This is a genomic window from Paraburkholderia sp. SSBN10T (assembly GCF_056619545.1).
Genome location: NZ_JBWQQI010000013.1, coordinates 57,124 through 112,475, shown reverse-complemented (window position 1 = coordinate 112,475; position 55,352 = coordinate 57,124). Strand labels below are relative to the sequence as shown.

54 protein-coding genes (2 of these 54 only partly in view) are annotated in these 55,352 nt (G+C 64.3%); 27 read left to right on the top strand and 27 right to left on the bottom strand.

Annotation, left to right across the window (positions count from 1 at the left end; all coding sequences use genetic code 11):
* Together AC1ECK_RS20590 and AC1ECK_RS20585 are read left to right on the top strand one after the other, a co-directional pair.
* A protein-coding gene (locus tag AC1ECK_RS20590; RefSeq protein WP_480322148.1) for an FGGY-family carbohydrate kinase crosses the window boundary here: on the top strand, positions 1–276 show its 3' portion. 1,269 nt of this gene lie to the left of the window's left edge; the window shows 276 of its 1,545 coding nt (coding positions 1,270–1,545); the start codon falls outside the window, past its left edge; it ends in the stop codon at positions 274–276.
* Positions 273–1,010 (top strand): SDR family oxidoreductase, encoded by a 738-nt coding sequence (locus tag AC1ECK_RS20585; protein ID WP_480322147.1) that lies wholly within the window; start codon positions 273–275, stop codon positions 1,008–1,010. Before AC1ECK_RS20590 ends, AC1ECK_RS20585 begins: the two co-directional genes overlap by 4 nt.
* A 50-nt stretch (positions 1,011–1,060) precedes the next feature.
* Here AC1ECK_RS20585 and kynA read toward each other — a convergent pair whose 3' ends face one another.
* Genes kynA through kynB form a run of 3 tightly spaced genes read right to left on the bottom strand, consistent with a single transcriptional unit; the run spans position 1,061 to position 3,978 of the window.
* Positions 1,061–2,029 carry a tryptophan 2,3-dioxygenase gene (kynA, locus tag AC1ECK_RS20580; protein ID WP_480322145.1) on the bottom strand — a complete coding sequence of 323 codons (969 nt, stop codon included), beginning with the start codon at positions 2,027–2,029 and terminating at the stop codon, positions 1,061–1,063.
* Between the two features lie 10 nt (positions 2,030–2,039).
* Positions 2,040–3,290, bottom strand: coding sequence for a kynureninase (gene kynU, locus AC1ECK_RS20575; protein WP_480322143.1), 1,251 nt, complete (start codon positions 3,288–3,290; stop codon positions 2,040–2,042).
* Positions 3,291–3,333: 43 nt separating this feature from the next.
* The gene (gene kynB / locus AC1ECK_RS20570) at positions 3,334–3,978 is read right to left on the bottom strand and encodes an arylformamidase (RefSeq protein ID WP_480322141.1); all 645 of its coding nucleotides are present in this window, start codon (positions 3,976–3,978) and stop codon (positions 3,334–3,336) included.
* A gap of 131 nt (positions 3,979–4,109) precedes the next feature.
* On the opposite strand from kynB, the gene AC1ECK_RS20565 reads away from it, so the two are divergent.
* Positions 4,110–4,625 carry an Lrp/AsnC family transcriptional regulator gene (locus tag AC1ECK_RS20565; protein WP_480322139.1) on the top strand — a complete coding sequence of 172 codons (516 nt, stop codon included), beginning with the start codon at positions 4,110–4,112 and terminating at the stop codon, positions 4,623–4,625.
* A gap of 118 nt (positions 4,626–4,743) precedes the next feature.
* On the opposite strand, the gene AC1ECK_RS20560 is transcribed toward AC1ECK_RS20565, so the two are convergent.
* Positions 4,744–5,253 carry a flavin reductase family protein gene (locus AC1ECK_RS20560; RefSeq protein ID WP_480322137.1) on the bottom strand — a complete coding sequence of 170 codons (510 nt, stop codon included), beginning with the start codon at positions 5,251–5,253 and terminating at the stop codon, positions 4,744–4,746.
* Between the two features lie 441 nt (positions 5,254–5,694).
* Here AC1ECK_RS20560 and AC1ECK_RS20555 point away from each other — a divergent pair, with 441 nt between their 5' ends.
* The 6 genes from AC1ECK_RS20555 to AC1ECK_RS20530 all read left to right on the top strand — a co-directional run bounded on the left by AC1ECK_RS20555 (position 5,695) and on the right by AC1ECK_RS20530 (position 11,987).
* Entirely contained in the window at positions 5,695–6,708 is a 1,014-nt protein-coding gene (locus AC1ECK_RS20555; protein WP_480322135.1) for an ABC transporter substrate-binding protein, read from the top strand.
* Positions 6,709–6,808: 100 nt separating this feature from the next.
* Entirely contained in the window at positions 6,809–7,606 is a 798-nt protein-coding gene (locus tag AC1ECK_RS20550; protein ID WP_480322133.1) for an ABC transporter ATP-binding protein, read from the top strand.
* A gap of 26 nt (positions 7,607–7,632) precedes the next feature.
* Complete coding sequence (locus tag AC1ECK_RS20545) at positions 7,633–8,493, top strand: ABC transporter permease (RefSeq protein WP_480322131.1); 861 nt, start codon at positions 7,633–7,635, stop codon at positions 8,491–8,493.
* Between the two features lie 111 nt (positions 8,494–8,604).
* Positions 8,605–9,975, top strand: a complete 1,371-nt coding sequence (locus tag AC1ECK_RS20540) for a sensor histidine kinase (RefSeq protein ID WP_480322129.1) — start codon at positions 8,605–8,607, stop codon at positions 9,973–9,975.
* 10 nt (positions 9,976–9,985) lie between these two features.
* Positions 9,986–10,657, top strand: a complete 672-nt coding sequence (locus AC1ECK_RS20535; RefSeq protein WP_480322127.1) for a response regulator — start codon at positions 9,986–9,988, stop codon at positions 10,655–10,657.
* Positions 10,658–10,856: 199 nt separating this feature from the next.
* Positions 10,857–11,987, top strand: a complete 1,131-nt coding sequence (locus AC1ECK_RS20530; RefSeq protein ID WP_480322334.1) for a porin — start codon at positions 10,857–10,859, stop codon at positions 11,985–11,987.
* 130 nt (positions 11,988–12,117) lie between these two features.
* On the opposite strand, the gene AC1ECK_RS20525 is transcribed toward AC1ECK_RS20530, so the two are convergent.
* Positions 12,118–12,423 carry a hypothetical protein gene (locus tag AC1ECK_RS20525; protein WP_480322125.1) on the bottom strand — a complete coding sequence of 102 codons (306 nt, stop codon included), beginning with the start codon at positions 12,421–12,423 and terminating at the stop codon, positions 12,118–12,120.
* A gap of 261 nt (positions 12,424–12,684) precedes the next feature.
* Here AC1ECK_RS20525 and msrA point away from each other — a divergent pair, with 261 nt between their 5' ends.
* Positions 12,685–13,224: a peptide-methionine (S)-S-oxide reductase MsrA gene (gene msrA, locus AC1ECK_RS20520; RefSeq protein WP_480322123.1), complete on the top strand. Its 540-nt coding sequence runs from the start codon at positions 12,685–12,687 to the stop codon at positions 13,222–13,224.
* Between the two features lie 68 nt (positions 13,225–13,292).
* On the opposite strand, the gene AC1ECK_RS20515 is transcribed toward msrA, so the two are convergent.
* The 3 genes from AC1ECK_RS20515 to pdxH all read right to left on the bottom strand — a co-directional run bounded on the left by AC1ECK_RS20515 (position 13,293) and on the right by pdxH (position 16,704).
* Entirely contained in the window at positions 13,293–14,624 is a 1,332-nt protein-coding gene (locus tag AC1ECK_RS20515) for a DUF72 domain-containing protein (RefSeq protein ID WP_480322121.1), read from the bottom strand.
* A gap of 73 nt (positions 14,625–14,697) precedes the next feature.
* The gene (locus tag AC1ECK_RS20510) at positions 14,698–15,912 is read right to left on the bottom strand and encodes a class I SAM-dependent methyltransferase (protein WP_480322119.1); all 1,215 of its coding nucleotides are present in this window, start codon (positions 15,910–15,912) and stop codon (positions 14,698–14,700) included.
* A 150-nt stretch (positions 15,913–16,062) separates the two neighbouring features.
* Positions 16,063–16,704, bottom strand: a complete 642-nt coding sequence (gene pdxH, locus AC1ECK_RS20505) for a pyridoxamine 5'-phosphate oxidase (protein ID WP_480322332.1) — start codon at positions 16,702–16,704, stop codon at positions 16,063–16,065.
* Between the two features lie 259 nt (positions 16,705–16,963).
* Here pdxH and tcdA point away from each other — a divergent pair, with 259 nt between their 5' ends.
* Entirely contained in the window at positions 16,964–17,836 is an 873-nt protein-coding gene (gene tcdA / locus AC1ECK_RS20500) for a tRNA cyclic N6-threonylcarbamoyladenosine(37) synthase TcdA (protein ID WP_480322117.1), read from the top strand.
* Positions 17,837–17,881: 45 nt separating this feature from the next.
* Here tcdA and trxA read toward each other — a convergent pair whose 3' ends face one another.
* Positions 17,882–18,730 (bottom strand): thioredoxin, encoded by an 849-nt coding sequence (gene trxA, locus AC1ECK_RS20495; protein ID WP_480322115.1) that lies wholly within the window; start codon positions 18,728–18,730, stop codon positions 17,882–17,884.
* Positions 18,731–18,845: 115 nt separating this feature from the next.
* Positions 18,846–19,727 (bottom strand): pirin family protein, encoded by an 882-nt coding sequence (locus tag AC1ECK_RS20490; protein ID WP_480322113.1) that lies wholly within the window; start codon positions 19,725–19,727, stop codon positions 18,846–18,848.
* Positions 19,728–19,864: 137 nt separating this feature from the next.
* Here AC1ECK_RS20490 and AC1ECK_RS20485 point away from each other — a divergent pair, with 137 nt between their 5' ends.
* Positions 19,865–20,746, top strand: coding sequence for an EamA family transporter (locus tag AC1ECK_RS20485; RefSeq protein WP_480322111.1), 882 nt, complete (start codon positions 19,865–19,867; stop codon positions 20,744–20,746).
* Positions 20,747–20,858: 112 nt separating this feature from the next.
* Here the strand turns inward: AC1ECK_RS20485 and AC1ECK_RS20480 are convergent, their stop codons facing one another.
* Both AC1ECK_RS20480 and tsaE read right to left on the bottom strand, forming a co-directional pair.
* Positions 20,859–22,421 carry an N-acetylmuramoyl-L-alanine amidase gene (locus AC1ECK_RS20480; protein WP_480322109.1) on the bottom strand — a complete coding sequence of 521 codons (1,563 nt, stop codon included), beginning with the start codon at positions 22,419–22,421 and terminating at the stop codon, positions 20,859–20,861.
* On the bottom strand, positions 22,403–22,963 hold the full coding sequence (gene tsaE / locus AC1ECK_RS20475; protein WP_480322107.1) for a tRNA (adenosine(37)-N6)-threonylcarbamoyltransferase complex ATPase subunit type 1 TsaE: 561 nt from the start codon (positions 22,961–22,963) through the stop codon (positions 22,403–22,405). The genes AC1ECK_RS20480 and tsaE overlap by 19 nt, the downstream gene beginning before the upstream one ends.
* A 17-nt stretch (positions 22,964–22,980) precedes the next feature.
* On the opposite strand from tsaE, the gene queG reads away from it, so the two are divergent.
* The 3 genes from queG (at position 22,981) to xerD (ending at position 25,729) form a co-directional block, all read left to right on the top strand.
* Positions 22,981–24,246, top strand: a complete 1,266-nt coding sequence (gene queG / locus AC1ECK_RS20470; RefSeq protein ID WP_480322105.1) for a tRNA epoxyqueuosine(34) reductase QueG — start codon at positions 22,981–22,983, stop codon at positions 24,244–24,246.
* A gap of 80 nt (positions 24,247–24,326) precedes the next feature.
* A complete protein-coding gene (locus AC1ECK_RS20465) occupies positions 24,327–24,797 on the top strand; it encodes a methylated-DNA--[protein]-cysteine S-methyltransferase (RefSeq protein WP_480322103.1) in 471 nt (156 codons plus the stop codon).
* Entirely contained in the window at positions 24,794–25,729 is a 936-nt protein-coding gene (gene xerD / locus AC1ECK_RS20460; RefSeq protein ID WP_480322101.1) for a site-specific tyrosine recombinase XerD, read from the top strand. Before AC1ECK_RS20465 ends, xerD begins: the two co-directional genes overlap by 4 nt.
* Positions 25,730–25,807: 78 nt before the next feature.
* Here xerD and AC1ECK_RS20455 read toward each other — a convergent pair whose 3' ends face one another.
* Positions 25,808–27,370: a class I adenylate-forming enzyme family protein gene (locus AC1ECK_RS20455; protein ID WP_480322099.1), complete on the bottom strand. Its 1,563-nt coding sequence runs from the start codon at positions 27,368–27,370 to the stop codon at positions 25,808–25,810.
* A gap of 141 nt (positions 27,371–27,511) precedes the next feature.
* On the opposite strand from AC1ECK_RS20455, the gene ybaK reads away from it, so the two are divergent.
* Together ybaK and plsY are read left to right on the top strand one after the other, a co-directional pair.
* Entirely contained in the window at positions 27,512–28,003 is a 492-nt protein-coding gene (gene ybaK, locus AC1ECK_RS20450; protein WP_480322097.1) for a Cys-tRNA(Pro) deacylase, read from the top strand.
* 219 nt (positions 28,004–28,222) lie between these two features.
* Complete coding sequence (gene plsY, locus AC1ECK_RS20445) at positions 28,223–28,858, top strand: glycerol-3-phosphate 1-O-acyltransferase PlsY (RefSeq protein WP_480322095.1); 636 nt, start codon at positions 28,223–28,225, stop codon at positions 28,856–28,858.
* 209 nt (positions 28,859–29,067) lie between these two features.
* On the opposite strand, the gene AC1ECK_RS20440 is transcribed toward plsY, so the two are convergent.
* Positions 29,068–29,553, bottom strand: coding sequence for a YajQ family cyclic di-GMP-binding protein (locus AC1ECK_RS20440; protein ID WP_480322093.1), 486 nt, complete (start codon positions 29,551–29,553; stop codon positions 29,068–29,070).
* 175 nt (positions 29,554–29,728) lie between these two features.
* Between AC1ECK_RS20440 and murB the strand changes: the two genes are divergently transcribed.
* Entirely contained in the window at positions 29,729–30,769 is a 1,041-nt protein-coding gene (gene murB / locus AC1ECK_RS20435; RefSeq protein ID WP_480322091.1) for a UDP-N-acetylmuramate dehydrogenase, read from the top strand.
* A 322-nt stretch (positions 30,770–31,091) separates the two neighbouring features.
* Here the strand turns inward: murB and argF are convergent, their stop codons facing one another.
* On the bottom strand, positions 31,092–32,021 hold the full coding sequence (gene argF, locus AC1ECK_RS20430; RefSeq protein ID WP_480322090.1) for an ornithine carbamoyltransferase: 930 nt from the start codon (positions 32,019–32,021) through the stop codon (positions 31,092–31,094).
* A 431-nt stretch (positions 32,022–32,452) separates the two neighbouring features.
* Between argF and AC1ECK_RS20425 the strand changes: the two genes are divergently transcribed.
* Positions 32,453–32,794 (top strand): DUF3579 domain-containing protein, encoded by a 342-nt coding sequence (locus AC1ECK_RS20425; RefSeq protein WP_480322088.1) that lies wholly within the window; start codon positions 32,453–32,455, stop codon positions 32,792–32,794.
* A gap of 202 nt (positions 32,795–32,996) precedes the next feature.
* Here AC1ECK_RS20425 and rpsT read toward each other — a convergent pair whose 3' ends face one another.
* On the bottom strand, positions 32,997–33,275 hold the full coding sequence (rpsT, locus tag AC1ECK_RS20420; protein WP_007180577.1) for a 30S ribosomal protein S20: 279 nt from the start codon (positions 33,273–33,275) through the stop codon (positions 32,997–32,999).
* Between the two features lie 479 nt (positions 33,276–33,754).
* Here rpsT and murJ point away from each other — a divergent pair, with 479 nt between their 5' ends.
* Complete coding sequence (gene murJ, locus AC1ECK_RS20415) at positions 33,755–35,305, top strand: murein biosynthesis integral membrane protein MurJ (RefSeq protein WP_480322085.1); 1,551 nt, start codon at positions 33,755–33,757, stop codon at positions 35,303–35,305.
* On the top strand, positions 35,302–36,153 hold the full coding sequence (locus tag AC1ECK_RS20410; RefSeq protein ID WP_480322083.1) for a SirB1 family protein: 852 nt from the start codon (positions 35,302–35,304) through the stop codon (positions 36,151–36,153). Before murJ ends, AC1ECK_RS20410 begins: the two co-directional genes overlap by 4 nt.
* A gap of 148 nt (positions 36,154–36,301) precedes the next feature.
* On the opposite strand, the gene AC1ECK_RS20405 is transcribed toward AC1ECK_RS20410, so the two are convergent.
* The 5 genes from AC1ECK_RS20405 to lpxK form a co-directional block, all read right to left on the bottom strand.
* Positions 36,302–37,060: a 3-hydroxyacyl-CoA dehydrogenase gene (locus AC1ECK_RS20405; protein ID WP_480322081.1), complete on the bottom strand. Its 759-nt coding sequence runs from the start codon at positions 37,058–37,060 to the stop codon at positions 36,302–36,304.
* A gap of 370 nt (positions 37,061–37,430) precedes the next feature.
* Positions 37,431–38,096 carry an adenylate kinase gene (gene adk, locus AC1ECK_RS20400; RefSeq protein WP_480322080.1) on the bottom strand — a complete coding sequence of 222 codons (666 nt, stop codon included), beginning with the start codon at positions 38,094–38,096 and terminating at the stop codon, positions 37,431–37,433.
* A 231-nt stretch (positions 38,097–38,327) separates the two neighbouring features.
* Complete coding sequence (gene kdsB, locus AC1ECK_RS20395; RefSeq protein WP_480322078.1) at positions 38,328–39,146, bottom strand: 3-deoxy-manno-octulosonate cytidylyltransferase; 819 nt, start codon at positions 39,144–39,146, stop codon at positions 38,328–38,330.
* Between the two features lie 169 nt (positions 39,147–39,315).
* Complete coding sequence (locus tag AC1ECK_RS20390; RefSeq protein WP_480322076.1) at positions 39,316–39,537, bottom strand: Trm112 family protein; 222 nt, start codon at positions 39,535–39,537, stop codon at positions 39,316–39,318.
* Positions 39,518–40,534 (bottom strand): tetraacyldisaccharide 4'-kinase, encoded by a 1,017-nt coding sequence (gene lpxK / locus AC1ECK_RS20385; protein WP_480322074.1) that lies wholly within the window; start codon positions 40,532–40,534, stop codon positions 39,518–39,520. Before lpxK ends, AC1ECK_RS20390 begins: the two co-directional genes overlap by 20 nt.
* Before the next feature lie 504 nt (positions 40,535–41,038).
* On the opposite strand from lpxK, the gene xseA reads away from it, so the two are divergent.
* Together xseA and sodB are read left to right on the top strand one after the other, a co-directional pair.
* Positions 41,039–42,418, top strand: coding sequence for an exodeoxyribonuclease VII large subunit (gene xseA, locus AC1ECK_RS20380; protein ID WP_480322072.1), 1,380 nt, complete (start codon positions 41,039–41,041; stop codon positions 42,416–42,418).
* Between the two features lie 193 nt (positions 42,419–42,611).
* Positions 42,612–43,190 (top strand): superoxide dismutase [Fe], encoded by a 579-nt coding sequence (gene sodB, locus AC1ECK_RS20375; protein WP_480322070.1) that lies wholly within the window; start codon positions 42,612–42,614, stop codon positions 43,188–43,190.
* Positions 43,191–43,443: 253 nt separating this feature from the next.
* Here the strand turns inward: sodB and AC1ECK_RS20370 are convergent, their stop codons facing one another.
* Entirely contained in the window at positions 43,444–44,928 is a 1,485-nt protein-coding gene (locus tag AC1ECK_RS20370) for an NYN domain-containing protein (protein ID WP_480322068.1), read from the bottom strand.
* A 294-nt stretch (positions 44,929–45,222) separates the two neighbouring features.
* Between AC1ECK_RS20370 and AC1ECK_RS20365 the strand changes: the two genes are divergently transcribed.
* A complete protein-coding gene (locus tag AC1ECK_RS20365; protein ID WP_480322066.1) occupies positions 45,223–46,734 on the top strand; it encodes a purine-cytosine permease family protein in 1,512 nt (503 codons plus the stop codon).
* Positions 46,735–46,799: 65 nt separating this feature from the next.
* On the opposite strand, the gene clpP is transcribed toward AC1ECK_RS20365, so the two are convergent.
* Positions 46,800–47,456, bottom strand: coding sequence for an ATP-dependent Clp endopeptidase proteolytic subunit ClpP (gene clpP, locus AC1ECK_RS20360; protein WP_480322064.1), 657 nt, complete (start codon positions 47,454–47,456; stop codon positions 46,800–46,802).
* Between the two features lie 230 nt (positions 47,457–47,686).
* On the opposite strand from clpP, the gene AC1ECK_RS20355 reads away from it, so the two are divergent.
* Positions 47,687–48,748, top strand: a complete 1,062-nt coding sequence (locus AC1ECK_RS20355; RefSeq protein WP_480322062.1) for a sigma-70 family RNA polymerase sigma factor — start codon at positions 47,687–47,689, stop codon at positions 48,746–48,748.
* Here the strand turns inward: AC1ECK_RS20355 and AC1ECK_RS20350 are convergent.
* The 3 genes from AC1ECK_RS20350 to AC1ECK_RS20340 form a co-directional block, all read right to left on the bottom strand.
* Positions 48,704–49,978 carry an EAL domain-containing protein gene (locus AC1ECK_RS20350; RefSeq protein ID WP_480322330.1) on the bottom strand — a complete coding sequence of 425 codons (1,275 nt, stop codon included), beginning with the start codon at positions 49,976–49,978 and terminating at the stop codon, positions 48,704–48,706. The genes AC1ECK_RS20355 and AC1ECK_RS20350 overlap by 45 nt on opposite strands.
* 323 nt (positions 49,979–50,301) lie before the next feature.
* Complete coding sequence (gene mdtD, locus AC1ECK_RS20345) at positions 50,302–51,687, bottom strand: multidrug transporter subunit MdtD (RefSeq protein ID WP_480322328.1); 1,386 nt, start codon at positions 51,685–51,687, stop codon at positions 50,302–50,304.
* 180 nt (positions 51,688–51,867) lie between these two features.
* Positions 51,868–53,277: an aminotransferase-like domain-containing protein gene (locus AC1ECK_RS20340; protein ID WP_480322060.1), complete on the bottom strand. Its 1,410-nt coding sequence runs from the start codon at positions 53,275–53,277 to the stop codon at positions 51,868–51,870.
* A 159-nt stretch (positions 53,278–53,436) separates the two neighbouring features.
* Between AC1ECK_RS20340 and AC1ECK_RS20335 the strand changes: the two genes are divergently transcribed.
* On the top strand, positions 53,437–53,757 hold the full coding sequence (locus AC1ECK_RS20335; protein WP_480322058.1) for a DUF2917 domain-containing protein: 321 nt from the start codon (positions 53,437–53,439) through the stop codon (positions 53,755–53,757).
* A gap of 134 nt (positions 53,758–53,891) precedes the next feature.
* On the opposite strand, the gene AC1ECK_RS20330 is transcribed toward AC1ECK_RS20335, so the two are convergent.
* The gene (locus tag AC1ECK_RS20330) at positions 53,892–55,121 is read right to left on the bottom strand and encodes a citrate synthase family protein (protein WP_480322056.1); all 1,230 of its coding nucleotides are present in this window, start codon (positions 55,119–55,121) and stop codon (positions 53,892–53,894) included.
* A 122-nt stretch (positions 55,122–55,243) separates the two neighbouring features.
* On the opposite strand from AC1ECK_RS20330, the gene AC1ECK_RS20325 reads away from it, so the two are divergent.
* Positions 55,244–55,352 carry the 5' end (the start) of a CoA transferase gene (locus AC1ECK_RS20325; protein WP_480322055.1) on the top strand. It continues 1,286 nt past the right edge of the window, so the window shows 109 of its 1,395 coding nt (coding positions 1–109); the start codon lies at positions 55,244–55,246; the stop codon falls past the right edge of the window.

Sequence of the window (55,352 nt, the reverse complement as noted above, 5' to 3'; positions counted from 1 at the left end):
CATTCCGATCTGTGGATGCAGATCATTGCCGACATCACCGGCTACACCGTCTTCACCATCGAACAGGAAGTGGAGGCGGCGATGGGCGCCGCGCTGCTGGCGGCGCTCGGCGTCAAGCTGGTGTCGCAGGAGGCCGCGCAAGGCGGCTGGGTCAAGCTGATCGAGCGGGCCCGGCCGGAGGCTCGACGCGTCGCTTTGTATGCGGAGCGCTTTGGCGTCTACACTGATCTGTACCCTGCCTTGAAGCCGGTCATGCACCGGCTGCAACCCACATGAAAACGACCTTCGATTTCTCCGGGCGCTCGGTGCTGGTGACGGGCGCTTCGAGCGGTATCGGCCGCTCCACCGTCGAGTTGTTGTGCGCGAGCGGCGCGAGTGTCGTCGCGGCGGCGCGTAACGTCAACGAACTGGCGCGCCTCGCCGAGGAGACCGGCTGCGAGCCGCTGGTGCTCGACGTCGGCGATCCGGCCGCGATTGACGATGCGCTAGAGGGCCTCGATCCGTTCGACGGCCTCGTGAATTGCGCGGGCATTGCGCTGCTCGAACGGGCGATCGATACGAGCGCAGTGAGTTTCGACCACGTGATGGCGGTCAACGCACGGGGCGCGGCGCTGGTGGCGCGTCACGTGGCGCGAGGGATGATCTACGGCAAGCGCAGGGGCAGCATCGTCAATGTGTCGAGCCAGGCGGCGCTCGTCGCGCTCGACGATCACCTCAGCTATTCCGCGTCGAAAGCCGCAATGGATGCGATCACGCGAGCCTTGTGTATCGAACTTGGACCGTATGGGATTCGGGTGAATAGCGTGAATCCGACCGTCACGCTCACGCCGATGGCCGTGCAGGCGTGGAGCGATCCGGCGAAACGCGGGCCGGCGCTGCAGGGGATTCCGTTGCGGCGGTTTGCGGAGCCGCGTGAGGTGGCGGAGCCGATTATGTTTCTGCTCAGCGATGCGGCTTCGATGATTAGCGGGGCAGCGTTGCCGATTGACGGGGGTTTTACGGCGCGCTGAGGCGGATGCGCGCCGTGCCGGGGACTTAGTACGACTACCGGGCGGACGGACTAGAGCATCGTCCTTACGTGCCACAACTCCGGAAACAGCACGACATCGAGCATCTTGCGCAAATACGGCGCCCCGCTCGTGCCGCCTGTCCCTTGCTTGAAGCCGATGATCCGTTCGACCGTCGTCACATGCCGAAAGCGCCACTGCCTGAACGCGTCTTCGAGATCGACGAGCTCCTCGGCCATCTCGTACAACTCCCAATGCTGTGACGGATTGCGATAGACCTCGAGCCACGCCGCTTCCACCGATGCGTCGTGCGTAGTCGGCTGCGTCCAGTCGCGCGCGAGCCGCTGCGGCGCAATCGCAAAGCCGCGCCGCGCGAGCAGCCGGATCACCTCGTCATAGAACGAAGGCGCCTCGAGCGTCGCCGTGACTTCGGCGAGCACCTCGGGCCGATGCGCATGCGGCTTCAGCATCAGCTCATTCTTGTTGCCGAGCAGGAACTCGATCTGCCGGTACTGATGCGATTGAAACCCGGACGAGCTGCCCAGATAAGGCCGCATCGCCGTGTATTCGGACGGCGTCATCGTCGACAGCACGCTCCACGCCTGCACCAGTTGCTCCATGATGCGCGAGACGCGCGCCAGCATCTTGAACGCAGGCGGCAACTCGTCGCGGTGCACCGCGTCGAGCGCAGCGCGCAGTTCGTACAACGCGAGCTTCATCCACAGTTCACTGGTCTGATGCTGGATGATGAACAGCATCTCGTTGTGATCGGGCGAGAGCGGATGCTGGGCGGAGAGGATCGACCCGAGCGACAGGTAATCTCCATAGCTCATCGACTTCGAAAAATCGAGCTGGGCGTTGTGCCAGCCGTCGTCGTCCGCCGCCGGCACGTGCGGCGCCGGCGCAGCGTGAGCCGCAGCAGCGCCGCTGCTGTGGCCAAACGGACAGCCGCCCTGCACCGGCGCAGCACCGGACGCTTCCGGCGAACCGGGTATCCCCGGCGTTTGCATATGGTCGGTCATCGCAGGCTCCTCAGGTCACCGCGCCGCGAGCGGCAAATTCGGGCGCACGCCAGCTCTCTTTGGCGAGCACCTCATGCAGCGTTTCGACGGCGTCCCATACATCGACAAAGCGCGTGTACAGCGGCGTAAAACCGAAGCGCAACACATGCGGCTCGCGATAATCGCCGATCACCCCACGCGCAATCAAAGCCTGCATCACTTCATAGCCGTGCGGATGTTCGAAGCTCGCATGCGAGCCGCGCTGTGCATGCTCGCGCGGCGTGACGAGCGTGAGCGGAAACTCGGCGCAGCGCGCTTCGACCAGTTCGATGAACAGATCGGTCAGCGCCAGCGACTTGCGGCGGATCGCCTGCATATCGGTTTGCAGGAACACATCGAGTCCGCATTCGACCAGCGCCATCGACACCATCGGCTGTGTGCCGCACAAGAAGCGCCCCACACCGTCGTCGGGCTTGTAGACCGGGTTCATCTCGAACGGTGCGCGATGGCCCCACCAGCCCGACAGCGGTTGCGCGAACGCGTTCTGATGGCGGTGCGGCACCCAGACGAAGGCCGGCGAACCGGGGCCGCCGTTCAGATACTTGTAGGTGCAGCCGACCGCGTAGTCGGCGCCGACGCCGTTCAGGTCCACCGGCACCGCCCCCGCCGAATGCGCGAGGTCCCACAGCGCGAGCGCGCCCTTGTCGTGAATCAGTTTCGTCAGCGCGGCCATGTCGTGCATATAGCCGGTCCGGTAGTTCACGTGCGTGATCATCGCGATCGCCGTGTCGTCGCCGATCGCCGCCTGCAGTTCGGACGGATCGTCGACGAGGCGCAGTTCGTAGCCCCGGTCGAGCTGCTCGATAAGACCTTGCGCGATATACAGGTCCGACGGGAAATTCGAACGCTCGGAGACGATCACGCGCCGCTTCGGGTCGCGCTCATTGGCGATCCGCACGGCGGCCGACAGTAGCTTGAACAGGTTGATCGAGATCGTATCGGTGACGACCACCTCGTTGTGTGCCGCGCCGATCAGCGGCGCGAGCTTGTTGCCGAGGCGCCGCGGCAGCGCGAACCAGCCCGCGCTGTTCCAGCTACGGATCAGTCCTTCGCCCCATTCGGCGGCGATCACGCTTTGCGCGCGCTGAGCCGCCGCGGCGGGCGGCACGCCGAGCGAGTTGCCGTCGAGATAGATCGTCGCCGCGGGCAGGGCGAACTGCTCGCGCAGCGCGCCAAGCGGGTCGGCGCGGTCGAGCGCTAGGGCTTCGTCACGGTTTTTCATGATGGTTCAGAGTCAAAAAAATCAGAGGGAGTTGGAATCAGAATCAGGCGGACTCGACGGCGGGCAGCGCGCGCAGCACGGCGCGCACCGGGCTTGCATCGAGCGAGGTGAATTTGAGCGGCAGGGCGATCAGTTCGTAGTCGCCGGGCGCCACGGCATCCAGCACGATGCCTTCGAGAATCGCCATCCGGTGCGCCCTGATGCGGTGATGGGCGTCCATCGTCTTCGATTCCTGCGGGTCGAGCGACGGCGTGTCGATGCCGATCAGCTTGACGCCGTGCGCCGCCAGCAGGTCGATCGTCGCGGGCGCGACCGCGCAGAACGCGCTGTCCCACGCCGTGACCGGCGCGTGCTGGTAGGTGCGCAGCAGCACGCGCGGCGGCAGGCGCTCGAGCGCGCCGGCCAGATGCTCGGGCGTGACGACCGGCGTGGCGCCGATGCAGTGGATCACGCGGCAGCGGCCCAGGTACGCGTCGAGCGGCACCGCGCCGATGGCGGCGCCTGCGGCGTCGTAATGGAGCGGCGCATCGGTGTGCGCGCCGGTGTGCGGCGAGACCGTGAGCCGCGCGACGTTGACCGGCGAGCCGGCTTCCATGCGCCAGACCCGCTCGATCGTGACCGGCGTATCGCCCGGCCAGACGGGCGTCGCGGCGTCGACGGCGGGGGTGATATCCCAGAGTGTAGTCATGTCTCCGACCTGCCTTGCAGTGTATGCCTCGAATGATAGGTGGGGCGTCGCGAAATGTGCTTGCGAAAAAATCTCGTTTTTTGGTCTCCCTTGGAACATAATTTGATCCAAACGGGAAAGGGAGACCGAATATGAACGCGATCTCGCTCGACGCCACCGATTGCCGTATCTTGACGGTGCTCCAGCAAGAGGGAAGGATCAGCAATCTCGACCTGGCGGAGCGGATCTCGCTCTCGCCCTCCGCGTGTCTGCGAAGGTTGCGCTTGCTGGAAGAGCAAGGGGTGATCGAACGTTACCGGGCGTGCCTGAACCGCGAGGTGCTGGGCTTCGAACTGGAGGCGTTCGTGCAGGTGTCGATGCGCAACGACCAGCAAAACTGGCACGAGCGTTTCGCGGAGGCGTTGCGGGACTGGCCGGAGGTGGTCGGGGCGTTCGTCGTGACGGGCGAGACCCACTACCTGCTGCGGGTGCTGGCGCACAACCTCAAGCACTATTCGGATTTCGTGCTGCAGCGGCTGTATAAGGCGCCCGGCGTGATGGATATCCGCTCGAACATCGTGCTGCAGACGCTCAAGGAGGATTCGGGCGTGCCGGTGGCGCTGGTGCCGGGGGTGATGGCCAGAAGCAGCGTGGCCGCGGGCGACTGAGGGGCCAAACGCGGGGAGAAGGGTTTGCCGTGGCCGCCTGAGCGTGATCCGGATGGAGCCGGTTGCAGGGAAGGCGCCGGAACGACCCGCGGCCGGCCCGGCTGATCCCGCAAGCCGCCTAGAGCGGCTTCAGCCCGTGGAACTGGCCGTTCTGGAATACCAGCGGCGCGACTTCGCCCGCATCCTCGCGGATGCCGCAGCGCTCGACTTCGCCGACGAAAATCACGTGGTCGCCTTCTTCATAGCGGCTGCGGTTGTGGCATTCGAACCACGCCAGCGCGCCATCGAGCACCGGCATGCCGGAGTCTCCCGCCGCGTGCGAGACGCCCTCGAAGCGATCGCCCTTTACGGTGGCGAAGCGCTTGCACAGATCGAGCTGCGACGCGGCCAGCACGTTGACGACATAGTGACTGTTCGCCTGGAACACCGGCATCGACGCCGAGCGGGTCGCCAGGCTCCAGAGCACGAGCGGCGGCGCGAGCGAAACCGAATTGAACGAGCTGGCCGTGATGCCGATCAACTGGCCCGATTCCGCCCGTGTCGTAATGACCGTGACGCCGGTGGCGAACTGACCCAGCGCCTTTTTGAAGGCGAGCTGGTCGAAGTTGGGCGGAGTGGCGCGCTTCATTGGACGCAGGTCCACTGGGCTGGCCGGGTGGTCGCGGGGCGGGCGCGAAGGAAGTGAATTGAATCGAAAGTCATGTAGAAGATCGGCGATTTGTTTCAATTTTAACGGAATCGCGGGCGAACTGGCCGCGAACCTTGGCCGCTATCGCTATCAATACCGCTAACGGCTAGCCGCCGGCACTGGCGGCCAGCCTCTCTGTTCCTCCCGGATCGTTCCAGCTTCATCTTCCAGCGTTTCTCGCTCTATCCTGAGCCGCCGCGGTGCCCGGCCTCGCCGAAAACGCTTGCCGGGGGCGCGCGCCCGTCAATTCTCACTCATGGAAATCCCGTACGGTAAATGCCGCGCCATGAAAGCGTTGAGAAGGGTTCTGCCCCATAGAATCGCGCCATTAATGCAGACGAGCGGCAATCCGCCGCCGGCGACAACAATGGAGACAAATCGATGCAACCGACCTTCCGCACCTTTCGACAGATCGCCGTCGCTTCCAGCGTACTGTTGACCCTTGCCTCGCAACATGCGGCGGCAGCCGACGATGGCAAGATCACGATCATGGTCGGCGGCATCACGAAGCTGATCTATTTGCCGGCGCGTCTCACCGAACAGCTCGGCTATTTCAAGGACGAAGGTCTCGACGTCGAGCTGCAGTCGCAGCCTGCCGGCGTCGATGCGGAAAACGAGCTGCTGGCCGGGGCGGTCCAGGGTGTCGTCGGCTTCTATGACCACACGATCGACCTGCAGACCAAGGGCAAGGAAGTCAAGGCGATTGTCGTGTTCGGCCAGGTGCCGGGCGAAGTCGAAATGGTCTCCACCAAAGCGGCCGAGACCGTCAAATCGATGGCCGACGTGAAAGGCAAGACGCTCGGCGTGACCGGGCTGGGCTCGTCGACCAGCTTTCTGACGCAATATCTCGCGGGTCAGCACGGCATCCAGTCGAACGAGTACACGATGTTGCCGGTCGGCGCCGATGCAAGCTTCATCGCGGCCATCAAGCAAAACCGTATCGACGCCGGCATGACCACGGAGCCTACGGTGTCGGCGCTGGAAAAGTCCGGCGACGCGAAGGTGCTGGTCGACATGCGCACGGTCGAGGGGACCAAGGCGGCGCTGGGCGGCACCTACCCGGCTTCGAGCCTTTATGTGCAGAGCGCCTGGGCCGATGCCCACAAGGCGGACGCCGCGAAACTCGCGCATGCGTTCGTGCGCACCATGCAATTCATCCACACGCATAGCGCCGAGGAAATCGCGGCGAAGATGCCGGACGACTACCAGAAAGACAAAGCCATGTATGTGAGCGCGCTCAAGGCGTCGCTGCCCATGTACACCGCCGACGGCAAGATGCCGGCCGACGGTCCGGCCACGGTACTGAAGGTGCTTTCGGCATTCAACCCGTCGGTCAAGGGCAAGCATATCGACCTGGCGAAAACCTACACCAACGAATTCGTTACATCGAAATAAGCCCGGCTGCGGCCGATTGCGCGTGGCAAAGGCGCGGCGGCACGTCGTCGTGCCTGAAGCGGCGCCGTTGCGGCTGCGTGCATCTCTATGGATTGATCCTATGAATCCTGTTGTTTCCGAACACGTTCCGGTCATCGAGTTTCGCTCGGTGTCGTGCCGTTTTATCAGCCCGGATGGCAAAGCGACAGTCGCCTTGCGCGACTTCAGCATGTCCGTCGCCAAGGGCGAATTTGTCGCCGTCGTGGGCCCGACCGGCTGCGGCAAGTCGACCACCCTCAGCATGATCACCGGGCTGCTCAAGCCGACCACCGGCGAGGTGCGCGTGATGGGCGCGCCGGTGAACGGCATCGACCCGCGCATCGGTTTCGTGTTTCAGGCCGATGCCGTGTTCCCATGGCGCTCGGTGCTCGACAACGTGGCGGCCGGTCCGCTGTATCGCGGCCGCTCGAAGTCCGCGGCGCACGATGAAGCCCATGAATGGCTGCGCCGGGTCGGCCTCGAAAAGTTCGGCAAGCACTATCCGCATCAGCTCTCGGGCGGGATGAGAAAGCGCGTTGCACTCGCGCAGACCTTCATCAACAAGCCGGAAATTCTCCTGATGGACGAGCCGTTCTCGGCGCTCGACATGCAAACCCGCACGCTGATGCAGGACGAGCTATTGCAACTGTGGTCCGGCAATGCGGGATCGGTGGTGTTCGTCACGCACGATCTCGAAGAGGCCATCGCGCTGGCCGACCGGGTCTTCGTGCTGACCGCGCGGCCCGCCACGCTCAAGAAGGTCTATGAGATCGATCTGCCGCGTCCGCGTATCACCTCGGAGATTCGCTACGACCCGCGCTTCATCGAAATCTCGCGCGACATCTGGCGCGACCTGCGTGAAGAAGTACAGATTGCATGAGCAAAACCGACACCGGAAAGACAGACATGGCAACTCCTGAATATCTGCTGCAAACGGCCGACGGCAGCGCGTCGCTAGCCGAAGTCGAACGCATCGCGCGGCGCCGCTTGCGACAACGCCACGCGCTGATCATCGGCCTGCGGCTGCTGGTGCTGGTGCTCGTACTGGGCGGCTGGGAGGTCGCGGGGCGCTACAAATGGATCGACCCGTTCTTCTTCTCGATGCCCTCGCTGATCTTCGCGCAGATCGTCGACTGGTTCGTGAACGGCACTTCGCAGGGCCCGTTGCTGCTGCAAGTGTGGGTCACGCTGGAAGAGACCTTTCTCGGCTTCCTGATCGGCTCGGTGGGCGGCATCGTTTGCGGCGTGATCCTGGGGCGCAACAAGCTGCTCTCCGACGTCTTCAGTCTCTACATCCAGATTGCCAATTCGATTCCCCGCGTCGTGCTGGGTTCGGTGTTCGTGATCGCGCTCGGGCTGGGGATGGCGTCCAAGGTGGCGCTGGCGGTCGTAATGGTATTCTTCGTGGTCTTCGGCAATGCCTTCCAGGGTGTGCGCGAAGCCGATCGCTACATGATTGCCAATGCGCAAATTCTCGGCGCTTCCCGGCGGCAGTTGACGACGTCGGTGGTGATTCCTTCGGCGCTTAGCTGGATTCTCGCGAGCCTCCACGTCAGCTTCGGCTTCGCGCTGGTCGGCGCGGTGGTCGGCGAATTCCTCGGCTCTAAACAGGGCATTGGTCTGCTGATTTCGACGGCTCAGGGCGCGTTTAACGCAAGCGGGGTGTTCGCGGCGATGATCGTGCTGGCGGTGGTGGCGCTCAGTGCGGACTATTTGCTGACCGCACTCGAAAAGCGCCTGCTGAAGTGGAGACCGGCGGCTTTCTGAACATGTCTTGCCGTACGAAATCCGCCCGTGCCTGTGTCCGTGCCCGCCGCAACGGCCGGGGTCCGGCCGGCGGCGGTCACCCACAGGTGGGTAATGGAACAGGGAGACCGTATGGCGCTTAGCTTACGCGCACGACTGCTGTTGTGGCTGCTGTTGCCGCTGGCCGCGTTCGTACTGGTCGCGGGCGTGCTCTCGTACGATACGGCGCGCCAGACGGCCGATCTCATTCAGGACAACGCATTGCTGTCGTCGGCCCGCACGATCGGCGAGGATGTCGATTGGGAAGGCGGCGGGTTGATCGCCAACATTCCGCCGGCCGCGCTGGAGATTTTCGAATCGCCGTATCAGGACCAGGTTTTCTATAAGGTGATCGCCGGGCACGATCAACTGCTTGGCGGCAACCCCGCGCTGGATTTGCCGCAGCATATCGGGGCGTTGCCGGTGTTCTACAACACTACGCTGGACGGCCGGCCGATTCGTGCAGTGGCGTATCAACGGCAGTTGTACGACTCAGGCAAGGTGGAACCGGTCACGGTGGTGGTCGCCAAGACACAGGCTTCGCGCGAGGCGCTGATCGAGCAGTTGTGGCGTCCGCAGCTGCTTCGCCAGTGCCTGATGCTGGCGCTGGTCGCCGCGCTTGTGCCGCTTGGACTGACCATCGAGTTGCGGCCGTTGATGAAGCTCAAGGACGACGTGGCGGACCGCGAGCCGATGCAGCTCGAACCGATTCGCGCCGACCGGCTGCCGTTCGAACTGCGGCCCATTGTCGATGCCATCAATCAATGTATCGCGCGGCTGAAGCTGCATACCACGACCCAGCGCCAGTTCATCGCGGATGCCGCGCATCAGTTGCGCACGCCGCTCACGGTGCTCGATACCCAGGTTCAGTACGCGCGCCGCCTCGAGCATCGCGAGCCGACGCTCACCGATGCGCTCGCGGCGATCCAGCGCAGCAGTCTGAAGATGACGGAGATGACCAACCAGTTGCTGTTGCTGGCCCAGGCGGAGTCGGCACCGCCGTTGGGTGCGCGCGCGAAGGTCGACATGGCCGTGATTGTGTCGTCCGTGCTGGAAGAGTTGATCGTGGCCTCGGAGCAGCGCGGCATCGACCTGGGCGCGGAACTGGGCAGCGACGTGTGCGTGATGGGGAACGCGAACCTGCTGATCGCGCTCGTGACGAACCTGGTCGACAATGCGATCCGCTATACGCAGGAGGGCGGACGCGTCACGGCAAATTGCCAGCGGGAAGGCGACGACGTGGTGCTGCAGGTGGTGGACAACGGTCCCGGCATTCCGGCGGAGGCGCGTGCGCACGTTTTCGAGCGTTTCTATCGCGGGCCGACTGACGTCGAGGGCACCGGTCTCGGTTTGTCGATCGTCAAGGAGATCACCCAGTTGCATGGCGCGACGGTGAGGTTGAGCCCCGGTGCCGGACGGATCGGGCTTGTCGCAACGGTCCGGATGCCGGCCTGGCGAGTGTGAGGGAGAAGAGATGAAGCTGCTGCTCGTGGAAGACAACGTCGAGCTGTCGCACTGGATCGTCAACCTGCTGCGCGCCGAGAATTTCGTGGTCGATTGCGTAGCCGACGGCGAAAGTGCGGAGCTCGTGCTGACGACGCAAAGCTACGAAGTGGTGCTGCTCGACATGCGCTTGCCGCGCATGAGCGGCAAGGACGTGCTCGCGCGCTTGCGCCGCCGTGGCGACAATGTGCCCGTATTGATGCTGACGGCCCATAGCTCGATTGACGACAAGGTCGACTGTTTCGGCATCGGTGCCGACGACTACGTCGTCAAGCCGTTCGATGCGCGCGAACTGGTGGCGCGCATCAAGGCGCTGATCCGCCGGCAGTCGGGGGAAAAGTCGACGTGCCTGATTTGTGGCGACTTGCAATATCTTTCCGACGCGCGCGAATTCCGCCATAACGACACCCCGCTCGCCTTACGGCGCCGCGAGCACATGATTCTCGAAACCTTGATGCTGCGGCAGGGCAAGACCGTTTCCAAGTCCGCCTTGATGGAAAGCATCTTCAGCCTCGACGACGAGCCGAGTGCGGACGCCATTGACATTTACATTCACCGCTTGCGCAAACACCTCGCCATGTCCAGCGCGCAGATCATGACGCTGCGTGGTCTGGGCTACATACTGCGCAGCAAGGAGGTTTAATCCGGGTGGCCGATCGTTGTGTCGAAACGCTGGGCACATCAGGGATAGCACTTAGTTGTACAGATGGTACAGGAAAGGAGCATGAAGGATTGAGGTCACTAGGATGAATGCGTTGACAAGGCGAAGCAGTAATGAAATGTCAAACGGCAGTCGTTGCCGGTAAAAAAACAGAACTTCAACGTATCAATCAGAGGAGACAATCTTGAAGAAGGCATATCAGGCGTTAGCAGTAGCAGCCGGCGCATGCGTTGCGGTCAATGCACACGCGCAATCGAGCGTCCAGTTGTACGGTCTTATCGACCTCAGCGCGCCTACTTACGTTTCTCACGCCGATGCGAACGGCAATCACGTGATCGGCATGGGTGTGGGCGGCGAACCGTGGTTCAGCGGCAGCCGCTGGGGCTTGAAGGGTGCGGAAGACATTGGCGCAGGCTCGAAGATCATCTTCCGGCTCGAAAGCGAATACCGCGCGAGCGACGGCCAGATGGAAGATCCGGGCCAGATCTTCGACCGCGATGCGTGGGTGGGTATCGTCAACGATACGTTCGGCAAATTCACGGTGGGCTTCCAGAACACCATCGCACGCGACGCTTCGACGATCTACGGCGACCCGTACGGCTCGGCGCAGCTCACGACGGAAGAGGGCGGCTGGACCAACGCCAACAACTTCAAGCAACTGATTTTCTACGCGGCCAGCGCGACCGGTACCCGATACAGCAATGGCGTAGCGTGGAAGAAGCTGTTCAACAACGGTATCTTTGCGAGCGCAGGTTACGCATTCGGCAATACGACGACATTCTCGAACAATTCGAATTACCAGGCCGCGCTTGGCTATAACGGCGGTCCGTTCAATGTCTCGAGCTTCTATAGCCATGCGAATCGCGACGGCTTTACGAACCAGTCGTTCTCGGTGGGGGGCAACTATACCTTCGGCATCGTGCGTGCCAACGCGGGCTACTTCCGTTACCTCGGCAACCAGGGTTCGTTAGGCCAGCGCCAGGACAACGCCTGGACGGTGTCGTTGAAGCTGGCGCCGAAGGGTCCGTTCGACTACGAACTGGGCTATCAACAGATGCGTATCCACAACGCGGCTAACAATAGCGACGGCTTCACGCCGAACGCGAACATCGGCACGTTCAGCATGACCAACGGTGTCGGCAACGGCTACAAGGAAACGCTGTACTGGTCGACCTTCTATCACCTCTCGAAGCGCACCGAGGTTTATCTGGCGGGCGACTTCATGAAGCTGCACGGCGGCTATACGGAAGCGACGACCTACGGTGCGAATACCCAGCTCGAACTGACAACCGGTATCCGGACTCGTTTCTAAGCTGGATTAGCAGTTAGCAGTAACGCATCTGGTCACTCAGTATGCACAGGGTTGCGGCGGCGGACTTGTCCGCTCGCCGCTTTTTTTTGCGCTGCGCGGCAAGCATGCCGGAGCGCCCGTCACGCAGGTATCACGCGACTGGACTGCAAACCACATCGGGCGCCGTCAAGGGTGACGGATATTCGGACGTGGGGCCGCTCAACAGACGCAAACGCTGGGTCGCCAGCACATCCGCCTGTGTCTGTTCGCGGCGAGTCAGCGGCTGGCTGGAAACGGGCAATGCGCTCGCCGGCTCGTTGACCCCGCAACTCAGCGTCTTTCCGTCGGAAAGATGCACCGTCGTTGTATAAACGTAAGCTGGCTGAGCAGCTTCGCTACCGACGCTCCAAAGGGCTGCAACGACAATCAGCCCGAGCACCGTACCTCGATTCTTCATACATACTCCTTTGTCCGTTGATGTCAATTCGACCACGCCAGGGACAAGGGATTGCCTCGCATCGTGCAACACTGACTTTCGTTTCGGCGAGGAGCGGATGCTTTTCAACCGGTCGGCCGTCAGCGTTCATATACTGAAAGCCTGGATGTCGCAGATTCCCGACTTGTTTTTGGCCATCGGGCGCTCATTTGTGGAAGGGAACCCGTGGGTGAATTCCCGGCGACGATGAGATTTGAATACTTCTGACTGACAGGTGAAGAAATGAGTGAGATAGCAACATTGGGCGGCGGCTGTTTCTGGTGTCTCGAAGCTGTGTTTCTCAGCGTCGACGGCGTCAACGCCGTAGAGTCCGGCTACGCGGGCGGCCAGGTGGAGCGGCCGACTTATGAGCAGGTATGCGACGGCGCCACCGGTCATGCGGAAGTCGTAAAAGTCGAGTTCGATCCGGCGCGCATCAGTTACCGCGAGATTCTCGACATTTTCTTCGCGATCCACGATCCGACCCAGCTCAACCGGCAGGGCAACGACGTCGGCACGCAATACCGGTCGGTGATCTTCACTCACTCGGATGCGCAACGCGAGACCGCGCTACAGGCGATCCGCGAAATTGCCGCCGAAGGCATCTACGACGGCCAGATCGTCACCCAGGTGCTGCCGCTCGACGGCAACTACTGGCCGGCCGAGGCGTATCACCAGAATTATTTTGCGCAGCACCCGAATCAGGGCTATTGCTCGTTCGTGGTCGCGCCGAAGGTCGCGAAGTTTCGCCAGAAGTTCGCGCATCGGGTGAAGGCGGGCTGAGTACGCTGCTGGGCGGCTCCGGCTCCGGCTCCGGCTCCGGCTCCGGCCCGCACGGGGCGACCTCGTACCTAGGCGGCGTCGGGCGCCGGTGTTGCCGGCGCGCCGCCCGCGCTCTCGTCCTGCAAGCGCGAGTACGCTTCGATAATCGCCCGCGCCAGCTTCACGCAGCTCAGCGGCGCCGAACCTTCCGCCTTGTTGTTCACCGCAATCACCACCGGTTGCCCGGCAATCGCATAACGGGCGGCCAGTTCGGCCAGCGCTGTGCGGGTGGCCGGATCTTCGTCGACGAGGCGGTCGAACGGCTCGTACTTGGCCTTCGCCTGTTCGTACTTGAAGCCGCCGTGCAGGCTCCAGCGTACGATCAGCGGGCCGGCCGGTTCGCCGTCGAGCAGCGCGAGCGCCGCAGCCTGGCGCAGCGGCTCCGGCATGCGCGCATGAATCCCCACGCAATAGCGCACCCCGCTCGCTTTCAAGGTGCGGATGAAGCGCGGCGTCAGCAGGCAGGCGTCGCGAATCTCGACCGCGTAGCTCGTGCCTTCGGGCAGAGGCGGCAGCGCCGCGAGGAACGCCGCGAGCCGCTCGATGAAGCCGGCCGGGTCCGCGAGCATCTGATCGGGCAACGGCGAGAACTGGAACACCAGCGCCCCGGCCTTGGCGCCCAGGCCGTCGAGGCAGGGCCGCACAAACTCGTCGGCGGCCAGTTGCGCGTTCAGGAAGCACGGATTGAGCGAGACCGGCTCGCCGCGCTCGGCGCGCACGGTGGCGTCGGTGACGAGGGCGGGCGCCTTGACGATAAAGCGGAAGTGCTCCGGCACCTGCTGCGCATAGCGCAGGTAGTCGGTGACGGTGAGCGGCGCATAAAACGAGCGGTCGATGCTGACCGTGCGCAGCAGCGGATGCAGGCCGTAGGCGGCGAGGCCGTCGCGCGACAGTTTGCTGTTGCTGTAATCGTCGCCGTAGACGATGCCTTTCCAGCCCGGAAACGACCATGTCGACGTGCCGAGGTGAATCTGCGGCGGCAGCGCGGCGGCGATCTCCAGGACTTCGGCAGAGGGTTCTGCCGCCAGCACCTCGCGAGTGCGGCGCTTTTTTGGTGCAGAGCCAGGCGGCGTGGGTGTCTCGTCCGCTTCGGCGTGAGGAGTTTCAGCCTCGGCGGACTCCGCCTCGTCTTCTTCCCACAACGAGGCGGCAGCGGTGCACGCCTGACGCGGCCGGCTCGGGCTCGAACCGCTGCCGGGTGCAGCTTCGGGAGCCGAGACGGAGGCGGGCACGCCAACCGGCATGCCGAACAGATCCAGTTGCCCGGCGTCCATATCCGGGGTGACGCTCTCCCTGTGCGCGTCAGTGTTCGCGGCTGCGTGCCTCACTGACGGAAATTCGCTTGCTCCGCCTTCGTCCATCGATTTCCGGTCTTGCTGTCAAAGGTTGCGCCGGAGCGGCTGCGCGGCGGTGCTGTGCTCCGGCGCAACCGCGTCACAGCGGTTTGTCGTACATGTAGCGCCGCGACCACGGCAAGGTTTTCGCGCTGCGGCCTGCCTTGCGGCACACCACCTGGTAGATCGACACGTCGTCGTTCTCGAACGCATACGCGCAGCCGGCCAGATACACCCGCCAGATGCGGAATTTTTCGTCGTCGACGAGCTTGCGTGCCTCTTCCGCGTGGGTTTCGAAATTGTCCGCCCAGATATCGAGCGTGTGCGCATAGTGACGGCGCAGGCTTTCGACGTCAACCGCTTCGAGCCCGCCGCGCTGCATCGACTCGAGCGCGAGGCCGATATGCGGCAACTCGCCGTCCGGGAACACATAGCGGTCGATGAACTCGCCGCCGCCGAGCGCGGTCTCGCCGCTGTCCGAATCGCTCGATGTGATGCCGTGGTTCATCGCAATGCCGTCGTCCACCAGCAAGTCGCGGATCTTCTGGAAATAGCCCGGCAGATTCTTGCGGCCCACGTGTTCGAACATGCCCACACTGGTGATACGGTCGAACTGGCCTTCGACGTCGCGATAGTCCTGCAGACGGATCTCGATCTGCTTCTCCAGTCCGGCGGCTTTCACGCGCGCGGTGGCCAGATCGAACTGGTTCTGCGACAGCGTCACGCCCACGCACTGTGCGCCGAACTTCGATGCCGCCCGCAGCACGAGCGCGCCCCAGCCGCAGCCGATGTCGAGCAGACGCTGACCGGGTTGCAACTGGATCTTGGTGAGGATGTGGTCGATCTTCTTGACCTGCGCGGTGGCGAGATCTTCATCGCCGTTCTCGAAGTACGCGCACGAGTACACCATGTTCTCGTCGAGCCACAGCTTGTAGAACTCGTTCGAGACGTCGTAGTGATACTGGATGGCTTTCTTGTCCGACGATTTCGAGTGATTGAAGTAGCGCCGCACCCGCGCCAGCTTGCTTGCACTGGTCACGGTGCTGCGCGCCAGCGAGTAGCCGATATTGATGATGTCCGACAGCTTGCCTTCGATGTCGATCTTGCCCTTCACATACGCCTCGCCCAGATTGTCGAGGCTCGGTTCGAGCAGATACGGCAGCGCCGTCGCGCTCTTTACGTGCAACGTGACCTGGGGCGCGGCAAACTGCCCGAAGTCATGTTGCTGGCCATCCCAAAGCACAAGGCGTGCTGGCAGGTTCGCCTTGGTTTTTACATCTTCCACCCACTGCGCCAGCTTCTTCTCCCAGAACATGTGATTTCTCCGTGTCCGATGAAATACAAAGCAAAGCTTTTCAGGTTGCTACGTGCCGTGGCGTGATTCCCAAGCCTTAGTGGCCGCGCAATCCTGCCGGTGCGCGCGCCGCTTCTACGGCAGATCGGGCGCGCCGGCATTTATATGGTTTCAGGGCGACAGCCGGGCGATTTCCCAGTTGCCGTCTTCCGCCGCACGTGTGTAGAGCAGGCGGTCGTGCAGGCGCGACGGCCTGCCTTGCCAGAATTCCATGGCGTCCGGCACCAGCCGGTAGCCGCCCCAGTGCGGCGGCCGCGGCGGATGCTCGCCGTATTGCGCGCTGATTTCCTTCTCGCGCGCTTCGAGCACCGCACGGCTTTCAATCACCTGACTCTGTTCCGACGCCCACGCGCCGATCCGCGAACCGAGCGGGCGCGACTGGAAGTACTGGTCGCTTTCGGCCGGGCTCGTTTTCACGACCGTACCTTCAATGCGCACCTGGCGCTCCAGTTCGATCCAGTAGAACAACAGGCTCGCGTGCGGATTGTCCGCGAGTTCGCGGCCCTTGCGGCTTTCGTAATTGGTGAAGAACACAAACCCGCGTTCGTCGACGCCCTTGATGAGCACGATGCGGGCCGACGGCCGGCCGCGCGAGTCGACCGTGGCGAGCGTCATGGTGTTCGGCTCGGGCAACTGCGCATCGACGGCCTGGGCAAACCATGCGTCGAATTGGCGAAACGGGTTAGGGTCGACATCCGCGACATCCAATGAACCCAGCGAGTAGTTTTTTCGAAGTTCGGCGAGTGAGGTCATGTTCTTATGCGAACGCTTCAGTTCGTCCAGTATAGCCAAGGTATAAATTTCCTGCGTGCAGCGCGACAGCGTGCGGCGCCTTGCAGGCAGCGCTTTGCGCAGGGCTTCAGCGTCTCCGATGACGCGATCAGGCAAAATACCGGATTGGCGCATGCGCGTGTTTTACGCCTGTGTTTCCGAATACCGTTTGCTTGTGTTTGCGCAGCTTTTATCCGTTTTTTTGTTCGCTTCCCTGTCCGTCCCCGACGAGCCCCAGACCATGTCGACGCCTAGTCCTACTGTGCCTTCCGATCTTACTACCAGCCTTGGCGGCTTTGAAGCCGCCGACCATGCGCGCCGTTTTGGCGGCATCGCCCGGCTGTACGGCGCACCGGCGCTGGCGGCGTTCGAGCGCGCGCGCGTTGCGGTGATCGGCATCGGCGGGGTGGGTTCGTGGGTGGCCGAGGCTCTCGCGCGCAGCGCGGTAGGCGCGCTGACCCTGATCGATCTGGACAACGTGGCCGAAAGCAACACCAACCGGCAGATTCACGCGCTCGACGGCAACTACGGCAAGCCGAAGGTCGAGGCGATGGCCGAGCGGATCAGGCAGATCAATCCGCAATGCGAGGTGCGGCTGGTCGAGGACTTCATCGAGCCGGACAATTTTGCCGCGCTATTGGGCGGCGGTTTCGATTACGTGGTCGATGCGATCGACAGCGTGCGCACCAAGACCGCGCTGATCGCCTGGTGTGTCGAGCAGCACCAGCCGTTGATCACGGTGGGCGGCGCGGGCGGGCAGCTCGACCCGACGCGTATCCGCATCGACGATCTGGCGCTGACGATTCAGGATCCGCTGCTGTCGAAGGTGCGCGCGCAACTGCGCAAGCAGCACGGTTTCCCGCGCGGGCCAAAGGCGAAATTCAAGGTGAGCGCGGTGTATTCGGACGAGCCGCTGATCTACCCAGAAGCGGCGGTTTGCGACGTCGACGAGGTAGCCGAGCACGTCACGACCTCGCCGGGACATGCCGGTCCGGTCGGGCTGAACTGTGCGGGATTTGGTTCGAGCGTGTGCGTGACCGCGAGCTTCGGCTTCGCCGCGGCGGCCCACGTGCTGCGCGCGCTGGGGCAGGGTGCCCCAGCGCAGTCGACCTGACGGCGCCGCCGCCAGGCCAACCCGGCGCTGTCAGGTCAGGTTAGGTCAGAACAGCGCTGCGCTCAGCTTGCGCCGCCACTGCGAGACGATTTCCGGCTGGTGTGCGGCCAGGTCGAACACCGACAGCATCGTCTTGCGGCCGATGTCGTCGCGGAACGTGCGGTCGCGCTGCACGATCGCGAGCAGGTGCTCGAGCGCGCCGGCGTAGTTGCGCCGTGCGATCAGGGCGCTGGCGAGGTCGAAGCGCGCTTCGAGATCGCCCGGTTCGGCGGCCACGCGTGCTTCCAGTGCGTCGGTGGGCGGCAGGTCGGCAGCCGCATCGACGGCGTCGAGCCGGGTCTTGATCGCGTTGAAGCGCGCGTCGATGCCCTGGGTGGTCTTCGGCGACAGCAGGTCCACTTCGTTGCGCGCCTCGTCGATCCGGTGGTCTTCCAGCAGGAGTTCGATCAGGTCCAGACGGGCGTCGTCGTAACCCGGGTCGTAGGCGAGCGCTTCCTTGAGTGCGTCGTACGCGTCTTCGCGCTGGCCGTCGGCGAGCGCCGTCTGCGCTTCGGCGCGCAAGGCGTCGGCGCCCTGCGGCACCAGCCGGTCGAGGAACTCGCGCAATTGGCCTTCCGGCAGCACGCCGACAAACTGGTCGACCGGCCGGCCGTCAGCGAACGCCATGACATGGGGAATGCTGCGCACCTGGAAGTGTGCGGCCAGTTCCTGATTCTCGTCGACGTTCACCTTCACGAGCCGCCACTTGCCGGCGTACTCGGCCTCGAGTTTTTCCAGCATCGGCCCCAGCGTCTTGCACGGGCCGCACCACGGCGCCCAGAAGTCGACCAGCACGGGGGCAAGCGTCGAGGCGGTGATGACGTCTTTCTCGAAAGTGGCCAGGGTTGTTTCCATTGCATCCTCGTCGGTATAACGGTTCGTGCCTCAAGATGGGGGCGAATGCGGCGGATTCAATGTGCGTCCCGGGGCAGGTTCGCGGCGTGCCGGGCGCTCGCCATGCCCGGTGCGCTCAGTGTCCTTGCCGCTCGGGCAGCGGAATCCACTCGGTTTCCCCGGGCACTTGCCCCATTTCCTGATTCATCCACGCAAGCTTGGCCCGCTCGATTTTCTCGCGCGAACTGGCGACGAAATTCCATTCGATAAAGCGTTCCCCGTCCAGTTTCTCGCCGCCGAGCACCATCACGGTGGCGCCGTTGCTGCTGGCGAGCGTGACCGTTTCGTCGAGCGCCAGCACAGCCATCTGGCCGACTTCGAGCGGCGTGCCGTCGATCTCCAGGTCGCCTTCCACCAGATAGACGCCGCGTTCCTCGTGTTCCGGTTCGAGCGCGAACGCGCTGCCCGGCGTGAAATGGGCGGCGACGTACAGCGTGCCCGAGAAGGTCGTGACCGGCGCGCTCTGGCCGAATGCCGTGCCGGCGATCACGCGCAGCCTGACGCCGTTGCGTTCGATCTCGGGCAGCGTGGCGGCCGGGTGATGCTCGAAGGACGGCTCGACGTCTTCGTGATCGAGCGGCAGCGCGACCCAGGTCTGGATGCCGTGCATCGTCTGGCCGCGGGCGCGGTCTTCGTCAGGCGTGCGCTCCGAATGGACGATGCCGCGGCCGGCGGTCATCCAGTTGACATCGCCGGGGACGATTTTCTGCGCGGAGCCGAGGCTGTCGCGATGCATGATGGCGCCTTCGAACAGATAGGTGACGGTGGCGAGGCCGATATGCGGATGCGGACGCACATCGAGGCCGACGCCGGGTGCGAGCGTGGCGGGGCCCATGTGATCGAAGAAGATGAACGGCCCGATCAGGCGCGCGGCCAGCGCCGGCAGGACACGGCGCACCGTCAGGTTGCCGACGTCGCGCAGGTGGGGCTTGAGGACAGCTTTGATCGAGGAGGACATGGAGCGGGCTCGGGGGTGGAGGATGGGACCATTCTACTGGTGTGCGGGCGCCGCTGCTGTTTGCGGGAGGCTAAGCGCGCTGTGGCTGGATAGCTCGGTTAAACTGCCCCCTTCCGACAAGAACGAGGGGGACGGCCATGGCGCCGAAGGATTTGCTGCTCGCGCTGGTGGTGGTGATCGCCTGGGGCGTCAACTTCGTGGTGATCAAAGTGGGTCTGCATGGCGTGCCGCCAATGTTGCTCGGCGCGCTGCGCTTCACCCTTGCTGCCGTGCCCGCCGTGTTTTTCGTCAAGCGCCCGCAGATGCCGTGGCGCTGGCTTCTTGCGTACGGCGCGACGATCTCGTTCGGCCAGTTCGCGTTTCTCTTTTCGGCCATGTACGTCGGCATGCCGGCCGGGCTCGCTTCGCTGGTGCTGCAGGCGCAGGCCTTCTTCACGCTGATCTTCGCCGGGCTGTTCCTGCATGAGCGCTTTCGCGCACCCAACGTGATCGGGCTGGCCATTGCCTCCGCGGGCCTCGCCGTGATCGGCATGCAAGGCGGCCATGCCATGACGCTCGCCGGCTTCGTGCTCACGTTGTGCGCGGCCGGCTCATGGGCGCTCGGCAACATCGTCACGAAGAAGGTCGGCAAGGTCGATCTGGTGGGGCTGGTGGTGTGGGGGAGCCTGATTCCGCCGCTGCCGTTCTTCGCGCTCTCCTACGCGTTCGAAGGCCCGCAACGGATCGCCGGGGCGCTGTCGGGCATCGATGCGACTTCGATCTTCGCGGTGGTGTATCTCGCCTTTATCGCGACGCTGCTCGGATACAGTCTGTGGAGCCGTTTGCTGTCGCGCTATCCGGCAAGCCAGGTCGCGCCGTTTTCGTTGCTCGTGCCGATTGTCGGTCTCGCCTCTGCCTCGGTGTTTCTCGACGAGCATTTGACGTCGCCGCAGATCGCGGGCGCCGCCCTCGTGATGGCGGGCCTGGCGGTGAACGTGTTCGGCGGCTGGCTCGTGCGGCGCTTCGTGCCGGCGCGCTGAGCGCCGCGTCGCGAGGGTTCGTGCCCGCGGGCGGGGCCAGCGTCAAACTGCGCGCCTCGAATACAAACGGCCGCACGCAGCGGCCGTTTTGCCCCACAGGCGCAAAATCGCCTCAGGTCATGCGGTTCTTCGCCAGCGGCGGATTCGCCGCGAAATACCGCTTGATGCCCTTCAGGATCGCGCTGGCCATCTGGTCGCGATAGGCGTCGTCGTTCAGGCGCCGCTCTTCGTCCGGATTGCTGATGAAGGCTGTCTCGACGAGGATCGACGGAATGTCCGGCGCCTTCAGCACGGCAAAGCCGGCCTGTTCGACCGAACCTTTGTGCAGCTTGTTGATGTCGCCGATCTCGTTGAGCACGAAGTTGCCGTAGCGCATCGAGTCGCGGATCTGCGCGGTGGTCGACATATCGAACAGCGCGCGATTCACCGAGGCGTCATCCGATTTGATGTTGATCCCGCCGATCTGGTCCGATGAGTTTTCCTTGTTCGCCATCCAGCGCGCCGCGGCGCTCGAGGCGCCGTGTTCCGACAGCGCGAATACCGACGAGCCGCGTGCGAGCGGCGTCGTGAACGCATCCGCGTGGATCGACACGAACAGGTCCGCGCCGACGCGCCGCGCTTTCTGCACGCGCACGTTCAGCGGCACGAAGAAATCGTCGTCGCGCGTCATCATCGAGCGCATGTTGGGCTGCGCATCGATCTTCGCGCGCAGCTTCTTCGCGATGTCGAGTGCGACGTGCTTCTCGTAGGTGCCCGCGCTGCCGATGGCGCCCGGGTCTTCGCCGCCGTGGCCCGGATCGATCGCCACGGTCAGCAGGCGCACCGTATTGCCCTTGCCCGACTTCGGCGAGGTGAAGGCGTAGGTGTCGTCGGTGCTGTCGTCGCCGCTGCCGTTGTTGGCCAGTGCGCTCGGCGGCGCCACCGGTTTGCTGGGCACGGGCGTCGGCGTCGGTGTCTGGGCGAGCGCATGTGGCGGTGGAACGGGCACCGGCGTTGTATGCACCGGCGGATGCGGCGCGTCAGGTGTGCCGCCGCTGTTCTGCGCGTAGCGGTCGAAGAACGCCTCGCTGTTGTCGGCGATGGGCGGTGTGGTGCCGGGGCCGCTCAGCGTCGTAGGCGGCGCGCTGTTCTCGTTGAGACGCTGCTGCTTGCGCTCGCTTTGCGCGATCAGGTCCATCAGCGGATCGGGTGCGACGGCGGGGTACAGGTCGAACACCAGCCGGTATTTGTACGAGCCGACCGGCGGCAGCGTGAACACCTGCGGTTTCACCGAACCCTTTAGGTCGAACACCATCCGCACCACATGCGGCTGATATTGGCCAACCCGCACCGCCTGAATCTGCGGATCGTTCGGCGTGATCTTCGAGACCAGGTCCTTGAGCGCCTGGTCGAGATCGAGGCCGTTCAGGTCCACCACCAGCCGGTCGGGATTTAGCAGCAATTGCTGGGTGTTCTGCAGCGGCTGATCGGATTCGATCGTCACGCGCGTGTAGTCGCGCGCCGGCCAGACCCGCACGCCGAGCACCGAGCTGGCCCAGGCGAGGCGCGGTGCGACGAGGCCGAGCACGAGCGACGAGGCACCGGCGCGCAGAATCTGCCGGCGCCGCCAGTTATGCGACGCCGTGGCGGCGGACTCGATCGAGCGAAATGGTTTGATTAACATCTTTCTAGACATGCCTTTCCTGATTCGCTGTAGGCTCGGGCAATCAGCAGCCGGCCGTCGCCGTCGACATCGAGCGAGAAAACAAGATCCGGCACGCCCAGCAGGCCGCCCGCGCGTTGCGGCCATTCGACGAGGCAAACCGCGCCGCTGTCGAAGTACTCGCGAAAGCCGGCGTCGGCCCATTCGGCCGGATCGGTGAAACGGTACAGATCGAAGTGATAGAGCTCAAGTTCCCCATCGGGTCTTTCGACCGCGTACGGCTCGACGAGCGTATAGGTAGGGCTGCGCACCCGGCCGGTGTGGCCGAGGCCGCGCAGCGTGGCGCGCACGAGGGTGGTTTTGCCGGCGCCGAGGTCACCGGTCAATTGCACCTGCAGGCCGTGGAAAGCAGCGTTGCCGCCGGGTGCCCGGTGCGCGGCGCGGCGCACGCTCTCGATCGCTGCCGCGAAACGCACGCCGAACGCATTGGTGGCGGCTTCGTCTGCGAGCGCAAAGTGGCGCTCGAGCAGGACGGCGGCGGACGGTTGGACCGAGAGATCGGAGTTGTCGGGCATTCTCGTAAAATGGCGTGATGAACCAAAGTACGGAGTCCCCCGTTTCCTGCACGCCTGCGTCCGATGACGATGCGCGTGCCGTGCGTTACCCGGATGAGGCGGCGCTGGCAGCGCTTGCCCTACGCATCAAGACGTGGGGCCGCGAACTAGGTTTCGGGGCGATCGGCATCAGCGACACCGATCTCTCCGCTGCCGAGGCGGGTCTCGCTGCTTGGCTCGAAGAGGGCTGCCACGGCGAGATGGATTATATGGCCAAACATGGGATGAAACGCGCGCGCCCCGCGGAGCTTGTGGCCCATACGCGACGGGTGATCAGCGCGCGGATGGCCTATTTGCCCGCTGATTTGCAAGCTCCTGCGCAACCTTTTCCGCAACCTCAGGCAGAGGATGGAACGGTGCTCGAAAGCGCGCTGCCGGAAGCGCGTGACTGGCGCGCCGACGAACATGCACGGCTTGCCGACCCGGGCGCCGCGGTGGTCTCGATCTACGCGCGCGGCCGCGACTATCACAAGGTGATGCGCAACCGCCTGCAGCAGCTCGCCGACAGAATCGAGGCGGAAATCGGCGCTTATGGGTACCGCGTCTTCACCGATTCGGCCCCGGTCCTCGAAGTCGAGCTTGCGCAGAAAGCCGGCGTCGGCTGGCGCGGCAAGCACACGCTGTTGCTGCAGCGCGACGCCGGCTCGCTGTTCTTTCTCGGCGAAATCTATCTGGATGTGCCGCTGCCGACCGACGCCGAGACCACACCGGCCGAGGCGCCGCAAACGCCGGGCGCGCACTGCGGCAGTTGCACGCGCTGTATCGATGCCTGCCCGACCGGCGCGATCGTCGCGCCCTACAAGGTCGATGCGCGCCGCTGCATCTCCTATCTGACCATCGAACTGAAAGGCAGTATTCCCCTGGATTTGCGGCCGCTGATCGGTAATCGTGTGTATGGCTGCGACGATTGCCAGCTCGTCTGTCCGTGGAACAAGTTTGCGAGGGCGGCGCCGGTTGCCGATTTCGACGTGCGTCACGGCCTCGATCGTGCGACGCTGGTCGAGCTGTTCGGCTGGAGCGCGGACGAGTTCGATACGCGCATGCAGGGCAGCGCGATTCGCCGCATCGGCTACGAAGCCTGGTTGCGCAATCTCGCGGTCGGCATGGGCAATGCGTTGCGCGCCGATCCGGCGAGCTTCACGGGCGAGGCGCGCGCGGCGATCGTCGAAGCCTTGCGCCGGCGTGTGGGCGATCCGTCGGCGCTGGTGCGCGAGCATGTCGCATGGGCGCTTGAAGCCGCCTAAGCCGGCGGCGTACAGTAGCGGAGTTCCGGCGCGGCAGCGAGCCGCGTCCGGGTTGGTTAAGCAAACCGGACCAGCACATCATGTTCAACGCAGTGATCGACGCGCCGTTCGGCAAGGTCGGCATTCGTCTCGAAGCCGACGCGGTGCGCGAGATCGTCTACTTGCCGGATTCGGTGGACAACATTGCACCCGATAGTCCACTCGCCAAAGAGGCCGCACAGCAGATCGAGCGTTATCTGGAGCGCGCCTCGGCGGGCTTCGACCTGCCGCTGGCCGCGGTGGGCACCGCGTTTCAGCAGCGCGTGTGGGCGGCGATCTGCGAGATCCCGCCGGGCGTGGTGCTGACCTATGGACAGCTCGCGAGGCAGGTGGGCAGCGTGCCGCGCGCAGTCGGCCAGGCGTGTGGCTCGAACTATTTCCCACTGGTGATTCCGTGTCACCGCGTGGTCGCGTCGAACGGCATTGGCGGCTTCGCGCATCACGCGGGCGACAACTTTTTCCGCAACGTGAAGCGCTGGCTGCTGGCGCACGAAGGCGTGCCCTACGCATGAGCGACACCATCCTTGCCGACGCCCCGGCGGCGTCTCCGTTGTTCGTGGCGAGCAGCGCCTCGATCGATGCGTTCTGCGACGCGCTGTGGCTCGAACACGGCCTGTCGCGCAACACGCTCGATGCTTACCGGCGCGACCTGCGTCTCTTTTGCGAGTGGCTCGCGCAGAGCCGCAACGCTTCACTCGATACCGCGAGCGAAGCGGATCTCACCGCGTATAGCGTGGTGCGGCAGAAAGACAAGTCGACCTCGTCGAACCGGCGGCTATCGGTGTTCCGGCGCTACTACGCATGGGCCGTTCGTGAGCATCGCGCCCAGGTGGATCCCACGCTGCGCATCCGCTCGGCCAAGCAGCCGGCGCGCTTTCCCGCGACGCTGAGCGAAGCCCAGGTCGAAGCGCTGCTCGGCGCGCCCGATATCGATACGCCGCTCGGGCTGCGCGACCGCACGATGCTGGAACTGATGTACGCGAGCGGCCTGCGCGTGACCGAACTCGTCACGCTGAAGACGGTGGAAGTGGGGCTCAACGAAGGCGTCGTACGGGTCATGGGCAAGGGCTCGAAAGAGCGCCTGATTCCGTTCGGCGAGGAGGCGCACGCGTGGATCGAGCGCTACTTGCGCGAGGCGCGTCCGGCGCTGCTGGGCGCTCGCGCGACCGATGCGCTGTTCGTGACCACGCGCGCCGAAGGCATGACGCGTCAGCAGTTCTGGAACATCATCAAGCGCCATGCCGCGGCCGCCGAGGTGCACGCGCCGCTCTCGCCGCATACGTTGAGACACGCGTTCGCGACGCATCTGTTAAATCACGGTGCCGATCTGCGCGTGGTGCAACTGCTGCTGGGCCACACGGATATTTCGACTACGCAGATCTATACGCACGTCGCGCGGGAGCGGCTGAAGTCGCTGCATGCGGCGCATCATCCGCGCGGGTGAGGTTGATCGGGCGCGGGAGCGTACTTTGGCGTGGTTGAAAACCATGCTGCGTTGCGGCTCGCGCGTTCATGAGTCCGTCTAAACCAGCTCGCGCAACCGGTGCTTGAGGATCTTGCCGGTCGAGGCGGCCGGCAGCACGGCAAGCGGGCGCACTTCGGCGGGACGCTTGTACGGTGCGAGACGTTCGCCGCACCAGGCAAGCAATTCAGCCGGCGTGACCTTGGCGCCGGCCTTCAGTTCGACAAAGGCGATCACTTCCTCGTTGCCTTGCACCGCGCGTCCGATCACCGCCGATTGCACGACCTCCGGGTGAGCGTTGAGCACATGCTCGACTTCCGCCGGATAGACGTTGAAACCCGAGCGGATGATCAACTCCTTGCTGCGCCCGGCGATGTGCAGCGCGCCGTCGGCGTCCTGACGCGCGAGATCGCCGGTTTTGAGCCAGCCCTCCGCGGTGATCGTGGCGCGCGTCTGCTCCGGATTGCGGTAGTAACCGAGCATGATGTTCGGACCACGCACCCACAACTCGCCGATTTCGCCTTGCGCGACATCGCTGCCCTCGGCGCTCACGAAGCGCACCTCGATGCCCGGAATCGCGTGACCGACGGAGCAATCGCTGCGCGGCGCATCCAGCATGGTTTGCGCGACCGTGGGGCTGCTCTCGGTCATGCCATAGCCGTTGTGCAGCGTCGTGCCATAGACGCTTTCGACCTGCGCCTTGAGCGCCGCGTCGAGCGGCGAGCCGCCCGAATAGGCGAAGCGCAGATGCGGCGCGGACCACGCATGGCCGTGGCTCTGCAGATGTTCGAGCAGCTTGGCGTGCATCGCGGGGACACCCTGAAAGATCGACACGCACTCTTCGGCGAGCGCGCGGCGCACCGCTTCCGGCACGAAACGCGGTGCGAGTCGCAAGGTGGCGCCCGCATACAGGCTGCCGAGGCATACCGAGGCGAACCCATAGACATGCGAGATGGGCAGGACGGCGTACACCACGTCGTGCGGACCGACACGGCGCAGGCTGCTAGACATCGCTGCGATAAACAGCAGATTGCGGTGCGACAGCATCACGCCTTTCGGTGAGCCGGTGGTACCGGTGGTGTAGATCAGCGCGGCGCATTGGCGCTCGCTGGCGTGCTCGATCGGCTCTGCTGCGACGGCGGCGTCGGCGGTATAGGACCACGCGCCGATATCCGGCGTGAGCGCGGGCGCCGCCACGGCGCCATGGCGTTGCGCATGCTGCTGCGCGTCGGGTGAGCTTTCGACGGCATAGGCCACGAGGCGCGGCTGCGCGTGCGCGCGGATCGCGTCGAGCTCGGCGGCGGACAGGCGCGCGTTCGACACCAGCGCCCATGCGTCGAGCTGCGCGGCGGCGAACAGCAGCACGATCTGCGCCACACTGTTTTCCGCGACGATCATCACCCGGTCGCCGCCGCGCACGCCTAGTTCGCGTAGCAGCGCCGCGGTCGCGTTCACAGCCTCGAGCAGTTGTGCGTTTGTCAGCCGGCGCGCGTCTTCGATCAGCGCGACATGCTGCGGATCGCGCGCCGCGGCGAGCGCCGGAATGTCGGCAATGCGGCGCGGTAACGCGGCCAGCAAGGCGGGCAGGTGGATGGTGCTGCGCGCTGGCGAGTCGTGGGTCAACGTTGTCTCCTTGAAACGATGGGGGTGCCTGATACGCGCTGCGCCCGGTGATTTCCGAACGATCGTGCCACAGCCCACGAGGGCGCACAATCGGCCGTTCGGCAAATAGCGGTTGCGCGAACTCGCCATTACAATGCGCCGATGAGCAAATCCAGACACGTCTCCGAGACGCCGGCAACGCAGTTTCTGCGCCGCCATAGCGTTGCCTTCGGGGAACACCCTTACGATTATGTCGAGCACGGCGGCACTGCGGAATCGGCGCGCCAGCTCGGCGTGGACGAGCACCAGGTCGTCAAGACGCTGGTGATGGAAGACGAGCACGCCAAGCCGCTGATCGTGCTGATGCACGGCGACCGCACCGTCTCCACCAAGAACCTCGCCCGGCAGATCGGCGCCAAGCGCGTCGAACCGTGCAAGCCCGAGGTGGCGAACCGGCACTCGGGCTACCTGATCGGCGGCACCTCGCCGTTCGGTACACGCAAGGCGATGCCGGTGTATGTGGAGTCGAGTATTCTCGAACTCGATAAGATCTGGCTGAACGGCGGGCGGCGCGGCTTTCTCGTCAGCATCGCGCCGCGTGTGCTCACCGAGTTGCTGGAAGCGCAGCCGGTGCAATGCGCGAGCGTCGACTGAGCGGGCTGCGCGCGGTCGCTGCGTTTGCTGTGGCCGCTGCGCATCCCGCCCGCCGCATGGGGGCGGGCAAACCCGAGGCGGCCCGGCGTTTTTCGGGCAACCCTCTACAAAAGTGGCTGGCTGCGGCGGGCCGGTTCGGTAGAATGTTCGCCGTTTCGTTCGTACCATGGGGCGCGTTGCGCACCTGTCGCGCTTTCCGATACCTATAAGAGTCCCCAGATGCAAAACCTGCTCGTCGCCTTCGTTGCCTATCTGATCGGTTCGGTGTCGTTTGCCGTGATCGTCAGTTCAGTGATGGGGCTGGCCGACCCGCGCTCGTACGGCTCGCAGAATCCCGGCGCTACCAATGTTCTGAGAAGCGGCAACAAGACGGCCGCGATTCTGACGCTGGTCGGCGATGCGTTCAAGGGCTGGCTCGCCGTCTGGCTCGTCAGCCATTTCGGCGCGCACTACGGCCTCGACGATACGGCGATCGCGCTGGCCGCGATCGCCGTGTTTCTCGGCCACCTGTATCCGGTGTTCTTCCGCTTCAAGGGCGGCAAGGGTGTCGCCACCGCCGCCGGCGTGCTGCTCGCCATCAATCCGGTGCTCGGTCTTGCCACGCTGCTGACCTGGCTGATCGTCGCGTTCTTCTTCCGCTATTCGTCGCTCGCGGCGCTCGTGGCGGCGGTGTTCGCGCCGCTCTTCGACGGCTTCCTGTTCGGCGCGAACATCATCGCGCTGGCGATCGTCGCCATGAGCTCGCTGCTGATCTGGCGCCATCGCGGCAATATTGCCAAGCTGATGGCGGGGCAGGAAAGCCGCATCGGCGGCAAGAAGAAGGCCGAGGCGCAGACAACTGCCAAGCGGCACTGAGGTTGCCTGCTGAAGCTGGTGACGTTACCGAAGGTGGGTGCTGGGGCTGCAGAAAGCGCCGCCGAGGCGGACGAGCCGGCCGGATGCGCCGCGATGACTGCCGGCTCGCGGCTCGCGGCTCGCTTGCGGGCGCCGCGGCTAGCGGTTTCAACGCGGTTGCAAAGCCCCGGCATCGCGCCGGGGCTTCCGGCGCCGCGCGCCTCAGCGCTTTAGTCGCGGAAGTTGTTGAAGTCGAGCGGCGTATCCGTGACATCCTTGCGCAGCAGTGCAATCACGCTCTGCAGGTCGTCGCGCTTGGTGCCCGAGACGCGCACGGCATCGCCCTGAATGCTCGCCTGCACCTTGATCTTGCTGTCTTTCACGAGCCTGACGATTTTCTTCGCCAGATCGCCCGACACGCCTTTTTTCACGGTGACGACCTGCTTGACCTTGTCGCCGCCGATCTTCTCGATCTTGCCGTAGTCGAGGAAGCGCACGTCCACGTTGCGCTTGGCCATTTTCGACACCATCACGTCCTTAACCTGGCTCAGCTTGAAGTCGTCGTCGGCGTAGAGCGTCAGTTCATGTTCCTTATGCTCGACACGCGCGTCCGATCCCTTGAAGTCGAAGCGGGTGGAAATCTCCTTGTTGGACTGCTCGATCGCGTTCTTGACTTCGATCATGTTGGCTTCGCAGACGACGTCAAACGATGGCATTGCTTTCTCCCAAAATAGTGCTGCGGTGCCTGGCGCTGCCGGACGGCTGCGCGAGACGCACTCGCTATAATCACGAACCGGACGTCATTTTACCGACGCCTTTCTCTTTTGCCCAAGGCCGCTGCGGATGACCGCCCGGCCTGCCGCAGATGGCCCTCACATTCCGATGTCCCTGATGTCCCAGTCCGACTCCCCGGTTTTCCTCAGCGGGTATCCGCTCAAGGCCCACAACACCTTTGGCTTCGATGTGCGCGCGCGGTTCGCGTGCCGTATCGAGCGCGAGGACCAACTGCTGGCCGCGGTGCGCGATCCGCGAGCCTCGGGTTTGCCGCGGCTGGTGCTGGGCGGCGGCAGCAACGTCGTGCTGAGCGGCGACTTCGATGGCCTCGTGTTGCTGGTGGCGCTGCGCGGCCGGCGTCTCGCGCGGGAAGACGATGATGCATGGTACGTCGAAGCGTCCGCCGGCGAGAACTGGCACGAGTTCGTGGCCTGGACCCTCGCGCAGGAGATGCCCGGGCTCGAGAACCTCGCGCTGATTCCGGGGACGGTTGGCGCCGCGCCGATCCAGAACATCGGTGCCTACGGCCTGGAAATGGGCGAACGCTTCGCTTCGCTGCGCGCAGTGGAGCTGGCGACCGGCGTGGTACACGAACTCGACGCGGCAGCCTGCCGGTTCGGCTATCGCGACAGTTTCTTCAAGCGCGAAGGGCGCGACCGCTTTGTGATTACGTCCGTCACCTTTCGCTTGCCGAAGGCGTGGGTGCCGCGCGCGAGCTATGCCGACATCGCACGCGAACTGGCCGCCGAGGGGCATGGTGACACATCGCCGAGCGCTCAGGCGATTTTCGACGCAGTCGTGGCGGTGCGGCGGGCAAAACTGCCCGACCCGGCGCAGCTCGGCAATGCGGGGAGCTTCTTCAAGAATCCGGTGCTCGACGCGGCGCAGTTTGAAGCGTTGCAGCGGCGCGAGCCGGAGGTGGTGTCATACCGGCAGGCCGACGGTGCGGTGAAGCTCGCGGCGGGCTGGTTGATCGACCGGTGCGGCTGGAAGGGACGCGCGATGGGCGCGGCGGCCGTGCATGACCGGCAGGCACTGGTGCTGGTGAATCGCGGCGGGGCGAGTGGGGCGGACGTGCTGGCGCTGGCGTGGGCGATCCAGCGCGATGTGCGCGAGCGGTTTGGGGTCGAGCTGGAGGTGGAGCCGGTTTGTTTGTAGGCGCCGGTTACTGGAGCCGACTGGGTGTCGCAAGAGATAAAAAAGGCGCCAGGAGTGATGATCCTGGCGCCTTTTTGCTGGCTGCTAGCATGGGGTTTGGGGCCGCTCAGCCTCGCTGCGTTGCCTTTGCATTTTGGCTTCGGCGCGCCCGCGGCGCTCAACTTCGCGCGGCGCGTAGGTTAGGTGACGCCTCTCAAGGAAACGCCGGGCAGCCCCACAAGTTTCCCGCCCCGAAGGAAGTCCCCTCGGGGGCCTGACGCGTGAGCGGCAGGTCTGGGGGCGCTCAGGAGCTAACCTCAGCGCGCCTCGTGCGGATATTCGCTCAGTGGTTCAGCTTGCCGAGCAACAAGAATTCCATCAAGGCCTTTTGGACGTGCAGGCGGTTTTCCGCCTCGTCCCAAACGACGCTTTGCGGCCCGTCGATCACCTCCGCGCTGACTTCCTCGCCACGGTGAGCCGGCAGGCAGTGCATGAAGAGCGCGTCAGGTTTGGCGCGCGCCATCATCTCGGCGTCCACGCACCAGTCGGCAAATGCCGTCTTGCGCGCTTCGTTTTCCGCCTCGAAGCCCATGCTGGTCCAGACGTCAGTGGTGACGAGGTCCGCCCCGGCGCAAGCCTCGTTCGGATCGTCGAACTCTTCGAAGAACGGCGTGCTTTCCGCTGCGACCATGGCGTGGTCGAGCCTGTACCCCGGCGGGGTGGACAGGCGCAGCTTGAAGCCGAGAATCTGCGCCGCTTCGATCCAGGTGTACAGCATGTTGTTGGCGTCGCCGACCCATGCCACCGTCTTGCCGCGAATCGGGCCGCGATGCTCGTAATACGTGAAGACGTCGGCCAGCACCTGGCAAGGGTGGTACTCGTTGGTCAGGCCGTTGATGACCGGTACGCGCGAGTTCTCGGCAAAGCGCTTGAGGATGTCCTGGCCGAAGGTGCGGATCATGATGATGTCCACCATGCGCGAGATCACCTGCGCCGCGTCTTCGAGCGGCTCGCCGCGACCCAGTTGCGTATCCCGCGTGCTCATGAACACCGCGTGGCCGCCCAACTGGAAGATGCCCGCTTCGAACGACAGGCGCGTGCGCGTCGAGTTCTTCTCGAAGATCATCGCCAGCGTGCGGTCGTGCAGCGGGTGGTAGGTCTCGTAGCTCTTGAATTTGCGCTTCAGAATGCGTGCGCGTTCCAGCACGTACTCGTAGTCTTCCAGCGAGAAATCGTTGAACTGCAGGTAGTGGCGAATTTTCTTGGCGGTCATAAAACAAATACGGCGGTTTCACCCGGCGAAATTGCCGGACTGTGCCGCCGTCGTTTGTGGTAACTCTAGGCAGCATAAAGGATTTTGCCCCGTTTGACGAGCTAGCCAGAAGGCCTGACGAGCATTCCGGCATGAACGTGGGAACCTTGGCTGGATTCTTGTGTGCAGTGCGGAAAAAGGTCCGCTGCGCTATAATCGCGGGGTTTCCAAAAGCCCAGCAGACAGGCTCCGTGCTTGCGGAACACGGCTCGCGTGCCCGGAAAGCCTTTCCTCGCGGCGCGCCGTCGTGACGATTGCCGAGGTGGCCCTGACCGGCGCTGTGGCACCCGCGGACTTCGTGCCCGGGGTCGTTTATACGGCGGCTTGAGTGAGCCGGTCAGGCAAGCCGCATTCGCTGGCGTTTTGCTGGGCAGTCACACAGGTATCCCTACATGGCCGAAGCAGCTCCAACCGAATATTTCATTCAGGGCATTACCAAGAGCGGTAAGAAGTTTCGGCCGAGCGACTGGTCGGAGCGACTCGCTGGGGTGATGTCCATGTTCGGGCCGGGTGCGAAAAAAGGACCGAACGCCTACATGCAGTACTCGCTTTACGTTCGCCCTACGATGCTCGACGATCTCAAGTGCGTCATCCTCGATTCGCGGTTGCGCGATATCGAGCCGATGGCATTCGATTTCGTCATGAACTTCGCGAAGGACAATGACCTTGTGGTGACCGAGGCCTGCGAGCTGCCTCCCGACCACGGCACGCAACAGGCGCTCAAGGCTAAGTAACAAGGAAGCTTGCCGCGACCCAGGCAACAACGAAACTGGGGCAGCATGGTGAATGGAAGCGATAAAACCCGCGAGAGCGGGTTTTTTTACGCCCGGCAGGCCGAGGGAGTGGCCTGCCGGGCCAAACAAAAAAGCCCGCCTAAGCGGGCTTTCATGCTGCAGCGGAAACAGGAGGTAGCCCACCGAAGCGGGCCGACCGGATTTACTGCGCTGCGGGCGCTTGCAGACCCTTGATGGCTGCAGCGAGGCGGCTCTTATGGCGAGCTGCCTTGTTCTTGTGAACGATTTTCTTGTCGGCGATGATGTCGATCGTCTTCGACGACGCCAGGAAGATCTCAGCGGCCTTAGCCTTGTCGCCGGCGTCGATCGCCTTGCGAACGGCCTTGATTGCCGTGCGGAACTTCGAGCGCAGCGCCGAGTTGTGCGAGTTTGCTTTCGCGGCCTGACGGGCGCGCTTGCGTGCTTGTGCGGAGTTAGCCATGACGGTTCCTTATCCTGTTCCTGTTTCCAGTACCTGACCTTCAAGTGGCCGGGCGCTGCTTTTAGATCGAACCCTTGGAAGCGATTGCCCAAGAGCGCAAAAAATGTCGAGATTACTGATTCAACTACGCGAAATCAGGCCCGTTTCAGCAGGCATCGAGAGCGTGTTTAGGGCGCACTCACATGCTCTTCGAAAATTGAGCGAGCTTCGAAACCGGCGATTATAGCAACAAAAACAGGCACGTGGCAAACGGAAACATGCGATTCGGCCAATGAATTGTCCCGCCTGGTTGGTGTGGCGCTGGCCGTTTAGAGCATGGCGCAGAGGGCAGGCAACCGGCCCGGCGCCGGAAAACGCGCCGAAGCCCGTCGCCAACCTGCTCGGAATGTGCTCCGAAGCGAACGTCTGCGCCAGAAATCGGTCCGATTCGCGTCCCGGCTCGTCGTCCGTACTTGCGGCACCCGTATAATAAGCGCCCCATGAATCTATTCCGAGCCCTGCTGACGGTCAGCGGCTTCACGCTGCTGTCGCGCGTGACCGGACTGGCCCGCGAAACGTTGATCGCCCGTGCGTTCGGCGCCAGCCAATTCACCGACGCGTTCTACGTCGCCTTTCGCATTCCCAATCTGCTGCGCCGGATTTCCGCGGAGGGTGCGTTCTCGCAGGCGTTCGTGCCGATTCTTGCCGAGTTCAAGAACCAGCAGGGGCACGACGCGACCAAGGCGCTCGTCGACGCCACCTCGACGGTGCTCGCCTGGGCGCTGGCGATCCTGTCGCTGATCGGCGTCGTTGGGGCCTCCGGCGTGGTGTTCGTGGTCGCGTCGGGTCTCGCGCATGACGGCCAGGCGTATCCGCTCGCCGTCGCGATGACGCGCATCATGTTCCCGTACATCGTATTCATCTCGCTGACGTCGCTGGCCTCGGGCGTGCTGAATACTTACAAGAACTTTTCGCTGCCGGCCTTCGCGCCGGTGCTGCTGAACGTCTCGTTCATCGTCGCGGCTGTGTTCGTCGCGCCGCATATGAAGACGCCGGTCTATGCGCTCGCCTGGGCGGTGATTGTCGGCGGCGTGCTGCAGTTCCTCGTGCAGTTGCCCGGTCTCAAGAAGATCGAGATGGTGCCGCGCATCGGCTGGAACCCGGTGCGCGCGCTCGCGCATCGCGGCGTCAAGCGCGTGCTCTCGAAGATGGTGCCGGCGATGTTCGCCGTCTCCGTCGCGCAAATCAGCCTGATCATCAATACGAACATTGCCTCGCGCATCGGACCGGGCGCCGTCTCGTGGATCAACTACGCCGACCGGCTGATGGAATTCCCGACTGCGCTGCTCGGCGTCGCGCTCGGCACGATTTTGCTGCCGAGCCTCTCCAAGGCGCACGTCGATGCCGACCCGCACGAGTACTCGTCGCTGCTCGATTGGGGCCTGCGCGTCACTTTCCTGCTCGCCGCGCCGAGCGCGATCGCGCTGTTTTTCTTCGCTGAGCCGCTCACCGCAACGCTGTTTCACTATGGCAAGTTCGACGGCCACTCGGTCGTGATGGTGGGGCGTGCGCTGGCGGCGTACGGGGTCGGGCTGATCGGGCTCATCCTCATCAAGATTCTCGCGCCGGGCTTCTATGCCAAACAGGACATCAAGACGCCGGTGAAGATCGGGATCGGCGTGCTGGTCGTTACGCAGTTGAGCAACTTCGTCTTTGTGCCGATCTTTGCACACGCAGGGTTGACCCTCAGCGTCGGGCTCGGCGCCTGTGTGAACGCCCTGCTGTTGTTCATCGGCTTGCGCCGGCGCGGCATCTATATGCCGTCGAGCGGCTGGCTGGTTTTCTTCGTGCAAATGATCGGCGCATGTCTCGTGCTCGCAGGCGTCATGCACTGGTTCGCCATCAGCTTCGACTGGATCGGCCTGCATGCCCAGCCGCTCGCACGCATCGTGTTGTTGGCTGCGTGCCTCGTGCTGTTTGCTGCGCTATATTTCGGTATGCTCTGGCTGATGGGCTTCAAATACGCGTATTTCAGAAGGCGAGTGAAGTGATCACGACGACGCGGGTTCTCGACTATTTCAGTACGCTGGTCGCCGAAGACGACAGTCTGCCCCTGACCGAGGCAGCGCTCTCGCTGGCACAGGACGCTTACCCCGATCTCGATCTGCAAGGCGCGCTCGCCGAGATCGACGAACTGGTGGTGCGCCTGCAACGCCGCATGCCGGCAGACGCCGACATCAAGCAGAAAGTCGGCATTCTCAATCGCTTTTTCTTCCGCGAGCTGGGTTTCGGCAGCAACCTCAACGATTACTACGATCCCGACAACAGCCATCTGAACGTGGTGCTGAAACGGCGCCGCGGCATTCCGATTTCGCTGGCCGTGCTGTATCTGGAGATGGCCGAGCAGATCGGCGTTCCGGTGCGCGGCGTGTCGTTTCCCGGTCATTTCCTGCTGCGTGTGACGACGCCTGATGGCGACGTGATGCTCGATCCGACCACCGGGCACTCGCTCTCGGAGTCGGAGATGGTCGAGATGCTCGAGCCGTATGTGGCGTCGGCGGGCGAGTCGGTCAGCCGCGCCTTGCGCATGCTGCTGCAGCCGGCCACGCGCCGCGAGATCATTGCGCGCATGCTGCGCAACCTGAAGGCCACCTATCTTCAGACGGAACGCTGGCAGCGCCTGCTAGGCGTGCAGCAGCGACTGGTGATTCTGTTGCCCGAGAGCATCGAGGAAGTGCGCGACCGCGGTTTCGCTTATGCGCGGCTCGACTATCTGCGTCCGGCGCTCGAAGATCTGGAGCGTTACCTGGGCGACCGGCCCGATGCCGACGATGCGACGGTCGTCGAGTCGCAGTTGCACGAGTTACGCCAGCGCACGCAGCATAACGATCGGGACTAACCCAACCAGGAAAAGCAGAACGCCTGCGATGCGCATCGAGCGCGTCGCAGGCGTTTAATTTGTCTGCCGTCAATCGTGCAGGGTGCATCATCATCGTGCCTCGGGCAACTGAGCAGCGCGCCACCCGAGGCACGGCGAGCAAGCCGGATTACTTCGGCTGCATCCGGATCGCGCCGTCGAGGCGAATCACTTCGCCGTTGAGCATCGGATTGTCGAAGATCTGCTTGGCGAGCATCGCGTATTCCACCGGCTTGCCGAGGCGCGGCGGGAACGGCACCATCGCGCCGAGCGCGTCTTGCACTTCTTGCGGCATGCCGAGCAGCATCGGCGTTTCGAAGATGCCGGGGGCAATCGTCATCACGCGGATCGCGTTGCGCGACAGATCGCGTGCGATCGGCAGCGTCATGCCGACCACGCCGCTCTTCGAGGCTGCATACGCGGCCTGGCCGATCTGGCCGTCGAACGCCGCCACCGATGCGGTGTTGATGATCACACCGCGCTCGCCGCCGGCATTCGGCTCGTTCTTCGCCATCGCCGCAGCGGCGAGGCGGATCATGTTGAATGTGCCGATCAGGTTGATCGAGATGGTCCGGGTGAACGAGTCGAGCGGATGCGGGCCGTCCTTGCCGACGGTCTTGATGGCCGGCGCGACGCCCGCGCAGTTGATCAGCCCGCGCAGCGTGCCGAGCTGCGTCGCGGCAGAGACCGCCTGGGTGGCGTCGTCTTCGCGGCTCACATCGCATTTCACGAACACACCGCCCAGTTCCTGCGCGAGCGCGGTGCCGGCGTCCTGATTCAGGTCGGCGACCACGATCTTGCCGCCTTCCGCGGCGAACAGGCGCGCCGTGGCGGCGCCAAGGCCCGATGCACCGCCGGTGATCAGGAATACGTTGTCACGAATCTCCATGTCTTCTCCTTCAATTCAGTTCAGTAACCGTCAGGATCGAATATCTTTTCGATGGTCGATTGTAACGGCTGTGCTGCAGCGCGGAAAGCGAAAGGGAGGGGCATTTGCACCGGTGTGGTGCGTTGACGAGTCGCTCGATTTGTTCTGGATAACTGAGCAAGTTGGCTGTGGCGAGAACGGCAAGCAGGGTCGGCTGCGGATTGCATACTGACCTGCGCGGCAGTGTCGCGCTTTGAATCAACCCGCATTTCGAGGCGGCGATAAAAAACCCGCCCAGATGGGCGGGTTTTGCCGAAGCGGATCTCACGCCTTGCCGGGCGAGCGGTGCAGCCTTGATCGTGGCCTCGCTCGCCAGTTAACGCCAGCCGCCTTACTTCAATGCGTCGAACACACGCGTGCGGATTTCATCGACGCTGCCGAGGCCGGAGATCGCGCGGTACTGCGGCGCCTTCAGGCTGCTCGCTGCATCGCCGTGGCTGGCCCATGTGTTGTAGTACTCGATCAGCGGCTTGGTTTGTGCGACATACACGTCCAGACGCTTCTTGACCGTTTCTTCCTTGTCGTCGTCGCGCTGGATCAGCGGTTCGCCCGTGACGTCGTCGACATTCTCGACCTTCGGCGGGTTGAACTTGACGTGATAGGTACGGCCCGACGCAGCGTGCACGCGACGGCCGCTCATCCGCACGATGATCTCTTCAAACGGCACGTCGATTTCCAGCACGTAGTCGATCGCGACGCCCGCCTGCTTCATGGCTTCCGCTTGCGGCAGCGTGCGCGGAAAACCGTCGAACAGATAGCCGTTCGCGCAGTCCGCTTCTTTCAGACGCTCTTTGACGAGGTTGATGATCAGCTCGTCCGACACCAGTTCGCCCGCGTCCATGAAACGCTTCGCTTCAACGCCGAGCGGCGAGCCGGCCTTGACGGCCGCGCGCAGCATGTCGCCGGTGGAAATTTGCGGAATGCCGAACTTTTCCTTGATGAAAGTCGCCTGAGTGCCCTTGCCCGCTCCGGGAGCACCCAACAGGATCAAACGCATGTGATATCTCCAGATCTATGTGAATTCTTGCGTGGCGCGACGCTTGAAGCTCATCTTGCTAGCTTGTCTGCGCGTTGGTTTCAGGGGGCCCGCATCGAACTGGCCGCGGTGCGCCTCGCGCTGCACGTTAATGACGACGGCGCTGCAAGGGGACAACGGGACGACCGGACAAACCCTGACGAACGATCATTGCAGATGGTGCGCACAACCGTTTGATTATGCCATGGGTTTTTACGCTGACGGATCGAATAACGACCTTACGCGGGCGAGGTCGGCGGCCGTGTCGACGCCCGGCAGGGGCACGTCGTCGGTGACGAGGACCGCAATCCGCTCGCCATGCCACATCGCACGCAACTGTTCGAGCGCCTCGGCCTGCTCGATCGGCGAGAGCGTGAGCGATGGATAGGAGCGCAGAAACTTTGCACGATATGCATACAGGCCGATATGCCGGTAGACCGTCGCGGGAGCAGGCGGCGCGGGCATGGCGGCGATCTCGGGCCAGTGCGGCTGGTAGGCGTCGCGAGCCCACGGGATCGGCGCGCGCGAGAAGTAGAGCGCCACGCCGCGCGCGTCGAGGACGACCTTGACGACGTTCGGATTGAAGATCTCGGTGGGGTCGCTGATCGGGTGCGCCGCCGTCGCGATGGCGCAGCCGGGGTTGGCGGCGAGGTGCGACGCAACGCCGCACACCAGCGCGGGATCGATCAGCGGTTCGTCGCCCTGCACGTTGACGACGATCGTGTCGTCGCTCCAGCCGAAATGCGCGGCCACTTCCGCGAGACGGTCGGTGCCCGACGGATGGTCGGCGCGCGTCAGTATGGCTTCGATGCCGTGTTGGCGTGCGACCTCGAGGACCGCCTGCGCATCCGATGCAATCAGCACCTGCTGTGCGCCCGAGGCGAGCGCGCGTTCCGCGACGCGCACGACCATCGGCTTGCCGCCGATGTCGGCGAGCGGCTTGTTGGGCAGACGGGTCGACGCGAGCCGTGCCGGAACCACGGCAATGAACGGCGGTGCGGCGGGGACGGTGGCGGGATGGGCTTGAGTCATCGGGAAGGCGGCGGCAAGACCGCAACAAGACGCGGAAGAAGGCGCGCGAACCGGGGGCGCACGCCGACGAAAACGACTGGAGCGGCTAAGCCGCTCCGCAGGCAAGCTGGCGTAAGGTGCAGAGGCCGGCTAAGGCCTGTTGACTACAGTGGTGACCGCAGCCGTGGTGTCACGCGCCAGGCGCCGGATTGCTGGCCTCAGGATTCAACGGCTCGACCGGCGTGCCCTCGACTGTCTGACGGGCTTCGTCCACCAGCATCACGGGGATGCCGTCGCGGATCGGATACGCCAGCTTGTCTGCGTTGCAGATGAGCTCCTGTGCCGAACGATCGTAGCTGAGCGGGCCCTTGCAGATCGGGCAGACGAGAATTTCAAGCAGGCGAGCGTCCACGGACTTTCTCCACAACTAATTCAATGAGGCGATGATCGAGCGCGGCTTCAACCGGGACAACCCAGATGCGCGCATCGTGCCAGGACCCCAATTTTACCGCATCCTTTTCGGTGATCAGGATCGCATCCGCATCGACAGCGGCGAACGGATTGCTGCTGAACGCATAGTGATCCGGCAGGGCACGGGTCTCAGGCGTGAGGCCCGCGGCGCGCAAGGTCGCGAAAAAACGCTCAGGCGAGCCGATGCCGGCCGCGGCCAGCACCCGGTCGCCGCTGAATTGCGCGAGCGGGCGGCGCAGTGCCGGATTGCCCAGATGCCACGCGTCGCCGGGCGTGAGGGCGAGCGCGAAGGTGTTGGGCCAGGGCGGCAGCGTCCGTTCGTATGGGTTGTTGATCAGCGTCGCATCGCGGCGGCGCGACAGCGGCTCGCGCAACGGACCGGCCGGTAGCAGAAAGCCGTTGCCGCCGAGCCGATGGTCGAACACCACCAGTTCGGCGTCGCGGGCGAGGCGGTAGTGCTGCAGGCCGTCGTCGCTGACGATCACGTCGACATCGCGATGCGCGGCGCACAGCGCCCGCGCGGCGGCCACCCGGTCCGGACAGACCCAGACCGGCGCGCCGGTGCGGCGGGCGATCAACAGGGGTTCGTCGCCGGCGTCCTGCGGCGCCGAGGCGGGCGTGACCGGCGTCGGCCGCTTGATTTGCGCGCCATAACCGCGCGAGACGACGCCGGGCTGGAAGCCGGCGCCCCGTAGCGCCTCGACCAGCGCGATCACGGTTGGCGTCTTGCCGGTGCCGCCGACCGTCACGTTGCCGACCACCACCACCGGCACGCCGACGCGTTGCGCCTTGAGCCAGCCGAGCGCAAAGGCCGCGCGACGCGCGGCGGCGATCGCGCCGAACACGCAGGCGAACGGCAGCATCGCCCAGGCCAGCGGGCCGCGCTGTTGCCACTCGCGGGCAAGACGCGTTTCGAGTTGGGCTTTGACTTCGCTCATGAGGACAATGCCGGTGCGCACAGCGGATGCGGCATCGCTTCAGGTGACGCGATACACGGGACAAGTATCAACGCGTTTCTCCGGGCGGGACGAACGGGACAGGGCGCACGCCGCACGCGTCGTACGCCGCGCATGATGCCCTTGAAACCCGGCACTCTAGCGCGCGAGCGTCGTGCGCCGCAAGTCGCGTCGGTTGCACCCGGTGGCCCGATGGCGGCGATGCGTGCCTCGGCAGCCTGTGGATAACTTTGTGGAGAACCTGCCGTCGACGAGGCTGGAAAGGCCATTCCGCGCGGGTCTTGTCGGTATGCATTGATACTAACAACATATAAAAACTTTTTAAATCAATGGGTTAACTCGATGCAACTGGGCTCTCCACGCGCTTTGGCAACGCTTCGTAAGCTTCTCCTGGCATGTGGACACTTTTAACAATTCGTACAACACGCTGGACGCGGATGGCCGCTCGGTCTATCGTCTGTCCGGCCTGTCATCCCTATTCTTCGCATGAACTCCGAAAGTCCTTTTTCGTCGCCGTCCACGCCGGGTGGCGAGGTCGTGGTGCCGGTGTCGGCGCTCAATCGCGCCATTGGCGCGATGCTCGAACGCTCGTTTCCGCTCGTCTGGGTGGCGGGGGAAGTGTCGAATTTCACGCGCGCCGCGAGTGGCCACTGGTATTTCTCGATCAAGGATGCCCAGGCGCAGATGCGCTGCGTGATGTTTCGCGGCCGCGCGCAGTACGCCGAGTTCACGCCGCGCGAAGGCGACCGGATCGAGGTGCGCGCGCTCGTCACGATGTACGAGCCGCGCGGCGAGCTGCAGCTCAATGTCGAAGCGGTACGCCGTACCGGACAAGGACGGCTGTATGAAGCGTTTCTGAAGCTCAAGGCGCAGCTCGAAGCTGAAGGGCTGTTTGCCGCCGAGCGCAAGCGACCGTTGCCGGCGCATCCGCGCGCAATCGGCATCGTCACCTCGTTGCAGGCTGCCGCGCTGCGCGACGTGCTGACTACCCTGCAACGCCGTGCGCCGCATATCCCGGTGATCGTCTATCCCGCGCCGGTGCAGGGCGTGGGCGTGAGTGCGAAACTCGCGGCGATGGTCGAGACGGCCAACGCACGGCGCGAGATCGATGTGCTGATCGTGTGCCGTGGCGGCGGTTCGATTGAAGACCTGTGGGCCTTCAACGAAGAGGTGCTGGCGCGGGCGATTGCCGAAAGCCGCGTGCCGGTCGTGAGCGGCGTCGGTCACGAAACCGATTTCACGATTGCCGACTTCGCCGCCGACGTGCGCGCGCCGACTCCGACCGGCGCGGCTGAACTCGTCAGTCCGCAACGCGTGCTGTTGCTGCGCGATCTCGATCACCGGCACGCAACCCTTGCACGCGGCTTTGGCCGCATGATGGAGCGGCGCGCGCAACAACTCGACTGGCTGGCGCGCCGGCTGGTCTCGCCCTCCGAGCGGCTCGCGCGGCAACGTACGCACTTGCAGCAGCTCAGCGTGCGGCTTGGGTCCGCGGGCGCGCGGCCAGTGCGTGATGCAAGAGCACGTTTTTCGCTGCTGCAGATGCGCTGGCAGCACTGGCGTCCGGACCTGGCTGCGCATCACGCGGCACTGAACTCATTGGCACAGCGTCTTGACGGCGCGGTATTGCGTCAGCACGAACGGCATACGGCACGCGTGACCACGCTGGCCGCACGTCTTGAGGTGCTGAGTCCGCAGCGCACCCTCGAACGTGGTTACGCGGCTGTGCTCGATGCGCAGAACGGTCGCGCGGTGCGTGCGCCGGCCTCGTTGAAGCCCGGGCGGCGGCTCACCGTGCACCTTGCCGAAGGTGCGGCGGATATCACGCTCGCCGATGTGCAGGCCCGTCTTGCAGACGGGTTCTGAGAACCTTCTGGCGTTGCACTTTTGACCGTGACGATGGCATGGCGCGAGCACTAATTACGTCCACTGGGCGGCCTTTCCACGCATGCCTGACATAAAGTCCGCTGGTTTGCGGGGTTATTCCAACTCGCCTACAATCGAGTGCTCCACAGCGTTATCCGCAGACTCCCCCACACACAGATAGAAGGAAAGCACCATGGAACATACGCTCCCGCCGCTGCCGTTCGCGAAAAACGCACTCGTTCCGCATATGTCGGAAGAGACGCTCGAGTTTCACTATGGCAAGCACCACCAGACCTATGTGACCAACCTGAACAATCTGATCAAGGGCACGGAGTTCGAGAACCTGTCGCTTGAAGAGATCGTCAAGAAGGCATCGGGCGGCATCTTCAACAACGCTGCGCAAATCTGGAATCACACGTTCTTCTGGAACAGCCTCTCGCCGCAAGGTGGCGGTGCACCGTCGGGCGCACTCGGCGACGCGATCAACGCGAAGTGGGGCTCCTATGACAATTTCAAGGCCGAGTTCGCGAAGACCGCAGTCGGCACGTTCGGCTCGGGCTGGGCATGGCTCGTGAAGAAGGCAGACGGCTCGCTCGACCTCGTCTCGACCAGCAACGCTGCTACGCCGCTGACCACCGACGCGAAGGCACTGCTGACGATCGACGTGTGGGAGCACGCGTACTACATCGACTATCGCAACGCACGTCCGAAGTTTGTCGAAGCGTTCTGGAACATCGTGAACTGGGACTTTGCTGCGAAGAACTTCGCGTAAGGTTTCAGGCGGTGCGGCGTGACCGTTCAGGTTGAACAGTCCGTACGCTGCGCCGCATGCAGGCTTGGTCCGTTAGTGACAGTGAGAGCCCTCCAGCGTGAGGGCTTTCTGTTTTTCGGGCATTGCAGTTTGCCATTTACGGCAAACTCGCCGGCGCCGCCGTTACTTCGTTGCTCCACTCAGCGCGACTCGAATGAGTTGCGCTGAGTGGTGGGGGCGTCACGTTGCTAACTGGCTGCGTACGACTGCGGGCTTATTCGGCATCCGAAGTTGCTGCCGCCTTGCGCGGCCGACGGCTGCGGGCGGTGGATTTGCGCGCGGTCTTGCGGGCAGCGGGTTCTTCCGCAGCAGGACGAGCAGGCGCCTCTTGCGGCACATCGCTTTCGGACGCGGCTTCAACCGGTTTTACCGCAGCCTTCTTCGTCTTCTTGGCCGCCGCTGGTTTTCGGTTGCCGCGTCCCTTACGCCGCGTTTCCTGATTGCCCTGCGCTTCGCCCGATTCACCCGCTTCGCCCACTTCGACGGCCGGTTCCGGCTCTGTGGCAAACAACTCGGGTTGGGCAACCGTTTCCGCTTGCTCCTCTTCGGGCTCGTCGTACGCGAAGGGCGAACGGCCACCGTGGTTGAAGAGAACCTCGTCCTGTTCAACGGAAAGCGCTTGTGCCTCGTGATGGCCGGCACCCGTTTGTTCGTCACGCGTTGCAGCAGGTGATTCGCGTTCCGTCTTGCGGTTGCCGCGACCGCGGCGGCGTGCATCCTGCTTGCGGCCCGCTTCCGGCGGCTGGGTCGATTTCGCCGGCCGTCCGGAGTGTTCCGCTTGTGCTGGTTGCGCCGCTTCCGTAGAGAGCGGCTCCTGAGCCTGTTCAACCGGTTCGCTTACCGCCTCGCCGCCCGTCGTCACAACGGTGCTGCGATACACATACGCGCCCGACTTCTCGTCACGGCCGAACTCGAGCAGGCCGCGCGCCTGTGCTTCTTCAAGCAGATTGCCGAAGGCGCGAAAGCCGTAATACGTTTCGTTGAAATCCGGCTTGCGTCGCTTGATGGCGTTTTTCAGCACCGAGGCCCAGATCTTGCCGCTGTCGCCACGCTCCGAAGCGAGTGCATCGAAGGTCTGCACGGCGATTTCGACCGCTTTGGTCCGGCGTGTTTCCAGGTCTTCCTTGGGGCGCTTTTCTTCATTCGGCGCCTGCTTGGCGGCAGTAGTTGCGGGCTGCTGCGCCGGACGCGCCGTTTCGCGCTTGACCACGCTGCGTTGACTTTCGCGCACCAGGTCGTCGTAGAAAATGAATTCGTCGCAATTGGCGATCAGCAGGTCGGACGTGGATCGCTGCACGCCCACGCCGATCACCTGTTTGGCGTTCTCGCGCAGCTTGGAGACCAGCGGCGAGAAGTCGGAGTCGCCGCTGATGATGACAAACGTGTTGACGTGCGATTTGGTGTAGCAGAGATCGAGCGCGTCGACGACGAGACGAATGTCCGCGGAATTCTTGCCTGACTGGCGCACGTGCGGAATTTCGATCAACTCGAAGTTGGCCTCGTGCATGGTGCCCTTGAAGCTCTTGTAGCGCTCCCAGTCGCAATACGCCTTCTTGACGACGATGCTGCCCTTGAGCAGCAGGCGTTCGAGCACCAGCTTGATGTCGAATTTCTCGTACTTCGCATCGCGTACGCCAAGGGCGACGTTTTCGAAGTCGCAGAACAGCGCCATGCTGATGGTTTCGTTGGGTGACGCCATGTATTTCTCCAGTGAGGCAACCGTCGAATTCGACGGATCGCGATCATGATAGCGATTCCTGTGGCGGGTTTCCTGTCTTGCCTCCTTTTCTCGATACATCGCCCCGCGTCGAAGTAAACGTGCCGACTTCGCCATTTATTTCCGACTTTTGGCTACTTACAACTACTCCCGTCGCCCGATTCCAAGGATCCGGCGGCATCCATGCAAGCGGAGTTAAACGCGCTCGCAGCCCCGCATCGCGTGCTGGGCTTGCGGTGTTATCGAGTCAACGGCACAAGCGGGAGACAGGTTCGTATGAATCAACCAGAAACGATCAACGTGGCCGGCGGCGGCGCGGGTATCGAGGTCGAGAGTCACTCGATCGACTACATTCCCCAGGCGGAACGGCATGCCCGCCTCGGCAGCCAGGGACCGTTCTGGTTCCTCGGCAACTTCCATTTCTTCACCATTTCGATCGGCTTTGTCGGTCCCGGCATGGGACTGTCGGCGGGTTGGACCACGCTCGCGGGCGCATTGGGGATCATGTTCGGCACGATCTTCATGGCCTTTCACGGCTCGCAGGGGCCGGAGATGGGCTTGCCGCAGATGATCCAGTCGCGCGCGCAGTTCGGCTATCGCGGCGTGATTCTCGCGTTGCTCGCCACGCTGTTCGTGTTCGTCGGCTTCAATGTCGTCAACGTTTCGCTGATCACCGATGGCCTCAAGCATGTATTCGGCCTCGATGCGACGCTGGCCGCCGTGGTGGCGATCGTCGCGGGCGCGCTGCTGTCGATCTATGGCCACGATCTGATGCACAAGGCGTTCAAATGGGCGCTGATCGTGACGTTGCCGCTGTATACGCTGGTGACGCTCGCGCTGATGTTCGGTGTGGGCCACGGCGCGGCGGTTGCAGCAACTGCGGCGGCGCCAGCGCCAACGCCTGGCTTCAACTGGATTGCCTTCGCCACCCAGTTCGCCATCGGCGCGAGCTACAACATCTCGTATGCACCGTACGTGTCCGACTATTCACGTTATCTGCCGAAGCACACCAGCCGGCGCAAGCTGATCACCGCGATCTTTCTCGGTGCATCGCTCTCGGGGGCGTGGATGATCGGCCTCGGCGCGTGGCTCGCACAACAACTGAAGGCGGAAGATGCCCTGGTCGCCTTGAATCAGGTGGGTTCGTCGCTGGCGCCGGGCCTGGGTCATGTGATCGTGATGGTTTCGGTGGCGGGCTTCCTGCCGATCATTGCCCTTAACACCTACAGCGCGATGTTGACGCTGCTGACCGGCGTCGATTCGATCCGCAAGATCAAGCCGACACGCGGCTCACGCGTGCTGTCGATCATCGCAATCAGCGCGGCGGTGCTGGTCTGCGTGCTGGCGATCAAGGGCAACGGCATTGCGTTGCTCAATACGTTCCTCGTGTTGATGCTGTATTTCCTCGTGCCGTGGACGGCGGTCAATCTGGTCGACTACTTCTTCGTGCGCAAGGGACGTTACGCGATTGCCCATTTCTTCACGCCCAAGGGCATCTACGGTGCCTGGCAGATGCGCGGCATCGCCGCCTACGTCATGGGGTTCGCGGCGATGATTCCGTTCTTTTATGTGTATGACGCCGAGGCGCAGAAAGAGGTGTTCGTCGGCTACGTTGCGCGGTTGCTGGGCGGGGTGGATATCGCGTGGCTGGTCGGGCTGATCGTCGCGGGCGGCGTGTACTGGCTGCTGAGCCGCTCGCTCGATCTGCGAGCCGAAGAGAAAATCATTCGGAGTATGAAGGAAAGCGATTTTGCGGCAATCGCTCAGCGTGTGCACGACGAGCGTTAGAAAGGGGCGGGCGGCGCGCGTGCCGCCCGCAAGCTCGTCACATCAGTCACGTCGGCGCGCATCGCTTACATCGTATTGCTGCGCGCGTCCCCGCCAAGTGCTTCGCGCGTCAGCAACACATCGTCAATCAGCCCATACGACTTCGCGGCCTCTGCGGACATGAAGTTGTCCCGGTCGGTGTCCTTGACGATGTCGTCGATGCTGCGTCCCGTATGCTCGGCCATGATCGCGTTCAGGCGCTCGCGCTGATACAACACTTCCCGTGCCTGAATCTCGATGTCGGCGGCGGTTCCCTGGCTGCCGCCCGAGGGCTGGTGGATCATGATCCGCGCGTTCGGCAGCGCGTAGCGCTTGCCGCGCTGGCCGGCGGTCAGTAGAAACGTCCCCATGCTGGCGGCAAAACCCGTGCAGAGCGTCGACACTTCCGGCTTGATGAACTGCATCGTGTCGTAGATCGCGAGCCCGTCGTAAACCGAACCGCCCGGCGAATTAATGTAAAAAGAAATATCCTTGTCGGGATTCTCCGATTCGAGGAACAGCAACTGCGCGACGATCAGGCTCGCGGACTGCTCGTTGACCGGGCCGACCAGGAACACAATGCGCTCGCGCAGCAGCCGCGAATAAATGTCGTAGGCACGCTCGCCGCGCCCGGATTGTTCGATGACGGTGGGCACAAGGCCGAGGCCGGTAAAGGAAGGGGAGGAAGGGTAGCTGGAGTGCATGCGCGTCCTGTTTGAGATTGGATAGGGTTGGACAACCCGGCGCCGTGGTTGCGGACGCGGTGTCTGTCCTCATGACGAAAGCGCGCGCCCGGCTGTGACACAAATATTTTTGCGCCGGCCTGTCACACCGGACGGCGCCCGAACGTCTAGCTGTAAAGAGGGCGGAGGACACGCGCGTGCGCGCGGACCGGGCCCGCGCAGCACCGTTTACGTTTCTGGGAGCACGACGCATGACCGAATCCGCCATCGACAAGTCATCCGCCTTCGAGGCCGCCCGGGCGCGCCTCGTCGCGCTGGCATACCGCATGCTGGGCAGCCGCGCGGACGCGGAAGACGTGGTGCAGGACGTCTGGCTCAAATGGCACCTTGCCGACACCCGCGAGGTGCGTACGCCTGCCGCATGGCTGACCACGATTACGGCGCGGCTTGCGATCGACCGGCTGCGCCATCTGCAGCGGGAGCGCAGCGCGCGGGCGGCCGGCTGGATGCCGGAGCCGTGGCTCGATGAAGCGGCGCCGTCCGCGGAAGAGTTGGCATTGCGTTCGGCGCAGATGTCGTATGGCCTGATGCTGCTGCTCGAGCGGCTCAAGCCCGACGAACGCGCTGCCTTCGTGCTGCACGAGGCGTTCGATTGCGACTACGCCGAAATTGCAAGGATCCTCGAGCGCACGCCTGCGGGTTGCCGGCAGATCGTGCATCGCGCGAAAACGCGTCTGCAGCGTGACGGCGCGCCGCTGCGGCGGCCCGAACCGGCACAGCATGCCCGGCTTGTCGAGCGCTTGCGTACGGCGCTGGAAACGCAGGATCGGGCGGACCTGCTGCGGCTCTGTAGCGATGCGCCGGAAATCGTCAGCGACGCGGCGGTGCGCGTGAGCGAGCCGCTTGTGGCGGCAACGGATTGGGTGGACGTGGTGACGTCGCTAGCCGGGAATGCGGCGAGCGCGGTGCAAGTGGCAGAAGCGGAGCAAGCGGGAAAAATGGCGCCGGCGGCACAAGCGACACCCTATGCCGGCGCGCTTTACGCCGAATGCCTGTCGATCGACGGCACGCTGGGCGTGGCGCTCATGCAGGGGAGCGAGATCGTCGCCTTGCTCGATGTGTCGAGCCGCGCCGGCCGGATCGTGGCGCTGCGCATCGTCACGCGTGCCGCGCATCTGCAAGCCGCGCGCCGTCGTTTCGGCCTGCCGGCCGTCGTGCGTCTGCTCGATGCGTTTCGCACGCCAGCGTGGCCGGCGCGCCGCAGCACTTCAGTTACGGTGTGCGGCGACTTCCCAGTTGATGTCCACGCATAGCACCTGCATGCCGCGTGGTGTTTGCGCGGCAATCGACGCGGTCACGCAAAGGTGCGCCTCGTTGATCGACAGATAGGGCGGTGTCAGATGCACCTGGCCGGGCGTGCGCATCGCGCCGATGAAATACGGCCGGCGCTCCCAGCTCGCACCTTCCGAATGCAGCAGCGGACGGAAGCGCTTGGCCCGTTGCGAGGCGCGGCCCGGCGGCAGCACGTTATCGCCGATCTGCCGCCCGGAGCCGTCCAGCACGAAGCAGCGTGCGGTTTCGCCGAGCGCAAGCAGCGGCGCGGTCGCCTGAGCCACGGACTCGCCGGCCACCAGTTGCGCGCTCGCGGTTTCGAGCGCTTTGGCGTATGGCGCGAGCCGCGCAGCCTGGGCTTTCTCGCGTGCCGCCACCCGCTCGCGCAGGGCGGCCGACAACGCGTCCATCAATCCGGCAGCCGCTTGCGGCTTCACCGGCTCGACGCTCGGTCCGGCGAAATACGCGCCCTGCACGAAATCCACATTGCATTCGAGCGCGATCAGCGCGTCGCGCTCGCTCGACAGTCCACCCATCAGCACCAGTTGCCCCGACTCGTGCAGCAGCGAAACCAGCCCCGGCAGCACGCGTTCGATGTGCGAATGCTCGCTCGCCTGCGCGAGGATGCAGCGGTCGAGCGTGACGATATCTGGTCGCAGGTTCCAGACGCGGTCGATGTTGGAGTGCTTGGCGCCGAAGCCGTCCAGTGCAATCAGGAAGCCCGACTTGCGCAGCGCGTCGATGATCTCCGCGAAGCGCGTGGTCTCGCCGCCGGCCTGTTCCGATACTTCCAGCACCACCCGCTGCGGCGGCAGGCCGAGCGCCTTGAGGCCGGCGAGCAGCGCGTCGCCGTAGCTGGTGTCCATCAGCGCGGCGGGGTGCAGGCTCAGGAAGAGCCACTCGTCGTGACTGTCGAACGCATTGAAGTTGCCCAGGTGCAGCGATTCCGCGAGCCGCCCGAGTTCCAGCAGGTCGCCGCGCCGCGCGGCCTGGGTGAACACTTCGTGCGACGGCACCTGCTGCGCATGTTCGTCGTGCGCGCGCAGCGAGGCGTGGTAGCCGATCGCGCGCCGGTGCGACACGGAAAACACCGGCTGAAACACGCTGAATACCGTGTAGCCGCCGTACAGGACGGTGCGCCGGGAGCCTTCGTCGCCCGCCATCGGACGCGGGGGCTGGAAGCCGGGAGGATCGAGTTCGATCATGCTCATCATGTATCAGTCGTGTAAAGGTGGCGGCGTAGCAGGCATGTCTCAGTTGGCATGCATTATCGGCGAGTTTACAGGATAGGCGAGCAAGAACCATGCGCGCGAGGGAAATGCGCCTGGCATGCGGTTGATCGCTCATTGTGCGCCGGTATGCGCGCTGCGGCTATGCCGCGCACAGCCCTGGTGCGCGGCGCGCCCTGTTGCGGGTCGGCAGGGCGGCCGCCAGAAACGCGTTCGGGCGGGTTGCTGCGGCGAATCGTCCGGCGTGCTTCGGGCCAGCGTGCATCGGGTCAAGCGCTTGAGGTCAAGCGTTTCGGCCAGGCGCTTCAGGCCCGTTCCGACGGATCGGTTTTTTTCGCCGTGCGGCGGATGTCGGCTGCCAGTTGGGCGAAGATCCACGACGAGCACGCGGTGATGATGCCGACGCACAGGAAGGTCGCGTGGAAGGCGGGCAGCGAGTTGGCTTCGGTCACCTGGTGGATCAGCCCGGTGAAGGTTGCCAGCAAGGCGCCCGCGACGGTCACGCCGAGACTCATCGAGAGCATCTGCACCAGCGAAAACAGGCTGTTGCCGCTGCTTGCGCCGCCGGTCCCGAGATCCTTGAGCGTGAGCGTATTCATCGCGGTGAACTGCATCGAATTCACGCCGCCGAAGAACGCGAGCTGCACGAGCCGCAACCACAGCGGCTGGCCCTCGGTGGTCAGCCCGAAGCTTGCCATGGCGAGGCCGACCAGCACGGTGTTGGTGACGAGCACGCGCCGATAGCCGTATTTCATGATGAGCGTCGTGACGAGCCGTTTGGACGTCATGCCGGCCGCGGCCACCGGCAGCATCATCAGACCGGCTTCGAACGCGCTGTAGCCGAGGCTCACCTGCAGCAGCAGCGGAATCAGATACGGCATCGCGCCGCTGCCGATCCGCGCAAACAGATTACCGAGCAGGCCGACGCTGAAGGTATGGATCTTGAACAGATCGAGCGAGAACAGCGGATGCGGTTCGCGCACGGCGTGCAGCCCGTAGGCGACGAAGCAGGCGAGGCTCAGGATCAGCAGCACGAGCACGGTGGCGTGCTGGATGCCGAGTTCGGTGCGGCCGTCGAGTGCGAACGAGATCGCCACCATGCCGACCACCAGCAGCAAATAACCTTTGATGTCGAACCTCGCGGTGTCGGGATTGCGGCTGTCCTGCATAAAGATAAAGGTGGCAATGCAGCCGATCACCCCCACCGGCACATTGATCAGGAAGATCCAGTGCCACGAGGCGATCTTGACGAGCCAGCCGCCGAGCGTCGGACCGATCAACGGTCCGATCAGCCCGGGAATCGCGACGAACGACAAGGCGGGCAGGTAGCGTTCGGCGGGAAAGGTGCGCAGCACGGCGAGCCGCCCGACCGGCAGCAGCATGGCGCCGCCCACCCCTTGAATCACGCGGTACAGCACCAGTTGATTGAGCGACTGCGCGTTCGCGCACAGCAGCGACCCGACCGTGAACACCAGGATCGCGCTGAAGAACACCTTGCGCGTGCCGAGTTTGTCGGCGAGCCAGCCGGACACCGGGATCATGACGGCCATCGTCAGCGAGTAGGCGATCACCACCGATTGCATCCGCAGCGGCAGTTCGCCGAGACTCGTCGCCATGGCCGGCAGGGCCGTGTTGACGATGGTCGAGTCGAGCGTCTGCATGAAGAAACCGGTGGCGACCAGCCACAGCATCACGGTGAGTGAGCGGGCGCTCGGCTGGGCGGCGGTAGAGGCGGGTGCTGCGGCGGCGTTCGGCGGATTGGACATGGAGGGCGGTTGATCGCTCAGACCGGACGGGCTGGGGAGTGCCCATTTTAGGGAAATCCGCGTGGCTGTGCAGTCTGGTTTTGCCGCTCGGCGCGCTTGCGTCGTTTACTTTAGCCGCGCCGCCGCGTCGAAAAATCGCCGGGCGCGCGGATCGCTCGTATAGGCGGCATTGATGCGGATCCACGGGCTGACTTCGCCGTTCGGCCGGAAGTAGCTGCCGGGCGCTACGGTGACATCGAGCGGCGCCCCGCATTCGACGAGCCGTGTCGAGTCGGCGATATGCGGCACCCTGGCCCAGACGAACTTGCCGCCCAGCGGCGTTTCGAACACCTCCCAGCCGCTCGCTTCGAGTGCCTGCACCGCCGCGCCGAGCGCATCGCGCATGCGGCGCCGCAGCCGCTCCAGATACTTGCGGTAGGAGCCGCGCTCGAGCATGGCGACCGCGACCGCTTCGGCGAAGCGCGAACCGCCGATGCTGGTCAGCATCTTGATGTCGGCGAGGTCCTTGATGATCGCGTGACTGGAGACCACGAAGCCGATCCGCAACGAAGAGGACAGCGTCTTCGACAGGCCGCCTACGTAGATCACGTGCTCGAGCTGGTCGAGGGTGGCGAGGCGGTCGGTGACGTCGGTCTGGAAGTCGGCATAAATGTCGTCTTCGATGATGCGGAAGTCGTGCTCACGCGCGAGCTGCAGCAGCCGGAACGCTACCGGTGGCGCCACCGTGGTGCCGGTCGGATTGTGGAACAGCGTGTTGATGAAGAACAGTTTGGGCCGGTGCAGGCGCAACTGTGCCTGCAGCACCTCCAGATCCGGGCCGCTGCGGGTGCGCGGAATGCCGACCAGCTTCACACCGTGCAGCTTCAGCAGGCCGTACAGGTTGTAGTAGCCGGGGTCCTCGACGAACATCGTGTCGCCGGCTTTCAGCATGTAGCGCATCAGCAGGTCGAGCCCCTGGCTCGCGCCGTTGGTGATGAGGATCTGCGAGGCATCGGCCTCGATGCCGAGCTGCCCGAGGCGGCTTTGCAGATGCTCGCGCAAGGTCTGATTGCCGAGCTGGGTGGCGTAGTCGACGAGGCTCGCGGGGTCCGTCCGCGACACATGACGGATCGCGTGGCCGAGGCTCTCCATGTCGCGCCACGCCTCCGGGATAAAGCCGCTGCCGAGCTTGAGCGATTCGCCGGGGTGGTTGAACTGCTGCAGGATGTGCTCCGCCACTTCCTCCGCCCGGCGCGGGTCCGAGGTGCCCTGCGCATCGTTTGTGTTGCGCTGCCGTTCGGCGACATAAAAGCCCGAGCCGTGGCGCGAGTCGAGATAGCCGAGCGAGACCAGCCGGTCGTAGGCCTCGATCACCGGGAAGCGGCTCACGCCGTAATCGGCCGAAAACTGGCGGATCGACGGCAGCTTTGCGCCCGGGTGGGCGGCCCGCGAGCGGATCCACGCCGTGACGCCGGTCACGATCTGCTCGGTCAACGGCACCCCGCTTTCGCGGTCGAGTTCGATGTCGAGTTTCATGAGGGCTCGCGTCCTGGGTGCCTGTGAGGCGGCATGCCGGTAACTGTCAGGTTTTTCGACTGCACAGTTTCGTTGAAACTGTCATGAACTGTGCATGGGCCCTGCATGATCGCACGTCAATAATGAGTCAACCAGCAAAAGTCTCCAAGGAGTAGAGCGATGCGTGAAATCCGTACTTTCGAACTCGATCACGGTGAGCCGGCAGCCGCCTGGCGTGTCGCGCAGCCGCTCACCTTGCAGGTCATGGCGGGACAGGTCTGGCTGACCGTGGAAGGTGACCAGCGCGATTACTGGCTCGCCTCGGGCGATACCTTCGAACTGAATCGCGGCGCGCGGGTGTGGGTCAGCGCCGGGCAGGGCGGCACGCGGCTGGCGCTTGCCTTCGCGAGCCATGCTGCGGGTGCACAGGGGCGGCCGGTGTTCGAGGCAGCGCGGCGCTCGGTTCGGAACTGGGTGCCGCGCTGGCTGCAAACCATCTGACGGACGCGCGTGCGAAATTCCTTGGTTGTGAGGCGCGCGGATTGGAGGGTTGCCCGCTTTCCGCTTGCGCCTCTCTCTCCCGGTAGACGGCCCAGCAGGGCTGGGTCGAGGCCGTCCGGTCTGCGCATGTCTGGTTAGCGATCGGCCTCGTACTCCCCAATATAGCGTGCTCGCGGACGGATCAGGCGGCCGTCCGCCGTCTGCTCCATCGCATGCGCGATCCAGCCCACTACCCGGCCCACTGCAAACAGCGTGAAGGCGGCGCCGGCCGGCAAGCCCAACACCCTTTCGATGGCTGCGAGCGCGTAGTCGAGCGTCGGTTCTACGCCGCTCGTCTCGCGCACGGCGCGGGCGAGCGCCTTGATCTCACCAATCGCCGAGCGCGCGGGCGCGCACTCCGCCAGCAATTCCAGCAACAGACGCGCACGCGGGTCGCCCTGCGGATAGAGCGTGTGTCCGAAGCCCGACAGGATCGCGCCATAGCCGCTTTGCTCATCGCGAGCGAGGCGGGTGGCGAGGAAACGGTCGAGATCGGGCGCACGGGCAGCTTCGTCGAGCAGCGCGGCGACGCGCGCCGTCTCGCCACCATGACGCGGGCCCGATAAGGCCGCGAGGCCGCCCGCCACGGCGCCGAACAGGTGGGTGCCCGTCGACGTGATACAGCGAACCGTGAAGGTCGACGCGTTCAGTTCATGATCCGCGCAAGCCACCAGTGCCGCGCGCAGCACACCCATCTGCTGGCGGTTGCGGATGCTCCACGCGGCGGCAAGCTGCCGGTGCAGCGGTTCGCTGGAGGGCGCCGCGGAGATCATGGCTGCAGCCAGCAGGCGCATGACCGCGCACGCCGTATCGAGCTGCGCATCGCGGCCCTGCGCCCAGACGCGCGGCATTTGCGCGGCAGCGGCCGGCAGCAGCACGAGCGTCCGGTCGAGCGGCGTGCTGTCGCTCCACAGTTTCAGCCACGCCGCCCACTGCGCCGCGCCGAGCGGCACCGGCGGCGCCTCGGCAAGCCGGCGCGGGGCACAGTCCCACAACAGCGCCGCCACGTCTTCCAGCGACGCCGTGCGCGCCAGTTCGACCGCATCGCGGCCCCGGTACAGGAGACGGCCATCCGCAATCAGCGTGATCGACGATTCGAGCACCGGCACGCCCCAGTCGAGCACCTTTTGCGCCACCTTGCCGGCGCGCTTGCCGTCTGCTTTGCGGCGCGCGAGCCGCCGGACCTCGGCCGCGTTGTAGAGCCGGTGCTTGCCGTGTGCATCCGGCGATGAATGCAGCATGCCGCGGCTCACATAGGCATACAGGGTCGGCACACTGATGCCGAGCAGGGCGGCGGCTTCGGTCGCGGTGAGGTGGGTGGTCATCGGTATAAAGGCGCGGGAAAACCGGAAAAATCAATATATGTTGATTATCTTAATCAAGATTGATCGTGAGAAGGGCAAATTCTAGACTCAGGCCTGTTCTCCCCAACTTCAGTGCGCTCGCCATGACGCCCCATCTCGCTCTCGATCATCTCTGGACCGCGGCCGGTTGCGATGCCGCGGCGCTCGACGCCGTCACCCTGAGCGGCGACGATCCCGGTCTGCCCTCGGTCT

Coding starts and splice junctions, on each gene's coding strand:
- AC1ECK_RS20585 (WP_480322147.1), top strand. CDS start 273: ATGAAAACGACCTTCGATTTCTCCGGGCGCTCGGTGCTGGTGACGGGC.
- kynA (WP_480322145.1), bottom strand. CDS start 2,029: ATGACCGACCATATGCAAACGCCGGGGATACCCGGTTCGCCGGAAGCG.
- kynU (WP_480322143.1), bottom strand. CDS start 3,290: ATGAAAAACCGTGACGAAGCCCTAGCGCTCGACCGCGCCGACCCGCTT.
- kynB (WP_480322141.1), bottom strand. CDS start 3,978: ATGACTACACTCTGGGATATCACCCCCGCCGTCGACGCCGCGACGCCC.
- AC1ECK_RS20565 (WP_480322139.1), top strand. CDS start 4,110: ATGAACGCGATCTCGCTCGACGCCACCGATTGCCGTATCTTGACGGTG.
- AC1ECK_RS20560 (WP_480322137.1), bottom strand. CDS start 5,253: ATGAAGCGCGCCACTCCGCCCAACTTCGACCAGCTCGCCTTCAAAAAG.
- AC1ECK_RS20555 (WP_480322135.1), top strand. CDS start 5,695: ATGCAACCGACCTTCCGCACCTTTCGACAGATCGCCGTCGCTTCCAGC.
- AC1ECK_RS20550 (WP_480322133.1), top strand. CDS start 6,809: ATGAATCCTGTTGTTTCCGAACACGTTCCGGTCATCGAGTTTCGCTCG.
- AC1ECK_RS20545 (WP_480322131.1), top strand. CDS start 7,633: ATGGCAACTCCTGAATATCTGCTGCAAACGGCCGACGGCAGCGCGTCG.
- AC1ECK_RS20540 (WP_480322129.1), top strand. CDS start 8,605: ATGGCGCTTAGCTTACGCGCACGACTGCTGTTGTGGCTGCTGTTGCCG.
- AC1ECK_RS20535 (WP_480322127.1), top strand. CDS start 9,986: ATGAAGCTGCTGCTCGTGGAAGACAACGTCGAGCTGTCGCACTGGATC.
- AC1ECK_RS20525 (WP_480322125.1), bottom strand. CDS start 12,423: ATGAAGAATCGAGGTACGGTGCTCGGGCTGATTGTCGTTGCAGCCCTT.
- msrA (WP_480322123.1), top strand. CDS start 12,685: ATGAGTGAGATAGCAACATTGGGCGGCGGCTGTTTCTGGTGTCTCGAA.
- AC1ECK_RS20515 (WP_480322121.1), bottom strand. CDS start 14,624: ATGGACGAAGGCGGAGCAAGCGAATTTCCGTCAGTGAGGCACGCAGCC.
- AC1ECK_RS20510 (WP_480322119.1), bottom strand. CDS start 15,912: ATGTTCTGGGAGAAGAAGCTGGCGCAGTGGGTGGAAGATGTAAAAACC.
- pdxH (WP_480322332.1), bottom strand. CDS start 16,704: ATGACCTCACTCGCCGAACTTCGAAAAAACTACTCGCTGGGTTCATTG.
- tcdA (WP_480322117.1), top strand. CDS start 16,964: ATGTCGACGCCTAGTCCTACTGTGCCTTCCGATCTTACTACCAGCCTT.
- trxA (WP_480322115.1), bottom strand. CDS start 18,730: ATGGAAACAACCCTGGCCACTTTCGAGAAAGACGTCATCACCGCCTCG.
- AC1ECK_RS20490 (WP_480322113.1), bottom strand. CDS start 19,727: ATGTCCTCCTCGATCAAAGCTGTCCTCAAGCCCCACCTGCGCGACGTC.
- AC1ECK_RS20485 (WP_480322111.1), top strand. CDS start 19,865: ATGGCGCCGAAGGATTTGCTGCTCGCGCTGGTGGTGGTGATCGCCTGG.
- AC1ECK_RS20480 (WP_480322109.1), bottom strand. CDS start 22,421: ATGTCTAGAAAGATGTTAATCAAACCATTTCGCTCGATCGAGTCCGCC.
- tsaE (WP_480322107.1), bottom strand. CDS start 22,963: ATGCCCGACAACTCCGATCTCTCGGTCCAACCGTCCGCCGCCGTCCTG.
- queG (WP_480322105.1), top strand. CDS start 22,981: ATGAACCAAAGTACGGAGTCCCCCGTTTCCTGCACGCCTGCGTCCGAT.
- AC1ECK_RS20465 (WP_480322103.1), top strand. CDS start 24,327: ATGTTCAACGCAGTGATCGACGCGCCGTTCGGCAAGGTCGGCATTCGT.
- xerD (WP_480322101.1), top strand. CDS start 24,794: ATGAGCGACACCATCCTTGCCGACGCCCCGGCGGCGTCTCCGTTGTTC.
- ybaK (WP_480322097.1), top strand. CDS start 27,512: ATGAGCAAATCCAGACACGTCTCCGAGACGCCGGCAACGCAGTTTCTG.
- plsY (WP_480322095.1), top strand. CDS start 28,223: ATGCAAAACCTGCTCGTCGCCTTCGTTGCCTATCTGATCGGTTCGGTG.
- AC1ECK_RS20440 (WP_480322093.1), bottom strand. CDS start 29,553: ATGCCATCGTTTGACGTCGTCTGCGAAGCCAACATGATCGAAGTCAAG.
- murB (WP_480322091.1), top strand. CDS start 29,729: ATGTCCCAGTCCGACTCCCCGGTTTTCCTCAGCGGGTATCCGCTCAAG.
- argF (WP_480322090.1), bottom strand. CDS start 32,021: ATGACCGCCAAGAAAATTCGCCACTACCTGCAGTTCAACGATTTCTCG.
- AC1ECK_RS20425 (WP_480322088.1), top strand. CDS start 32,453: ATGGCCGAAGCAGCTCCAACCGAATATTTCATTCAGGGCATTACCAAG.
- rpsT (WP_007180577.1), bottom strand. CDS start 33,275: ATGGCTAACTCCGCACAAGCACGCAAGCGCGCCCGTCAGGCCGCGAAA.
- murJ (WP_480322085.1), top strand. CDS start 33,755: ATGAATCTATTCCGAGCCCTGCTGACGGTCAGCGGCTTCACGCTGCTG.
- AC1ECK_RS20405 (WP_480322081.1), bottom strand. CDS start 37,060: ATGGAGATTCGTGACAACGTATTCCTGATCACCGGCGGTGCATCGGGC.
- adk (WP_480322080.1), bottom strand. CDS start 38,096: ATGCGTTTGATCCTGTTGGGTGCTCCCGGAGCGGGCAAGGGCACTCAG.
- kdsB (WP_480322078.1), bottom strand. CDS start 39,146: ATGACTCAAGCCCATCCCGCCACCGTCCCCGCCGCACCGCCGTTCATT.
- lpxK (WP_480322074.1), bottom strand. CDS start 40,534: ATGAGCGAAGTCAAAGCCCAACTCGAAACGCGTCTTGCCCGCGAGTGG.
- xseA (WP_480322072.1), top strand. CDS start 41,039: ATGAACTCCGAAAGTCCTTTTTCGTCGCCGTCCACGCCGGGTGGCGAG.
- sodB (WP_480322070.1), top strand. CDS start 42,612: ATGGAACATACGCTCCCGCCGCTGCCGTTCGCGAAAAACGCACTCGTT.
- AC1ECK_RS20370 (WP_480322068.1), bottom strand. CDS start 44,928: ATGGCGTCACCCAACGAAACCATCAGCATGGCGCTGTTCTGCGACTTC.
- AC1ECK_RS20365 (WP_480322066.1), top strand. CDS start 45,223: ATGAATCAACCAGAAACGATCAACGTGGCCGGCGGCGGCGCGGGTATC.
- clpP (WP_480322064.1), bottom strand. CDS start 47,456: ATGCACTCCAGCTACCCTTCCTCCCCTTCCTTTACCGGCCTCGGCCTT.
- AC1ECK_RS20355 (WP_480322062.1), top strand. CDS start 47,687: ATGACCGAATCCGCCATCGACAAGTCATCCGCCTTCGAGGCCGCCCGG.
- AC1ECK_RS20350 (WP_480322330.1), bottom strand. CDS start 49,978: ATGAGCATGATCGAACTCGATCCTCCCGGCTTCCAGCCCCCGCGTCCG.
- mdtD (WP_480322328.1), bottom strand. CDS start 51,687: ATGCTGTGGCTGGTCGCCACCGGTTTCTTCATGCAGACGCTCGACTCG.
- AC1ECK_RS20340 (WP_480322060.1), bottom strand. CDS start 53,277: ATGAAACTCGACATCGAACTCGACCGCGAAAGCGGGGTGCCGTTGACC.
- AC1ECK_RS20335 (WP_480322058.1), top strand. CDS start 53,437: ATGCGTGAAATCCGTACTTTCGAACTCGATCACGGTGAGCCGGCAGCC.
- AC1ECK_RS20330 (WP_480322056.1), bottom strand. CDS start 55,121: ATGACCACCCACCTCACCGCGACCGAAGCCGCCGCCCTGCTCGGCATC.